Raw genomic sequence first — 57,671 nt, 5'->3', positions numbered from 1 at the left:
CAGAAGGGCGGGCAACTGCTCCGCAGGGAAGATCCCGACATGGCCGAGGCGCTCGCCGAGATCCTCCGCGAGGATGGCGTCGAGGTCATCCTGGACGCGAAGGCCACGCGGGTCGCGGGGAGCGCTCAGGAGATACGCCTGACCGTGGAAGTGGATGGGCGAAGCCGCGAGTTGACGGCCTCGCACCTGATGGTCGCCACCGGTCGGACGCCGAATACGGAGTCCTTGAACCTGACGGCGGCCGGAGTGCGGACGGATGACCGGGGCTTCATCCCGGTCGACGTTCGGCTGGAGACCAACGTACCCGGGGTCTACGCCCTCGGCGACGTGAACGGCGGCCCGGCCTTCACCCACGTCTCGCACAACGATAATCAGATCCTTCGGGAGAACCTCCTCCACGACGCCGGCCGCACGACCGCCGGGCGTCTGGTGCCGTTCACCGTGTTCACCGATCCCCAGTTCGGCCGCGTCGGGCTGACCGAGAAGGAGGCGCGCGAGCGCGGACGTCGGGTGCGAATCGCGCGTCTGCCGATGAGCCAGGTGGCGCGAGCCCTTGAAATCGGCGAGTCTCGCGGCATCCTCAAGGCCGTGGTCGACGCCGAGACGGACCTCATCCTGGGCTGTACGGCCCTCGCCGTCGAGGGCGGGGAGATCATGTCGATGGTGCAACTGGCGATGATGGGCGGCCTCCCCTACCAGCGGCTGCGGGACGACATGTTCTCCCACCCGACCCTGGCCAGGGGCCTGAACAACCTGTTCGCCCATCTCGAGGAGTAGGACGAGGTTCGGGGGCTTGCCATTCAATCGGCCGGTCTCCGGACCAGGGAGCGCACGCCCTTGAGGTCCTCCTGCTCCTCGACGGCCCGCACGACGCGGAAGCCCACGAAGGGGGCGTCCCAGACCCACCAGATGCTCCCGTCCGGGTCCAGCTCGTTCCAGCTCGGGTCGGAGCCCCGTCGCGCGGCGCTGCGGCAGTCGGCGGCGGGGTCGTCCCAGGAGCCGCCCCGGGCGACGTGCGGGTACGGGGCTTCCTTCGGCAGGAGGGTGGGACCGACGGCCGGACGGTCCTGAGGGAGCCGGGAGTAGGCGTCGGCGGCGTAGCGGTCGAGGCACCATTCGGCCACGTTGCCGTGCATGTCGTGCAGGCCCCACGGGTTGGGCTTCTTCTTGCCGACCGGCATGGGCGTCTCGGCGTCGTCGAAATACCAGGCGTATTCCTTGAGCTTCTCCGGGTCGCCGCCGAACGAGTAGGCGGTCTCCGTCCCGGCGCGACAGGCGTACTCCCATTCGGCTTCGGTCGGCAACCGGTAGGTCTTGCCGGTCTTCCGGGAGAGCCAGTAGCAATATTCCATCGCCGCGTGATGGCTCACGGCGATCGCCGGACGGCCGTCGCGGCCGTAGCCGAAGGTTTCATCGGGATAAGGGGCGTGGGGCGGGTGACGGCGTCGGCGTCTTTGGCGAGGGCCTCGGCGTTCGTCCGGTTCGAGACGGTCTTCCCCCTGCGGAACTCGTTGTACTCGTCCCAGGTGACTTCCAGCTTGCCCATCCAGAACGGGCGGATCGCGACGGGCTGGCGCGGGCCCTCGTCGTCGTCGCGGCCCGGCTCGCCCGGAGGGCTGCCGATCGTGAACGTCCCGCCGGGAATCGCGACCATCTCGAAGCGGACGGCCGAGTCGGGGATGGCCTCGACGTAGCTCGCGTGCGGGCGCGGGGCGGGTTCCTCGGCCCCCACGTCGCCCCCCCACGCGACGGCCAGGCCGACGCCGATCGCCCTCAGAATCACCCGCTGTCGGATCATCGGGGTGGACCTCTTCATGGGATCGGCGGCGGCCGCTTCACGACCCGCTCAGCGCGTGGGCTCGCCGGGCGAATCGAGGGCCGGGAGGTTTTCGAGCGGATCGTCGTCGTGGTCTTCGGGGAGGCTCGGTTCGTCGTAGAGGCGGAGGTAGCGGTAGTAGACTTCCAGGCTGAGGGCGGCGAGGGTCGTGCTGTAGATGCGGCCCCCGCGCGCGCCGTAGACGCTGTCGTCGGGGTCCCAGCTCCCGGCCTGGTGGCCGGTCTGGCGCTGGAGGCCGACGAGGCGGTCGCGCAGGCGGTTGTTCCATTCGGCCCAGGGACGGCCGCCGTGCTGGTACATGGCGAGGGTGGCGTAGTACCAGTAGTAAACGTTCGTCTTCCCCTTGTCGGAGTCGTGCTTGAGGAGGAAGGCGGCGGCCTCGGAGCTGGCGGGGCCGGGGCCGCCGACGCCGAGGAACTGGCGGCAGGCCCAGGCCTCGGCGGTCATGGTCGGGGTGACGTCCTCCCAGGGCTGGTACTTGGCCAGGCCCTTGGCGTCGCCGTCGGCCACCCGCTCCAGCCAGGCGACGGCCCCCTGCTCCAGCGACGCCTGGTCGGCGATCGGGACGCCGATTTCGCGGGCCGACTTCAAGGCCATGACGATCCAGCCGAGGATGCTGGTGTCGCCGATCGGGGCGCCGGGGGCGTACCGCCAGGAGAGGCCGTCGCGGGCGCGGGAGCGGCCCAGGAAGCCGACGGCCCGCTCGGCGCCGGAGCGCAAGCGGTCGTCGAGCGAGAGGGCGTAAGCCTCGCAAAGCGCGAGCGTGGCCATGGCGTGGCAGTACATGCCGACGGTCTTGCTGACGCCGCGGAGGTCGCCGTCGGGCTTCTGCTGGCGGAGCAGGAAGCCCAGGCCCCGCGAGACGGTGGTGGCGTACTTCCCCTCCTCGTGGGTGTAGCCGGCCCCCAGGAAGGTCAGCAGGGCGAGCGCGGTCAGGCCGGTGTCGGCCTCCCAGTAGGCGCACTCGCCGAAGCAGGTCTGGCCCGCGGGGCAGTGGACGGTGAAGTCGTCGTCGCCGGAGACGACCTCGCCGTCGGCGTAGCGGGCCGTGCCGCCGTCCCAGCGGCCGTCCGCGTCCTGGTGCCGGGAGAGCCAGTCGAGGGCGCGCTCCACGGCCTGCTCGCTGGCCGTGCTGGCGCCCGACCGCTCCGCCCTCGCCGAGCGATCGACGTCCAGCCGCGATCGGTAGATCCTCGGGACCTCGGTGATCGGCCCGCGGGGCGTCGCCAGGTCGGCCGGAGAGGGCTCGGGCCGGGGCGCGGGAGCCGGGCGGGGCCGGGGCGTCGCCATCGCCAGCGGGGGCGGCGCGAGCGTCTCCGCCGCCGGATCGACGCGCGGGGGCGATCCCGGCCGGGGTCGAGGCCTTCCCGATCGGAGCCGACCTTCGCCGGGCGGGAGGAGGCTCCCCCGGTCGACTGCGGCGGCGGTTTCGGCCTCGGGAGGCGGCTCGGGGGCGGGGGCCTCCGGGGCGTTTAGCGTGGCGTCGTCCGTCGCCGCGATCGCCTCCGGGGGGGCGTCGGCGGGGAGCGGCGTGGCGAGGGGCGTCGGCGGCTCCTCGGGAGCGGCGGGCGTCGGCAGCGCCGGCGAGGCGGGCGTCGTCTCGACGATTTCCAGCGGCGGCGGCGTGGACGGCTCCGGCAGGGGCGCCCGGGCCGACTCGGGATCGACCGGCGGCCTGGTCGCGTCGAGCCTCCGGGCCGCCAGTGCGACCGGCTCGTCCAGCCGATCCACCGGCGCGGGGCGGGCGCGGCCGGGGCCGTCTTCCAGCGAGGCGAAGGGGCGGACGTCGGACGAGGCTCCGGCGGCGTCGGGCTCGGGGACGGGGGAGACCCGGATTCGCCGGATGTGCTCCTCGCCGTCGTCCTCGGCCCGCTGGGGGTTCAGCGCCCGCATCACGGCCGGCACGCTGCTGCCCCCCATCAGGAGCGCGGCGTGCACCGCGATCGACAGCGCCAGGCATTTGCGGATCGCCTGCCGCGAGCCCCAGCTCACCCAGACCAGGATCGCCAGCATCAGGGAGGCCAGCGCCACGAGAGCCCAGGCGCCGAGGTCGGCCTTGAGCAGGAGCAGGAACGATTCCAGGTCCAGTCCGGTCATCGTCGCACGCCTCGCCTCGCGATGGGGCCCGTCCTTCCGCCACGTCTCAGCATAGTCGAAAGCGTCGGATTCCGCACCCGACGCCCCGGTTCGAAGTCCTCAGGCGCCGAGGGACGGCTCGTCGCGGAGCCGTCGGGGGGCCGACTCGCGCACCGGGATCGACACGATCGGCCGACGTTCGACGCTCGGCTCGCCCAGCCGGATGTGGGGCGTGGACGGGTACGACGCCAGGGTCGGCGCGGCGACGACCGTCGTCATGGCGACGGCGTCGATCGTCTCGGCCCCGAGGCGGTCCAGGGCCGCGCCGAGGCGCTCGACGCGGGTCGTCAGCATGTCGTACAGGACCATCGCGACGACCCCCACGGCCACGCCGGAGATCAACGGGGAGAGCGCGTCGGCCAGGGCGGGGAGGGCCTGCGCGAGCGTCGCGTCGCCGTTCTCGCGCATCAGGCGGTCGGCGGCGAGCAGCGAGCCGAGCAGGCCGACGAGCGGCGCCATCGCCGTGATCCGCCGCAGCGTGCCGACGTTGCGCCGGAGCTGTTCGGACTCCCAGCGATGGGCGAGCCCCACGGCGCGTTCCAGGTCCACCGCCGGCCGTCCCCATCGCCTCACCGCGGCCAGGGCGACGCGCGCGGCCGGGCTGGGGTGCATCTCGCAGTAATCGAGCGCCTTGCCGCCGTCGAGCCTCCCCTCGTGCAGCCGGTCCAGGAACCGGGCGAGGAAGTCGTTCGGGATCACCGACCGTCGCCGCAGGCGGACCGCCCGCTCCAGCGTCACGCAGACGCCGAGCGCCACGCACGCCCCGAGCCCTCCCCAGGCCATCCGCTCGCCCGCCGGCGTCCGCTCATACCAGACCAGCACGTCGCCCAGCGTCCGCGCCATCCGGCGCTGGATGTCGACCGAAAGGTCCGGCTTCGGAGGCTCGGCCCCGAAGGCCGAGGGCGCCGCCAGCAGCACGATCCCGATCAGGGCCGTCGCGACGGCCGGTCCTCTCCGACTCCCAACGATCATCAACGGGCTCCTTCCCTGGTCGTTCCCAACGCCCTTCCCCTTCGCGGGGAAAGGCCAATACATCGACCGTCGGCAATCCGAGTTCGAACCATAACGTCCTTCCCCCCTCGCGGGGGAAGGTGGCCCGGAGGGCCGGATGAGGGGGTGACGAGCACGAAGACCGTCGGCGTTTCGTGCGGCCGGACTGCGAATGCCGACGGCTTCCCGGCTCGTCACCCCCTCATCTGACCCCTTCGGGGTCTGTCTTCCCCCGCGAGGGGGGAAGACCGTTCGTTATTGCGGCCGTGTCGCTCGTCCTCCCCCGTCATCGCGTCGCTCTCCGCTCGTCGGGCGTTCGGCTTCCGTTCCGGGTCGCGACTCGTTCATGGCTTCGCCCCGTGCTCGGCCAGGACGGCCTCGCGGCGCTTGCCGGCCTCGGCCGCGCAGGGGTCTTCGGGGAAACGAATCGTCAGGCGTTCATAAGTTTCGGCGGCCTCGCTCCATCGGGCCAGCCGCTCGTAGACCTTGCCGGCTTCGAGCAGGGCGGCGGCCTGCCGGCGCGGGGCGTTGTTGTAGAGGATGTCCACCTGGAGGAACTCCCGGAGCGCCTGGAGGAACTGCTCCTCGTGGAAGTAGGCTTCCCCGCGCATGAGCTGGGCCTGGGCCGCGAGGTCGCCGGACTTGCGCGAGTCGATCACCGCCTGGAACGCCGCACGGGCGTCGTCGAGGCGGCCGAGGCCGAGCAAGGCCCGACCGCGGGCGAACTCGACCGGGTCCTTCGCGGCGGGCTCGGCGATCGTCCCCTTCAGGGCGTCGGCCTCGTCGAGCGCGTCCTGCCATCGCTTCAGGCCGAGCAGGCACTGCACTCGACGTTCGCGGGCGAGCCGAACCAGGTCGGGCGGGTCGTCGGGCGAGGCCGGCGCGGCGATCAGCTCGGCGAGGGCCTTCTCGGCGGCCTCGAACTGGTCCTGCCGCAGCGCGGCCTCGGCGCGGAGGAAGCGGGCCTCGCGGATTCGGGGGCTCGCGGGGGCCTCGGCGATCAGGCGGTCGAGCGTCGCGGCGGCCTCGGCCCACTCGCCGCGTTCGATGCGGGTGCGGCCCAGGCGGTAGAGGACGTCGGGCGCGAGCCGTTCGGGGAGCCTGGGGGCGTCGGGCGATCCGGGTTCGAGGAGCGGCGCCAGCAGCCGGACGACCTCGGCGAAGTCCTTGCGCTCGTTGGCCGATTCGGCGAGGTTGAAGCGGGCGTCGGCCCCGTACGGGCCGTCGGGGAAGTCGCGCAGCAACTCCGCGAACGCCTCGTCGGCCTCGTCGATCTTCCCCGCGTCGATCAGGTCCCACCCCCGGTCGGCGATCAGGGCGTCGATCGGCTGGCCGATCGCCTTGAGCCGGGCGCGGGCCTCTTCTCCTTCCAGGAGCTTGCCCAGGAGATCGGCCGCCTGCTGGGGGTGATCCTTCGCCAGCAGCCGAGCCCGCGCCAGCGCGGCGTGCAGGGCCGCGTCGAGCTTCGGCGCGCGGGCCTCGACCGCCTCATACGCCGCGATCGCCTCGTCCGGCTTGCCCGTCGTCTCCAGGACCCCGGCGCGTTCGAGGCCGAGCGCGGCGGCTCGGGCCTCGTCGGTCGTTTTCGCGAGGATCGCGTCGAAGGTCTTCGTCGCGGCTTCCGCGTCTCCTTGCTTCGCCTGGGCGCGGGCCAGCCCGAGTTCGGCCCGCTCCTTGAGGTCGGCCGGGACGGATTCGGCCGACTCGACCAGGGGGCGGAACTGTTCGACGGCCTTCGGCAGCTCGCCGGCCTTGGCGAGCGCCTCGGCCACCCGCAGCCGCGCCGGGGGGAGCGCGAGGCTCCTGGGGAATCGTTCCGACAGCCGGCCGATGGCCGCGACGGCGTCGTCGCGACGGTCGAGCCCGAGGTAGGCGGCGGCCTCATACGCGAGGGCGTAGTCGGCGACCTGGCCGTCGGGCGCGGCTTCGAGCGAGTTCTCGAAGGCGGCGGCGGCCTCGGCGAACCGGCCCGCTTCCAGGTGGGCCTGGCCCAGCAGGAACGCCGCGTCGGCCGAAGCCCCCTTCCCGCCGGACTTCGCCAGCGTGGCGAGGATCGCCTCGGCCCGCTCGGGCTTGCCGACGGCGCGGTAGGCCAGGGCCAGCTCGTAGCGCGCGGCGTCGAGGATCTCGGGCGCGGCCTCGACCGGCTTCGAGCCGTCGCCGATGAGTTTCTCCAGCGCGGCGACGGCGGCCTCGGGCCGTTTGGCGGCGGTCGCCGATCGGGCCTCGATCAGGAGGGCGTCGGGGAGGAGCTTGCTGTCGGGGAACTTCGCGGCGAAGTCCTCGGCGAGCTTCTGGGCCGCGTCGTGGTCGCCCGCCTGGTGGGCCAGGCGCACGGCTTCGAGCCGGGCGTCGTCGGCCCAGGAGGCGGTCGGGGCGGCTTCGGCGGCCTTGAGGAACCCTTCGCGGGCCTCGGGGATCCGCCCCAGCGAGCGGAGGGCCTCGGCCGATCGGTAGAGCAAGGCCGGCGCCAGCGGCGATTCGCCGGCGCGAGGGATGGCCGCGTCCAGGACCTTCAGCGCGTCCTCGGCCCGGCCGCGACGGAGGTCGACGTGGGCCGCGTCCAGGCTGGCTTCGAGCGACGCCGGTTCGGCCGGATCGGCGGCCAGCGGGCGCAGCAGGTCGGCGGCCTCGTCGAGCCGTTCCAGTCGCATCAGGGCCTGCGCGCGGCGGAGCCGGGCCTCGGCCTGGAGCGGCCCCGGCCCGGCGACCTTCGCCAGCGACTTCTCGGCGGCGTCGAAGCGGCCGGCGGCCAGCTCGATCCGGCCCACCTGGAGCCGCGCCTTGTCCACCCACTCGGGGGGCTCGCGGCGGATCAGGTCCTCCAGCACGTCGAGCGCCGGCTGGGTCTCGCCCATCGCGGCCAGCGCGCGGCCGAGGCCGTAACGGGCCCGATCCGCGAGCCTCGCGTCCGGGAACGCCTTGAGCGATCGTTCGTAGGCCGCGCGGGCGCCGGCGGGGTCGTCCAGGGCCGATCGGACGTCGCCCAGGTAGGTCCAGGCGGTCTCCAGGTTGGGATGGTCGGCGGGGTCGGCCGTGAATCGCTCCAGGGCCTCGCGGGCCGCGGGGAGGTCGCCGAGCATGTACGACAGTTCCCCCAGGCGATACCAGGCCGTCCGCGCCCGGGGATGTTCCGGGGCGCGGCGGATGAATTCCTGGAAGGCGGCGCGGGACTCCTGGTAGAGGCCCTGGAGCAGTCGGGCGCTGGCGAGCCCGAACCGGGCGTCGTCGCCGTGGGGCGGGCCGGGGTCCGTCTCCAGGAACTTCGCGTACTCCTCGGCCGCCATGTCGAACTTGCGCTGGCGGAACAGGCCGTGCGCGAACCGAAGCGCCTCGGGCATTCGCGCCGGCGGGGCCGGAGCCGAGGCCGGCGAGTCCTGGCCGTAGGCCGCGCCCCCCAGGAAGGCCGCCAGGAGCGCCAGGACCAGCCTCGCGAGCCCAATTCGGCCGCCTCGCGGCGTCCTGCCGTTCTCGTTCGAGACCTGCCCCATCAAACGCCGCCCCTTCCCTGGCCGAAGCCGTTTCCAACGATCGAGGCCCCGGCCGCGTACTAGCTCCAGGACGCCCAGCCCCCGCAGCCCGATCGCAAGGCCCATCCTTCCCTGCCCCGCAGCTGACCACTCCTTATTATCGACAGTCCTTCCCCCTACTCAAGCCTTCGGGAAATCCGCCGGCCGTCCCCCCGATAACCACTGCTCCATCCCCCCCCTGTGGGATCGGCAGCCCAGACCTCCGAGTACAGAACCAAACACCCGTGTCCTTAAGACCTGGCCGGCAGTCTTGCCACAAAATGACGAGAGAGGCCGGAAACTCTGTTTTCTCGGTGTATCTTTTGCAGAGTCTTTGGGCGAACTAGGTTTTCAGGAGATGATCGATTCTCGAGATTCTTTCCGGGAATTTCTGGACAGAGCCTCAAGGTCGATTTATTCTGCTGAGAATTCGCAGAACTCCCAGAGCACGTAGTCGTTGATCGAGTATATTGGGAAAGGTTGGACCAGCCTGCGTGCTCGGAAACGTCTTCGAGTCTTCCGCTTCCTGGATCCGGTTTCCGTGGAGATTGCAACAATGCTTCGCACTCGGCTGTTCAGCGTGGCGGCGGTAGCCCTTGCGGCTTCGACCGCGCAGGCTCAGGTCCCCTCCAAGCAGGTCCCGGCCCCGGCCGCTCCCGCCAAGGTCGCGCCGGTCGCGCAGGCCCCGACGAAGGTCGCGCCGGTCGCCCAGGCCCCGACGAAGGTCGCCCCGGTCGCCCAGGCCCCGACGAAGGTCGCGCCGGTCGCCCAGGCCCCGACCAAGGTCGTCCCGGTCGCGCAGGCCCCGACCAAGGTCGCGCCGGTCGCCCAGGCCCCGACCAAGGTCGCGCCGGTCGCCCAGGCCCCGACCAAGGTCGCCCCGGTCGCCCAGGCCCCGACCAAGGTCGCGCCGGTCGCGCAGGCCCCGACGAAGGTCGCGCCGGTCGCGCAGGCCCCGACGAAGGTCGTCCCGGTCGCGCAGGCCCCGACGAAGGTCGCGCCGGTCGCGCAGGCCCCGACCAAGGTCGCGCCGGTCGCCCAGGCCCCGACGAAGGTCGCCCCGGTCGCCCAGGCCCCGACGAAGGTCGCCCCGGTCGCCCAGGCCCCGACGAAGGTCGCGCCGGTCGCCCAGGCCCCGACGAAGGTCGCCCCGGTCGCGCAGGCCCCGAGCAAGGTCGCCCCGGTCGCGCAGGCCCCGAGCAAGGTCGCCCCGGTCAGCCAGGCCCCGGCCGCCCAGGCCGCTCCGGGCGAAGCCGCTCCGGCCGTCGAGGCTGCTCCGGCCGTCCCGGCTCCTCCCGCCCCGGCCCCCGTCGCCGATGAGCCCCGCCGGCCCCGGCTCCCCGGCCCCGGCCGTCCCGGACGCCCCGGCTGCTCCCGAGGTCCCGGCCGCTCCGGAAGTCCCGGCCGTCCCGGCCGCTCCGGCCGTTCCGTCCGTCCCTGGCGTCCCCCAGGCTTGAGCGAGCGGATCTCCACGAACGGTAAGAATACGTCCCCGGTCATTCCGACCGGGGATTTTTTTTGCGCGGGGCGAGGGTCGCAGATCGCGCGGGGGCATGGAAAATTCCGGGACGGAGGCCGCTGGGAAGCCGCCTGTTCCAGGATGCGGAGGATGGTCGCGCGGGGACGGAATCCCGTCGGGGTGGTCATGACGAAGGGCCGCCTCCTAGAATGGATCGACGGCGAAGGACGACGCCCCGGCCCACTTCGACCTTACCGAGCGAGTCCCCTCCAGTCATGAGGCTCCACGAGCTGCCGCTGAGGATTCTGGAGCGCATCGGGCTGGCGCCCCAGGTGTGGGACGGCCGCGAGATCGACATCGGCCACGGCACGTTGCGGTCGGTCCCTTCGTGGGGGGTGAGCCTGCTCCTGCACGGATTCGCCCTCCTGCTGCTGGCCCTGCTGATCCAGACGGGGGGGGCCGTCGCGCCGGAGCGCGCGTTCACGTCGGAGCTGTCCCCGCCGGGGGAACTCGGCGACCTGACGTCGCTCGTCGAGGCCGACCGTTCCGGCGACCCGTTCACGGACCTGGACGATCCGAACCCGCCGTCGATGGGGTTCGGCCCGGACGATCCCCTGATCAAGCTGTCGAGCCAACCCGAGATCCCCGGCCTGGTCGCATTCGCCCCCGAGCCCGCCGGTCCCGCCCCCCGGAGCGAGCTGTCGACCTCGCTGATGGGGGCCGCACCGCTGCCCGGCCTGTCCATGAACATCCAGGCGCCCTTCTCCGGGCGTTCGGGGATCGGCCGCGCCGAGCTGGTCCGCCGCGAGGGGGGGACGGTCCACTCCGAGAAGGCCGTCGAGGAAGGTTTGGCCTGGATCGTCCGCCACCAGAAGGCCGACGGCTCGTGGGTCCTCAACGCGAGCGAGACCTGCCAGGCCTGTCCCTCGCAGGGGACCATCGTCTCACAGACCGGGGCGACCGGCCTGGCCTTGCTCCCGCTGCTGGGCGCGGGCTACAGCCACACCGTCAAGAGTCGGCATCAGGCGGCCGTGCGACGAGGGCTGGACTGGCTCCGCGCCAATCAGCAGGAGAACGGCGACCTGCACGTCGGCGGGAACGGTATCTCCTGGCTGTACAGCCACGCGATCGCGTCGATGGCCCTGTGCGAGGCGTACGGCCTGTCGCGCGATCCGGAACTCCGCGAGCCGGCGCTCCGCGCGATCCGGTTCATCGTGGAGGCCCAGGACCCCACGACCGGCGGCTGGCGATACCGGCCCGGCCAGGCCGGCGACACCTCGGTCTTCGGCTGGAACATCTTCGCCCTTCGGAGCGCCAACCTCGCCGGGCTGGAGATCCCCAAACGGACGCTCCGAGGCTGCACCGATTACCTGAACCTCGCCGCCGCAGACGGCAAGAAGGTCCTGTACGCCTATCAGCCCAACCAGGCCGCGTCCCCCGTGATGACGGCCGAGGCCCTCGTCGGCCGCCAGATCCTGGGATGGCGGCGCGAGAATCCCTCGCTGATCAAGGGGGCCGGTCGCGTCGCGGCCCACCTGGAGAAGTCCGAAGACCGGAACATCTACTACTGGTATTACGCGACCCAGCTCCTCCACAACATGCGCGGCAAGGACTGGGAACGCTGGAACCCCCACGTCCGCGAGGCCCTGATTCGCACCCAGGTCCGCGACGACGATTGCACCAACGGCAGCTGGGACCCGTCGTCGCCCAGCCAGGACCGCTGGGGGAACGCCGGCGGCCGACTCTTCCAGACGTCCCTCTCCATCCTGACCCTGGAAGTCTACTACCGCTACCTCCCCCTCTACCGCACCGCCGACGAGGCGGGGATGGACGAAACCCCGACGCCTCCCGGAGGGGGCTGAGAAGCCGTCCCGGAAGAGGGCCGACGGACTGGACGAACTCCGTCCCCGCGCGAGGGAGGAGGGCGTCGGAGAGCCCGCGACTCGACCGGATGGGAGAGTCATTCGGTCAGTAGGCGTCGAAGTAGCCCACCATGACCGGCCCGTGGCCTTGCTCGACGAACTGGTAGACTTTGTACTCGGCCGGCGAGGCAGGCGGCATCTCGACCCAGGGCCAGGCCGCGGCGCGCTCGAACCGCTCGGCCCGTCGGCTCAGGACGTCGGCCGTCCGTTCGAGGGCCTCGACGGCCTGGGCGGGGGTCCGGATCTCGTCCTTGAGCAGCACGTTTCGCCACGCCTGGAGACAGGCCTTGCAGTCGTCCGAGTCGCGATCAAGGTCCTGATGGCCCGCTCGGCAGTTCGCGAATCCCGCCGCCTGCTCGCGCAATCCCGCTTCCTTCCAGCGGTATTGTCGAGCCCAGCCTTGATATCTCGCCCGGCGCTCCAGCGCCCCGGACCCTTGCAAGGCGGCGGCGCAGGCGACGGCCAGGATCGCGACCCCGATCATCGTGCGCCGGACCGTGATCCGCACCGGGTGAAACCTCATGGCCGAATCCTCCGCGTCCGTTCCGCGAGGGAAGTAGGCGTCGGCGAGCCCGCTTTTCGACCCGACGGGATGGTCGCTTACTTGGCGTTCGGGTTGAATTGCCGGAAGGGCATCGACTTGTAAACGACGAGCTGGGAGACGCGGAGGCCGCGGAGGCGGGCCTCGATGGGCATGATGAAGGCGTAGTCCCCCTTGCGGACGTAGCGGGTGTCGCCCCGGGTGATCTGGGTGACGGTCATGCCGCCGGCGTTCTCGGGGAGGATGGTGGCGAAGTTGTTGCCGGGGATGGCGAGCTGGATCGGCTGGGGGAAGATCAGGCTGCCGACGACGTGCAGCCGCGCGGGGTTCCCCTGGATGCCGGGCGGGATCGGATACGCCCAGCCGTACAGCAGGTTCTGGCCGCCGTAGTCCCAGGCGTTCATGAATCGGTTGAAGCCCGGGTCGATCGTGGTGACCGACATGTTGTTGGGGAGGATCTCGGCGTACGTCGGCGAGACGAGGACGCGGTCGGCCCCCTCGAAGTAGTCGACGTGGTTCGTCCGGATGATGTTCGAGCCGGGGCTGAAGCCGACGGCCTCGACCAGGGCCTCGGGCGAGATCAGGTCGGCCCGGCCGGGCCAGCGGACCAGGAACTCCTGGACGTCGTCGACGGCGATCGGGAACTGCTGGCCGGCGTGGTTCTGGAGGACCAGCCAGCGTTCGGTGACGTTGATGACCTCGCCCCAGGCCCCCTCGGGCGGCGCCGGCGGGACCCCTCGGGGACGGTCGGCCGCCGCCTCGTCGAAGGCCGCCTGGACCGGGTCGAAATCCTGGCCGGACGCGCTGCAAAGCCCAGGACCGAAGGCGGCCGCGAGCCCCATCAATGCGGCGATCACGAAACCTCGGTCGCCGAATCGTCCCGTCTTGCTCATGGTCGTCGCCCCCGCGATTCGGACCTCACACGCCGAGTTCGAAAAGGGAAACGGCGCGCACTCAGTTCACCTTACAATATCGCCCCGCCGGGGCCGCGAGCAACGCGCAGGGGGTCGGATTCTCAGGACGACGGGTCCGAAACCGGGAATCCCGGGCAAACCCTCGCGGAGTTTCCGCGTACATGATTGTAGAATGAGGACGTCCGAAAAGGAGTCCGCCCCCCCGGGAGGTGCGGCCGCCCCCCCCACCCTTCGTCGAGGCAACGGTCGTCGCGATGAAATCCGATCTCCAAGACGCCGGGAACGAGCGGACGGGGGCCTGGCCCTCGTCCTCCAAGAAGCCCGCGCGTGACCTGACGGGGCTGGTCCTGGGCGACTTCCGGGTCGATCGACTGATCGGTCGGGGAGGCATGGGCGAGGTCTACCTGGCCGAGCAGATCAGCCTCAAGCGGCACGTGGCCCTGAAGGTCCTGCTGCCGGAGTGGGTGTCGCGGCCCGCCTATTTGAGCCGATTCGCCATCGAGGCGACGGCCGTCGCCAAGCTCAACCACCCCAACATCGTCCAGGTCTACGCGCTGGGCGAGGCCGACGGCGTCCATTACATCGCGATGGAGTACGTGGAGGGGGCGAACCTCCGCGAGTACCTGATCCGCAAGGGGTCGCTGGACATCCCCCTGGCGCTTTCAATCATGCGCCAGTCGGGCTCGGCGGTCGCCGCGGCGGGCGAGGTGGGGCTGATCCACCGCGACATCAAGCCGGAGAATCTCCTCCTGACCCGCAAGGGGCGGCTCAAGGTGGCGGATTTCGGGCTCTGCCGCGACCTGGAGGCGGAGGGGCACCACGTCACCCAGCAGGGGACGACGATGGGGACGCCCCTGTACATGAGCCCGGAGCAGGCCCAGGGGCACGCGATGGACCACCGCAGCGACCTTTACTCGCTGGGGGTGACCTACTACCACATGATCGTCGGCGAGCCGCCGTTCCGGGCGGACTCGGCGCTGGCGTTGGCGCTCAAGCACGTGCGCGAACAGCCGGCGAGCCTGCGCGTCCGGCGGCCCGACATCCCGGCCGAGCTGGACCGCCTGGTCCTCAAGCTGATCGCCAAGAAGCCCGATGACCGCTACCAGTCCGCCACCGAGATGCTCGCGGACCTGGCCCGGGTCCGCAGCCTGATGACCACCCTCGCCGGCTCGACGGCCCTCGAACTCTCGGCGTTCACCTCCCTCCCTTCTCGATTCGCGGCGACGGCCGTGTCCGCGCCGGTGCTCGACCCGTCGTCGGCCGACCCGGGGACGGATGCGGATCCGGGAGGGGAAGACCCTGCCCCGCGAGGCTGGGGCCTGGGCGGGCTCGCGACCATGCTGGGGCGAGGCGCCGCGGCGGGGGGCCGGCCTCGGCTGCTGATCGCGCTGGCCGCGCTGGGCTTGCTCGGCGGGGGCCTCCTCGGCTGGCGGGGACGGGTGGACGAGCGGGCCGCGGAGCGGGGCCGGCTGTCGGCGACGGCGCCCGCGCTGGGGCTCGGCCCGCGCTGGTCGGCGGCGCCGCGGCAGGGGAACGCCGAGGAGCAGTACCGCCATGCGCAGCTCGTCGCGCCTCCGGGCCGGCTCGCCGCCGCCTGGCTGGCCGTGCCGGGCTATTTCCCCGAGTCCTACGAATGGGCGTCCGCGGCCTACCTGCAACTCGGGCGGGTGCTGTACCGCGAGCGCGACGGCGACCGGATCCGGACCCTGGCGCGCGAGGTCGGGGCCTGGCGGGCGCGACAGACCCGCGACGAGCAGCTCGTCGACGTCCTGGAGACCGCGTCCGACGTCCTGAAGCGCGACGTCGACGGCGTCATCGGTCGGCTCGGCCGGATCCTGGACTCGCGGGACGGCCCCCTGTCCGACCCCGGCTTGATCGATTTCTGCGTGGAGCTGGTCGTCGACGCGTTGCGGGCCACCGAGCAGCCGGGGGCGACCGGGGCCGCGGCGCAGCGCCCCGCCCTGACGGCCTTGCGGGGCCGGCTGCTCCTGTTGCGCAACCGCGTGTTGACGACCGATCTCGCCGTCCGATGACGCCGGGCCGTCGTCGTGCTACTCTGGAGTCGGGTCGACGAGAGGGGTCTGGTCTCGGAGGACGGGGATGGCTTTCCTGAAACGCGCCAACGGCGACTCCGCCGGGCAGATCATCGAGCTGGGGCAGGACCGAACGGTGATCGGCCGCTCGCCCGAGCAGTGCCAGATCGTGCTGGACCCCAACGGGGTCAGCCGCCGCCACGCCGAGATCTATCGGGGCGGGGAGGATTTCTTCGTCCGCGACCTCAAGTCGCGGAACATGACCAAGGTCAACAACGTCAAGCTGACCCCAGGCTCCGAGCACCGGCTCGTGACCGGCGACCGGATCAACATCTGCGACGTCGAGTTCGTGTTCCACTCCGCCGTCCCCGGCGAGCCCGACCGGACCGACGGCGAGGTCGTCATCCTGGCCGACGGCGAGTCGTGCGACATCCCCCCGCTGCACACGTTCGACGCCTCCCGGTCCAGCTCCGTCGCCAGCATGGTCAAGCCCGAAGTCAAGCTTCGGGCGATCCTGGAGATCACCCGCGACCTCTCCACCGAGCTGAAGATCGACCAGGTCGCCCCCCGGGTGCTGGACTCGCTGGCCGAGCTTTTCCCCCAGGCCGAGCGGCTCTTCCTGCTCCTGGTCGACCCCCTCACCAAGCGGCTGGTGCGCAAGGCCACCAAGATCCGCCAGGGGCGGGGGCGGACCAATTTCCACCCCAGCGCCCCGGCCGACGAGGCCCCGATGCAGATGAGCCGGTCGCTGGTGAACCACGTCCTGGGCCAGAAGAAGGCCGTGCTCAGCCAGGACGCCAGCACCGACAAGAACCTCCCCACCAGCGCCTCGATCGCCGACCTCAAGATCCGGTCGGTGATGTGCGTCCCCATGCTGACGCCCAACGGCGAGGCGGTGGGGATCATCCAGCTCGACACCAGCGACCGCAAGCAGTTCCACCAGGAAGACCTGGACGTGCTGGCGGCCGTGGCGGGCCAGGCGGCCATCGCCATCCAGAACGCCCAGCTCCACGAGTCTCTGCTGGAACGTGAGCGTCTCAACCGCGATCTCAAGCTCGCCGAGCAGGTGCAGAAGCGGTTCCTCCCCCAGGAGGTGCCCCAGATCGCCGGCTACGAGTTCTTCGCCCACTACGAGCCGGCCTACGAGGTCGGCGGCGACTACTACGACTTCGTGCCGCTGTCCCACGGCCGGCTGGCGGTCGCGCTGGGGGACGTCTCCGGCAAGGGGGTCGCCGCGGCGCTGATGATGGCGAAGTTCTCCGGGGACACCCGCTACTGCATCCTCACCGAGAACGACCCCGGCGCCGCCGCCGCCGAGCTCAACGCCCTGCTCTTCTCGGCGGGGATCGAGGAGAAGTTCATCACCCTGAGCCTCTGCGTCCTGGACGCCCGCCGCGGCGTCCTCTCGCTGGCCTCGGCCGGCCACCTGCCGATCATCGTCCGCCGGGCCGACGGCCGGGTGGAGGAGGTGGGCGAGGACATCGCCGGCTTCCCCCTGGGCATCGTCCAGGGGGCCGAATACCGCCAGGACGAAGTCCGGCTCGAACCCGGCGACGTCGTCGTCGTGTACTCCGACGGCGTGACCGACTCCCGCAACCTCCAGGAGCAGCTCTACGACTGCCGCGACGACCGCCGCCTGCTGCGGCGGATCGCCGAGTCGCCCGGCGGCCCCGAGGCCGTCGGCAAGGCCATCCTCCAGGACATCCGCGAATACTCCCTGGGCCACGTCCAGGCCGACGACATCACCCTCGTCTGCTTCGGGCCGAAGCCCGTCTGAGCCGCATCGCCAGAGCATCCGGAAAGCGCCTCCCATGAGCACGTCGGTCAGGATCAACAATCTCCGCCTCGAACTCGACGACCCCGAGGAGGCCCTGCCCGCCCGCGCCGCCGGCCGCCTCGGCCTCGGCACCGACGCCGTCGTGGGCTGGCGGATCCTCCGCAAGTCGCTCGACGCCCGCCGCGTGGACGACCTCCACTTCACCTTCGCGATGGAGCTGGAACTCGCCGCCGACGCCGCCGAGCGCGCGGTCGCGGCCTCGGGCCGCTCCGGGCTCACCGTCCAGCCCTATCAGGCCGAGGCCTTCGACTGGCCCGAGTCGGGGGGCCGACCGCTGGAACACCGCCCGGTGGTGATCGGCGCCGGGCCCGCCGGGCTGATCGCCGGCTACCTGCTGGCCCTGAACGGCTATCGCCCCCTGATCCTGGAGCGCGGCCAGGGCGTCAAGGAGCGGGTCGCCGACGTCCGCCGGTTCGACGCCGGCGGCCCGGTCGACCCCGAGAGCAATTACCTCTTCGGCGAGGGGGGCGCGGGCACCTTCAGCGACGGCAAGCTCACCTCGCGCAGCGGCGGCCCGGACGTCCACCGCGTCCTCGAAATCTTCGCCGACTGCCACGCCAAGCCCTCCATCCTCTACGAACACCGCCCCCACCTGGGCTCGAACCGCCTGCCGCTCATCGTCCGCACCATCCGCCGGAAGCTCGAGGAGCTGGGGGGCGAGGTCCGCTTCGGCTGCCGCGTCGAGGACGTCGACATCGTCGACGGCAAGCTCCGCGGCCTGGGGACCAGCTCCGGCTACGTCCCGGCCGACGCCGCGATCCTGGCCGTCGGCCACAGCGCCCGCGACACCTACGACATGCTCCTGCGCCGGGGCGTCCCGCTCCTGGCCAAGCCCTTCCAGTTCGGCGTGCGGATCGAGCAGCCCCAGGAGCAGATCAACAAGGCCCAGCACGGTCCCAAGGAAGGCCATCCCGCCCTCGGCGCCGCCGACTACGGCCTCTCCGTCCGCGCCGGGGCCTGCGACCTGTTCACGTTCTGCATGTGCGCCGGCGGCTACGTCATGCCCAGCGTCAGCGAGCCGGGCTACTTCTGCTCCAACGGCATGAGCGAGAGTCGGCACGACTCCCCGTTCGCCAACAGCGGCCTCGTCGTCACCATCGACCCCGCCCAGACCAGCTCCCACCCCCTGGCCGGCGTCCACTTCCAGCAGCGCTACGAGCGCGCCGCGTACGTCGCCGGCGGCCGTTCCTACGCCGCGCCGATCCAGTGGGCGCGCGACTTCCTCAACGGCCGCGCGAGCAAGGGGGCCCTCCCCTCCAGCTACACCCGAGGGGCCACCCGGGCGATGGACCTGGGCCCGCTCCTCCCCGAGCAGGTCGCGCGGGCGCTTTTGAAGGGCCTGCCGATCATGGACCGCCGCCTCGACCGCCGGTTCCTCCGCGACGCCACCCTCACCGGGCCGGAGTCCCGAGGCAGCTCACCGGTGCGGATCCCTCGCGACGCCGACTCCCGCCAGAGCCCGACCGTCGCCGGCCTCTTCCCGTGCGGCGAGGGGGCGGGCTACGCCGGCGGCATCGTCAGCGCGGCCGTCGACGGCCTCCGCACCGCTCGCGCCCTGGTCGCCGCCTTCGCCACGCCACGTTGACCCTTCCCATCGCGGCGCGTGACGAGGGAAACTTTTCGAGAAGACGCATAACTTATCCTTCTCACGACGCCCGCGACGGATTACCATGTCGGCTCAACCCGAAGCGAAACCGTACGGGACGTGAGCCGCGCATGATCATCAAGTGTCCGAATTGCGGTTTTTCGGGCCGAGTCCCCGAACACGCGACGAGGGCCCCGCACCAGGCCCGCTGTCCGAAGTGCCATTTCCGGTTCGACGTCGGCGACCTGAGCCTCCCGATCCCCGAGCCCGTCGCGGCCATCGGCCGCTCCGACCTTCGCCGCGATTCCGTCCGGTCGCAACTCGACCCCAGCGATTCGTCCTACCACCTCGACCCCCTCGCCGACGACTTCGCCGCCGACGGCTGGGACGGCTCCTGGAGCCACGCTCCCGACGGTCCCATGATCCCGACGGCCGGCGTCCGCGTCGGCCTCGGTCGACGTTCGCGCGTTCCCGCCTGGGCGCTCCGTCCCTCGGTCTGGCGGATCCGGCTGTTCCAGGGCTGGGCGATCCTCTTCCTGACCGTCGCCGCCCTGATCCTGCTACGGACCACGATCGCCGCGATCACCTTCGACGACGCCCGGTTCTTCTCGAACGACCTCCTCCGTCCGATCGCCGCCGTCGTCCTCCTCGTCGTCGCCGCCGCCCTCCTCTGCCTCTCCGTCGACGTCAGCCGCCGCCTCGCCCGATCCACCTACGCCCCGCACGCCCCCCGCCCGATCCCCTCGCGCGACTGACGAAAGCTCCCGGTCGGCCGAAATCGTCCCTCCCGATTCGCCAGATGGAGGCATGATCCAGTTGGGGGACGTTGCGCGTCGAGAGGGCTCGCCACTCGAGCCGAGGCGAGACGTCCACCCCTTCGAAGTCGATCAAAAGCGCCGAACGAAGCCAATCGGCGGTCCCGAAATCGAGATCTAAAGATTTGTTCGGTAACGAGTTGCGTCCGATGGGTTCGTGTGGGTCGGGAGGCGAACGAACCCAAATCCCGCGCCCGTCAACGAGGCCTTGGGGTGCGGACGGGGGCCTGGGCGGTGGTCGGGTCTTCGGGCCAGGGGTGCTTCGGATATCGGCCGCGGAGGTCCTTGCGGACCTGGTGGTAGGTGTTGGTCCAGAAGTTCTTGAGGTCGGCCGTGACCTGGACGGGACGCTGGTTGGGGCCGAGGAGTTCGAGCAGAAGCGGCACGCGGCCCCGGGCCAGGCGCGGGGTTTCGGGCCAGCCGAACAGCTCCTGGAGCTTGGCCGAGAGGGTCGGCTGACGGCCCGGTTCGTACGTCAGCTGGACGCGACGGCCGCTGGGGATGGTCAGGCTCTCCGGGGCGCAGGCGGCCAGTTCGCGGTTCTGGGCGGGAGTGATCAGGCTTTCCAGGTAGGCGACCTTGCCAGCCTGGCGGACCTGGTCCGCGCGGGTCTTGCCGTGGCAGAGGACCTCCAGGGGGCCGGCGAGGGCCTCGTCGGACAGCTCGGCCCAGCCGAGTTCGGGGACCGCCTCGCGGACGAAGTCGTATCGGGAGAGCCAGGCCGAGGCCGCCGAATCCTGGCGGAACACCTCCCTCGCGCGGGGGCGGAGGGCCTCGAACAGGGCGCGCGAGGCCTCGCGGGCGTCGGGGGGCCGGGCGGGGTCCTCGCGGATCAGGAGGTCTTCATACCAGAGCCGGTTCATGGCGACGACCCGCTCGCGGCCGAGGTCGTACTCCACGCTCCGCTCGCGGCGGATCGACTGCGGCACCAACTCCTCCAGCCACTCCAGCCGCACGGCGCTGGCGAGGCCCACCTGAAGCTCCAGGGTCCCCTGCCATCGGGTCTCGCGGGGGTCGAGGGCCAGGAAGAACTCGCCGTCGCGGACGACCGACTCGCGGGCCAGCCGCACGCCGCGACCCCCGACCATCACGCCGGTCTCCTCGGACCCGCGACGCCGGACGACGCGGTCGGGATAGGCCAGGATCAGGAGCCGGAGGAGGGCCTGCTCGCGGGCGTCGTCGCCCAGGTCGGAGCCGTGCTCGGGGAGGCCCAGCCGGGAGGCCAGCCGGACGAGGTCGTCGCGGACCTTCGCGACCTGCCGCGCGGCGGCGGCGTCGATCCCCCGGGCCTGGAGTGCCGGGGAGAACCTGGCGGCCTCGGCCTCGGCGAGCAGGTCCAGGCGGCCGAGCATGTCGGACAGCCCCCGATGCCCCCCCGGCCGGCGACGCTCGGCCACGTCCTTCTCGGAGAGCAAGGCGGCCAGCGCCGCCCCCTCGTGCAGCAGGCCCTCGTCGGCCGCCGCCAGGAGCAGCCGGGCGAGCCGGGGATGGACCGGAAGCGCAAGCATCCGTTCCCCCGTCGGGGTGATCCGGCGGGTGGCGGCGTCGAAGGCCCCCAGCCGCGCGAGCAGGGCCTCGGCGGCCTCGATCCGATCGGCGGCGGGGGCCTCGTACCAGCCGAACGCGCCGGGGTCGGTCACGCCCCAGGAGTGGAGCGTCAGCAGGACGGCGCCCAGGTCGACGCGGTGGACCTCGGCGGCGTCGAACGGCTCCAGGAGGGCGTGCCGCTGCTCCGACCAGAGCCGGATGGCGCGTCCGGGGCCGGTGCGTCCCGCCCGCCCGGCGCGCTGGTCGGCCGACGCCCGACTGATCGCCTGGAGGTCGAGCCGGTCCAGCCCTCGCGAGGCGTCGTGGTGGGCGACCCGGGCCAGGCCCGAGTCGACCACCGTCGTCACGCCGTCGATGGTCAGCGAGGTCTCGGCGATGTTGGTCGAAAGGATGATCTTGCGTTGATGCGAGGGCCGGAGCGCGGCGTCCTGCTCGTCGCTCGGCAGCGAGCCGTGCAGCGGCAGCACGCGGGCGTCGAACCGCGAGGCGATCGGCGAAAGCTCCCGATGGGCGCGGCGGATCTCGGCCATGCCGGGGAGGAAGACGAGGACGTGGCCCCGGTCGGCGGGGTCGGCGAGGGCGTCGGCGACGGCCCCGGCGATCGTCGCGGGGTCGGTCGGCCGGGGGGCGTCGCGGTAGGAGGCGGAGATCGGGAAGGTGCGGCCGGGGACCTCGATCACCGGGGCGTCGAGGAACCGGGCGACGGGCCCGGCGTCGAGCGTGGCCGACATCACCACCAGCCGCAGGTCGGTGCGGACCTCGCGGCGGATCTCGCGCAGGAGGGCGATCGCCAGGTCGGTGTGCAGGCTCCGCTCGTGGAACTCGTCGAGAACGACGGTCCCGACCCCGTCCAGGAACGGGTCGGCCAGGAGCCGTCGCGTGAGGATCCCCTCGGTCATGATGAGGAGCCGGGTCGCGGCCGTAGCCTTGCGGTCGAAGCGGACGTGGTAGCCGACTTCGCGGCCCAGCGTCCAGCCCTGCTCGTCGGCGATCCGGGCCGCCGTCGACCGCGCGGCGACCCGCCGGGGTTGGAGCACGACGACCTGCCCCGCCCCCCCGGCGCGGACGATCGCGGGGGGGACGCGGGTCGTCTTGCCGGAGCCCGGCTCCGCGACCAGGACCAGGGCCCCTCGGGTCTTGAGGGCGTCGAGGACCCCCGGCAGGCTGGGGTCGATGGGGAGCGGAATCATGGGGCTCGGCCGATCCATCGGAACTTCGAAACGCGACGAAGCGGGGACGCCGCCCCGCTTCGCGCCGACCGACCGTTCCAGGTTACCGTCAGCTCCTGACCTTGAGAACCGGGACCAGGTGGTTGTTGAGGAAGCGATAGTAAGTGCCGGTCGGCTTGAGGGTCTGGCCGTTGGTGGCGCGGCCTCGGGCGTTGCCGGCGAAGGCCCAGGCGGTGGACTCGTTGGCCCTGAACCGGACCCGGCCGGCGCGGCCGGCCAGGCGGTTGGGACCCTCGCCCGCGACCAGGGTGGTCTGGCCGAACCAGCCGTGGGCCAGCGCGTAGCCGCCGCCGGCCCTGACGACGTTCCGCCCCCCCTGGCCGCCGTCGATCGTCGCCGGGACGAGGACGTCGTTGGAGACGGTGATCTTGTCGTTGGCCTTGGAGCCCTGGACGATGATCTGCGAGAGCGAGGACGCCGACGGCTGGGTCGAGTCGAGCATGCCGTTGACGACGACCTGGATGTTCTGGCTGGCCGGGATCGTCGGTGCCGCGACCTGGTTGACCTCGATGGTGTTGGTGCCGCCGAAGAACTTGCCGAGGGCCGGCGGGGTCGCGATCAGGACGTCGCCGATCTGGCGGACCGCCGTGGTCACGCCGGGGGTCATGACCCGGAAGCTGCGGACGGCCGTGGTGCCGTCGGCGGGGTCGGTCGCCGTGACGGTGATCGTGGCCGTCTGGCCCGGCCCGGCGGCCGTCGTGTCGATCAGCAGCGCGCCGTTGGGGTTGGTGTCGGTGATCGTCGAGCCGACGATGGTCACCGGGTTGTCGGGCACCGAGACCTCGCGGGCCCCGGGGTTCGCGCTGACGGCGACCTGGGAGAGCTTCTCCAGGGTGTCGAACCCGGAGACCTGCTGGCCGAAGATCGTGTATTTCTGATTGAGCACCGGCTGCGGCCCGAAGGTGACGAAGAACTGGGCGTCGCTCGAATTGGGCTCGCCGGTGTTCGCCATCGCCAGTTGGCCGTAGCTGCTAAAGTCGACCGAGGGGTCCACCTCGATCCCAATCGGCGTCACGCCGCTCGAGGACGAGGTGCTGGTGGCGCTGTTGGAGCCCCCCTGGGCGACGAAGCCGGCGACGATGCGGGGGAAGAACCGGCCGGTGTTGACGTAGTAGCCGTTGTTGCTGAAGTTGGTGATCCGCTCGACCGTGTTCGGGGCGACCTCCGGGAAGAACTGGAAGGTCATCGGCTCGTTCAGGATCGTCGGGTCGCCGGGCTCGGACGAGAGGTGCTGGACGTGGAGGGTCCAGAACTTGCCGTCGGCCACCTCCACCTTAATGTTGGGGTTGTCGGAGGTGGCGGTGAACGTCTGGCTCGGGGCGTTGCTCGCGGAGCCGTCGAGCGGGAGCTGATACCCCTGCCCGGCCGGGGCCGCGACGTCGGCGATGGGCCCGAGCGAGGCGGTCATCAGCTGGCGGGATTCAAGCGGCTCCAGGGCGGGCCGGCGCTTGGATCGTTTGGCGGCGTTCTGATGGGATCCCTTCGCTTGCGACCTCGCAAGAAACGGGTTCCTCCGAGGAATTCGGTGCCACATTCCGCTGCCTCCTGGCGCTTCCAAACGTGATCCATCCCGGCCCCGACCGCGTCCCGTCCGCCCGTCGAGGCGGCCCGGCCGGCGTCGAAAGCCGACGCGTTCGATGGTGATATCGGCCTTTCGGGATTTTCCGCTTGAATCGGTTTCGCCCCCGATCGCGAGTTCCGGGCCCCCGGCGCCGTCGGCGCACGCCTCCCGCCCCGAGGGGACGCCGCAAGGCTTCCCGGCCTCGAATCGTAGGTCGTTCCGCCGTCGGGACTTGGCCGCCCCGGCCCTTCGGCCGTCATTGACAGGGATGGGCGAGGGGCTTATAGTTTGGGGAGCCCCGCGTCCGAGCATGCACGTGCGGGCTTCATGTCTCCCGTTGAGCCTCGGTCGACTCTCGTCATCGAACGTCAGGCAAGGCACGCGCACGGACGTCTTGTTGGGGATGAGCCCCTTTGAGCGAGCACGAGTTGCAAGAACCGTCCTCCGAACCTCCCAGCGGCCGCACGCCCCCCCGGGCTCGCGCGTACGGGACCCCGCACGCCCCTCCCCTTCGTCGTCGAAGGCGACGGCGCGGCCGGGGACCACGCCCGCGCCCGTGGGCGGCGAATCGCCGACGATCGTGCGGGGTTCGAGCACCAACTCGAAGCGGGCCCCCGAGCTCGGGCGGTCGTCGACGGCCCCCCGGCGCCCCGGGTCGGGGACGTCCTGGGGACGTTCCTGCTGGAGGAGGCGATCGGGGCCGGCGGCATGGGGGCCGTCTTCCGCGCGCACGACTCCACGCTCGACCGCCAGGTGGCGTTGAAGCTACTCCCGCCGGAGCAGATCGACGACCCCGAGGTCGTCCAGCGGTTCTATCAGGAGGGGCGGTCGGCGGCCCGGCTCGACCACGAGAACATCGCGCGGGTGTACAGCCTGGGGCAGGACGGGCCATGGCACTTCATCATCTTTGAATACGTCGCGGGGGAGACGGTCCGCCGCCGGGTCGACGAGGGGGGGCCGATGCCGGTGGCCGAGGCGGTGGACGTCACGCTCCAGATCGCCCAGGCCCTGGTCCACGCGGCGATCCGGGGGGTCGTCCATCGCGACGTCAAGCCGTCGAACATCATCATCACGCCCGAGGGGCGGGCCAAGCTGGTGGACATGGGCCTGGCCCGGCGGTTCGAACGCCGGGGCGAGCGCGGCGGGCTGACCCAGACCGGCATGACCCTCGGCACGTTCGACTACATCAGCCCCGAGCAGGCGCGCGACCCGCGCTCCGTCGACGTCCGCAGCGACCTTTATTCGCTGGGATGCACGCTCTTTCACATGCTGACCGGCCAGCCCCCCTTCCCGGGCGGGACGGTGCTCCAGAAGCTGCTCCAACACCAGGAGGAGCCGCCGCCCGACGTCCGGGAGCTGAACCCGACCGTGCCCCCGGCGCTGGCGCGGGTGCTCGAAAAGCTGCTGGCCAAGGACCGGGACCGCCGCTGCCAGTCGCCGGAGCAGCTGGTGCGAGACCTGCTCCACGTCGCCGGCCGGGCCGGCCTGGCGCTCCCCCATTTCGACGTCGCGGCCCCGCAGGCGGACCGCCCGGCGTGGGAGCGTCCGCTCGTCCTCTTGACTCCCCTGGGCTTCGTGCTGCTGGCGGCGGGCCTGTTCTTCTGGACCCGCGAGCTGGCCGACCCCTCGGCGTCCGCGCCCGTGGTCGAGTACAGCCCGTTGCGAGGCTCGCGGACCCCGCCCCCCCTGACGCCGGCCGCGGGCCTGGCCGCGACGTCCTCCGCGCCCCGCAAGATCGACGTCCGGCCGGGGGAGGACCTCGCCGCGGTGATCGCCGCCGCGCCCCACAAGTCCGTCGTGACCCTCACCGAGGACGGGCCGTATCTGCTGGCGGGCCGCGCGACGGCCCTGCGGTCGGATGTGGCCAGGGACGTCACGATCCGCGCCGAGACGGGGCGTCGGCCCGTGCTCCGGTTCGCCGCCGACGGCCGGAGCGGCGACCGCTCGGCGTCGGCCCTGCTCACGTTCACCCGAGGCCGGATCGCGATCGAGGGCCTGACCTTCGAGGCCGAGGACCGCGCCCTGGACGACCGCGTGGCGGCCATCCTCCTCGACGACGCCGAGCTTCGGCTCAAGGGCTGCGCCTTCCGCCGCCCCGCCGACGCCTCGGCCGGCGCGGGCCTCCCGGCGATCCTCGGCCGCGTCTCTCGACCCGACCCGGCGGCCGGCGGGCGGCCCCCGGCGATCGTCGCCGAGCAGTGCCATTTCGATACGGGCGCCGCCGCGTTCGACTGCGAGGGGCCGACCGACCTCCAGCTCGTCGACTGCACCTTCGGGCCGGGCGGCACCGCCGTCCTGCTCGACGACGACGACGCGACCACCCCCGGCCCGCGCGACGTCCTGATCCGCCGCTCCAGCTTCATGGCGGGCGCCGCCCCCGTCTTCCAGGTCCGGGGCCCGCAGGCCCGTTTCCAGGTCGACGACTGCGTCTTCGCCCCGGGCGATTCCTCCATCCCCGCGCGGAGCCTGGCCGTCGTCGACGACCCGAGGACGCTGGCCTGGGCCGGCCGCGCGAACCTTTACGGCGACTTCGGCGCCTTCCTCGAGGTCGCCGGCAAGCCGGCCTCCGAGGACGCCGTCCGCGACTTCGACCGCTGGCGAGCCGACCTCCGCGAGGTGCGGTCCGTGCTCGCCGCCCCGCCCGTCTGGGAGACGCCCGAACCGGCGCGCGAGCTGGCCCTGGGCCGCGAGAGCCCCTCGCGCGTGTTCCGGGTCGCCGCCTCCCACGCCCGGACCACCCCCCTCGGCGCGAGCAAGGGCCCATTCGGCGCCCAGATCGCCGAGGCCGTCCCGGCTCGCCCCGGGTCGATCGTCCTCCCGTCGGCCACGATGGCCGTCGCCCCCGCGATCGGGCCGGTCGCCGCCGTGCCCCCCCCGCGAGACCCGACGCCCCCGGCTCCGGCCCCGGTCGCGGCGCCCGTCGAGGAGGCCGTCGCGTCCACCGACGATCCTCCCAGCGTCCCGACCATGCCCCCCATGACGAAGCTGGACGCGGCCGACGAGGAGGAGACCCATTTCGAGGTCGCGGCCGCGGGCGCCGTCGCTCCCGAGCCGTCTGCCGTCGCCGCGCCCGCCGCGCCGGACCAGGCCCACGCCGAAACCCGACCGCGGGTCGCGACGACCTTCGGCGAGGACGTGGCGCGAAGCCCCGAGCAGTTGCAGAACCTGATCACCCATCTCGGCCCCGACGGAGGCGAGGTCCACATCGCGTCGGGCGTCGAACTGGAGCTGGCCACGATCGATCTCCCGGCCGGCTCCTGGTCGTTCGCGGCCGAGCCCGGCGAGCACCGTCCACGGCTCCGGCTCCGGCCCTCGCCGTTCGGGACCCCCTCGCCGTCGACCTGGACCTCCCTGTTCAACGTCCAGGGGGGGGAACTCAAGCTCCGGGGCCTGGATCTCGTGGTCGAGGACCTCGACCATCAGTCGATGGGTCGCCTGGCGGCCGTCGGGCTGGTCGCCGGCGCCTCGGTGGAGTTGACCGATTGCACGGTCAGCCTGGTGGGCCAGGCCCCGGCCCACGCCGCCGTCGCCGTGCTCCCCGCCAAGGCCGCCGCGGCGTCGACGGGACCGGCCGTCGTTCGGATCCGGGACGCGTTCCTCCGAACCGTGGGCGACGCAATCACCGTCTCCTCGAACCAGCGGCTCGACGCCCGCCTGGACAATGTGATCGTCGCCGCCGACGGCAGCCTCCTGCACGCCCACGGCTGCACCACCCCCGCGCGAGAGACGCCTTCTCTGGCGCTTCGCCTCGATCGCGTCCTCTCTCGGGCGAAGGGGGGGCTGGTCCACCTGGAGACCTCGATCGACGAGGCCGAGCTGCCGCTCGCGCAGGTCGACGCCAAGGACTCGATCTTCAGCACCGGGGCCGACGGCGCCCCCCTGTTCCGCGTCGACGGCCGCGGCCGGGCCGACAACCTGGCCGACCGGATTCGATGGACCGGCGAGCAGGTCGGCTACCATGAGATCACCGTCTACCGCGCCGACGACGGCGGCCGCACCGGGGTTCCTCCCCAGCGGTACGCCCGCAACGACTGGCTGAACAACTTCGTCGCCAGGGACGACGCGGCCGTCGTCGACGTCGAGTTCCTGGATCGCAAGGCCCCTTCGCTCCCCGCGAGGCTCCTCACGCCCGAGTCTCTCCAGCTCGTCCCCCGCACCCGCAAGGGGCCGGACTTCGCGGCCATACCCGCCGCCCCCGACGCCGGCACCTGACCGCCCGCGAGCCGGGATCGTTCGAAACGACGTCGCGGGGCCGGGGCGATGGGTTATCGCCGGCGGCCCCGCGGTCGGAACGAAGTTCAGGCGCTCGTCGGGGTCAGCGGCCGACCTGGCCGACGAGCGCGTTGTCCACGTAGATCGCACCGGCGGGGATGTGGGTCCCGTCGGGGAAGCTGGAATTGACGAGGTAGGCGAGCGGGCCGACGGTGGAGCCGGCGCCCAGCGAGGAGCCCTGGACGACGGCCCCGGCGCCGACGTTCACGTCGTCGCCGATCACGGAGTTCGTCCCGGTCGCCCCGCCGAGGATCACCGCGCCGTCGCCGGCGATGAAGCGCTGGCCGATCGCAAGGGAGCCGCCGTTCGGGGCGTTGAGGGTGACGCCGTAGCCGGTGCGGGCGATCGAGCCGATGGTGATCGGCTGGCCCTGATCGGCCCGGATCGCGTTGCGACGGCCGACGTTCGACGCGACGAAGCGAGCCCGCTGGAGGAACGAGGCGTTCCCCGTGGCCCGGGCGGGGAAGCCGACGAGCACCCCTTGCGCGAGCCCTCGGTGGGGCGTGGGATACTTCGGGGCCGTCCCGGGGGGGAGGAACGTGGCGGGCGGTCCCGGCTGCACGTTCGAACCTAGGATCGTGGAGAGGTTGCCGTTGAAGATCCCCGCCCGCGAGGGGAGCGAGCCAGGGCTCACCCCGGTGCTGGACTGGCCCTGATAAAGCGTGATGTAGCCGACGCCCAGTTGCAGGTTGGCCGTGATCGACCGGCCGAACTCGGCGAGGTCGGCCTCCGTGACGGGCGTCACCTTGCCGAGCGCCGGATCGGTCGCCTCGGCGTTCGTCGTGACGTTCGCGCCGGCCAGGACCCTCATGCCCGCCGGCACCGTGACGCCGGGGCCCACCCGGGCCTGGGACGAGACGAACGCGCCGGGCTCGATCGTCGCATCGTCGATCACCGCCCCGGCGCCGATGGACGTCGGCTGGCTGGCCGCCCCGAACCCGCCGATGACGGCCGGGCCGGTCACCACGGCCCCGTAGCCGACCTCCACGCCGTCGCCGATCCTCACCTCGGGGACGGCGGCCCCCTTCGTGTGGGTCGGATTCGCCGTGATCGACGCGTTATCCAGGATCGTCGTCCCGCCGCCGATCTTCACGACGCCGTCCGTCGCGTTCAGCTTCGCATACGGGCCGATGAAGCTGCGGGTCCCCACGATCACCGCGTAACCGTTCGTCACGCAGGCCGAGGGGTCGATGTAGGTCGCGTCCCTGGCCGCGACCCCGAAGGGGAGGACCGGCGTGTTCGGCCGCACGACCGGGTAGCCGAGCGGCTCGTTCAGCAGCGACCTCAATTCGGCGGGCGACAGATAGGAGGGCCAGCCGGAGGTCAACAGTCGACGCGTCTCCAACCCTTCACCGCCGGGCCGGAGGGCCGTCGAACGTCGCTTCAAGCCACGCGATCGTTTGAACATCAGGGTCATCCGTGAACGGACTCGACGCAGATCCCTCGCCACCCGGCTCCCGCTGATTCCCTATATCGACTATTGTCCCCCGTCTCTGCACTGTTCCTGATCCGCCTTTAATCCGCGAGCCCCGGCGGCGGCGGTCACGACGGCCAGTTGGTCGCTCGCAGGACCACCAGGCCCAGGTCCTCCCGCGCGAACTCGGCGCCGACGTAGAAGGGGGACGCCAGGTTCAGCCTCCGGAGCAAGCCGCGGTCGACGATGGAGTTCGCCACCCCCTGGAGCAGCACCGCCACCTTCCCCGTCGGATCGTCCTCGGCGGGACGGTCGCGATCCAGGAAATAGGGCTCCCAGTCCGCGAAGTGCATCCGCGCGAAGTCGGGGTAAGCGAACTCGGCGGCCGACGGGGCGTGCGAGACGATCAGCGAGCGGTTCAGGTGGAAGCCGACGTTCCGCCAGCCGAACTCGGTGGCGAGCGTCCGGTTGCGCGTGCGGACGACCAGGGATTCGTGCCGCTTCGCCCGCGCGAGCCCGTTGGCCAGCGTGTCGAACGCGATCACGACCTCTCCAAAGCACGAGCCGACCGCCAGGGCCAGGAACGAGCAGCAGGCGTCGGGATGCTCGCGCGCGAATCGTCCGATGGCCTCGTCGCAGGCCAGGACCAGCTTGGTGGACGCGATCGCCCAGTCCGGTTCGTGGGGGGTTGCTGAGTTCTTCAAATCAGGAGTTCTCTGATGGGTGTCCGGCCGCCTTCACGGCATGGCCCTTCGCCAGTTCAGGGCGGAGTCGACGAGGCGACGGACTCGCTCCGGTTCGGCGCCGGCGCGGTCCTGGCGCTCTTCGGGGTCTTGGGAGAGGTCGTACAACTGGGCGCCGGAGCCGTCGGCGTCGACGAGGAGTTTCCAGTCGCCGTCCAGGATCGCCACATTGGGCGAGCGGTCCTCGCCCTTCGGATAGGCGAACGCGGTCGGGTTCCGGCCGTACTCCCAGTACAGCGGTTTGGACCGCCGGGGACGCTCGCCGAGGAGGGCCGGGAGCAGGTTCTCGCCGTCCGGATCATGGCCCGGGGGAACGGGCGCGCCGGCGAGCGCCCCGAGCGTGGGGAGCAGGTCGACGGCCGAGAGCACGGTCGCCGTGTTCGTCACCCCCGGGGGGACCAGGCCGGGCCCCCAGGCGATGAAGGGGAGCCGCACGCCCCCTTCGTACAGGCTCATCTTGCTCCCTCGCAACCCCCCCGACCGGCGGCGGTCGAAGGTCGGCAGCGGTCCGTTGTCGGAGAGGAACAGGACGAGCGTCGGCCGCGCCTGGGGGTCGTTGCGGATCGCCTCCAGGAGCCGGCCGACCTGGCGGTCGACTTCCTCCAGCACGCCTCGCAGCCGTTCGGGCGTCGCCCCCTTGCCCGCCCCCGGCCGTCCTTGCCGGGCGCCATGTCCTCGGCCGAGGGGACCCAGGGGGTGTGTGGATCGTCGAGCCAGAGGTTCACGAAGCAGGGCCGGTCGGGATGGTCCTTGAGGAAGTCGAGGGTCCGATCGACCATCCATCGGGTGCGGTCCCAGCGCTTGACGGGGTCCTGGGCCGACCAGATCCAGTCCATCGCGGTGATGTCCGGGTGGGGTTCGGGGCTCTCCCAGGTGCCGAAGCCGACGTCATATCCATAGGCGGCGAACTTCGGCGGGGCGACCACGTCGCGACCGCCGCCGAGGTGCCACTTGCCGACGTGCGCCGTGGCGTAGCCCGCCGTCTTGAGCATGCGAGGCAAGGTCGGCGCGGAGGGGTCCAGGAAGTCGTCCTGCTCGCAGGCCCGGTTCCCCGCGCGGGTCTGCAAGTAGCTGGTGATCCGCCATCGGGCCGGGAACTGCCCGGTCAGGAGCCCGCACCGCGACGGCGAGCAGATCGGCGAGGCGGAATAGTACCGCGTCAGCCGGACCCCCTCGCGGGCCATGCGGTCGAGGTTCGGGGTCTCGGCCAGGTCGCCGCCGTAGCAGCCCAGGTCGGTGTACCCCATGTCGTCGGCGTAGACGATCACGATGTTCGGCCGGGCCTCGCCCCCCGGCGCGGCCGACGCGCCAACCAAACCCGCGACGATCGCCAGCACGCTCGCAGCCGTCATCCCTAGCCCCCCGCCCCGCGTCCCGCCGAACCGCCTCGCCCCGAACGTGCCATTCTACCCGCCCATCGGTGCGTGAGCCTACCCATTCGACGGGGCGCGGCCTCGGCGGGACTCCTGGGCGCGGATGGCGACCAGGGCGGCGTGCAGGAGCGAGGACGGGCCCGGTTCAGACGCTCCCCGGCGGAGCAGGTCGCCGAGGATGTGGTCGGCCTCGGTGGGGCCGCCGCGTTCGAGGTCGTCGAGCATCGACGCGGTCAGGGTCGAATTCGGGTCGGTCAGGCGCCGGCGGGACATCTCCAGGAACGGCTCGCGCGGGGAATGCCCGTTGGACTCGGCGATGGCGCGGCACTCTTCCAGGATCGCGAGGATCAGGTCGGTCCCGTCGGCCTTCACCACGTCGCCGATCGCGGCCCGCATCAGGCAGGTGACGCCGGCGAGCGCGGCGAGGAAGGTCCACTTCTCCCACATCGCCAGCGTCACGTCGTCGCTGCGCATCGGCTCGAGGTTCGCGCCTGCGAAGCTCTCGGCGACGGCCTGCGCGGCCTCGGCCTGGGCCGGCGACCGCGCGCCGAAGGTCAGGCGGTGGACGTCGCTGAGGTGGAGGATGCGGCCCTCCTCGTCCAGTCGCGACGAGATCAGGCAGAGGCCGCCGAGCACGGCGTCGCCGCCGAACCGGGCGTCGAGCGCGTCGAGGTGGCGCATCCCGTTGAGCAGCGGCAGGACGACGGTCCTCGGCCCGACCGCCGGCGCGAAGTCGCCGATCGCGCCGGGGAGGTCGTAAGCCTTGCAACTGACGATCACGAGGTCGAAGGCCCCCAGGCCCGCCAGCCGTCCGGCCGTGACGGCGGGGGCTTCGGCAGGTCGGCGTCGCCGGTCTCGCTGCGGATGGCCAGGCCCGAGGCCGCCAGCTTCGCCGCCCGTCCGGGGCGGACCAGGAACGTCACGTCGCGGCCCGCTTCCAGCAGCCGACCCCCGAAATATCCGCCGATCCCGCCCGCGCCGACCATCAGGATTCGCACCGTCTCTCCTCCCCTCGAACTCGCGTCGGGGCGCTCGTCCGTCCCGCCCCGCGACGCCCTTCACCCTACCACGCGAGCCGGGCCGCCGGGAACGCCGCGTCGGCCTGGATCGAAGGGAGCGGACGGCGTGGGGATCGGCGTCGGGGGAGGTCCTCGACCGGGCCTGGCCGCCCCCGTCCGCACCCGATTCGGCGCGTCGGCGGCCTGCTCGTTAAGGCGACGGATCGCCACGACTGCGATGCCCGATCCCCGAGGCCTCCGGAGCCCCGGTTCGAAGCCCGGCTGCTGGGTGGGCGCGGCGAACGAAGGGACGATTTCCGTGGGAATTCATCGTTCGAACCATCCACCTACGGAGGGGCGGCGCCAGCGAGCCGGCGACCGTCGAAGGCCCCGAAAAGGTCCGCGAAAGTGTTAAATACTTAGTTGAGATTCGGCGGAAGGTCGGCCATTTTTCACTTGCTTTCTCACCGCCCGGACACCAACCTACCCGTGCTGCCGATGCGTGCCGTCGCCTTTCCCAAGCGTCCGGCCGCGGAGGTCCCGTCAGTCGTGCTTGCGTGCGGGAGGGTGGAAATGGAGTGCGGCCCGAGGGCCGGGCGATCGCGCTGCGCGCCGAGGTCGCCGGGTTGTTGGGATCGGAAGGTTTTCACTCGGTCGTCAGTTCCTGTCCACGAACGAGGAGGGGTCTATGAGGCTGCTCGGCAAGACGGGCGTCGTCGCGGCTCTGGTCGGATCGATGGCTCTCGCGGGATGCGGCGAGGACACGTCCGGGACGGTCGCGGTCGATCACGGCAAGGACCAGAACCTGATGAAGGCGATGGGCGGGTACATGGAGAAGCGTCAGGGGACCAAGGGGAAGTCCAAGTCCAAGGCGGAGCCCAAGGCCGAGGCCGCTTCGGAACCGGGGCCCGAGTCGAAGCCCTGACGAGGGGCGGTCGGATTCGGTTTGAGCGATTCGTTCATCCATCACTCATTTCGAGAGTCGCCGAGAGGAGTCCGTGATGAAGAGACAGTCGTCCCGAGGGTTCACGCTGATTGAATTGCTGGTGGTGATCGCGATCATCGCCGTCCTCATCGCCTTGTTGCTCCCCGCCGTGCAGGCGGCTCGCGAGGCCGCCCGCCGTTCGCAGTGCATCAACAATCTCAAGCAGATCGGCCTGGGGCTTCACAACTACCACAGCGCCCTCAACTCGTTTCCGATGACGGCGACCATCGCCTACTCCGACATCGGCGTGACGGCCGACTGGGGGACGTGGGGCGCCAACGCCATGCTCCTCCCCTACCTGGAGCAGCGACCGCTCTACGACGCGGCGAACTTCTGCTGGACGACCTGGCAGGGGGGCGGGGCCGTCAACAACACGACCGTGTTCCTCTCCAAGGTCGCCGTGTTCGTCTGCCCGTCCGACGGCCTGACGGGGACGGAGAACACCAACAACTACTTCGGCTCGATCGGCACGACCGCAGGCTTCTACCCCAACCAGCAGTCGACCGGTATGTTCGCCAGCAAGGCGAACTACGGGATCCAGCACGTCACCGACGGCTCGTCGAACACCATCGCCTATTCGGAGGCCCTGGTCTCCACGACCCTCTACAGCCCGAAGCAGACCAAGTGGCGAGACGGCCCGTCCAGCACCGGCGCCGGCCCCGCCTCCTCGCTTCTGGACCCCACGAGCAACCTCGCCGCCCTCCGGCAGGACTGGCAGACCTGCAACGAATGGTTCCGCACCCAGCGGAGCATGGGCCAGCGCGGGTATCGCTGGAACCTCGGCGCCCTGGGCGAGAGCATGTTCCAGACCCTGATCCCGCCCAACTCCAACGAGTTCCCCTGGAACTCCTGCAGGATGGACTGCGGGCCCGATTGCGGGGCGCTGCACAGCGGCTATTATAACGCCACCAGCAACCACCCCGGCGGCGTCAACGCGGCCATGGCCGACGGCAGCGTGAAGTTCATCAAGAGTTCGGTCGAGATGCGGATCTGGTGGGCGCTGGGCACCAAGGCCGGCGGTGAAGTGATCAGCTCCGACGCTTATTGATTGAGGCTTCGTCCCCATGTCGTCCATCGACGTCGATCCACCCGTGGAAACCGCCCCTCCCTCGGGACCGAGCTTCGAGGCGCCGCGCGAGCGGCCCTCGAAGGCGCGGCTCGGGGCCCTCGCCCTCGCCGCCGGGCTGCTCGCGGGGCTCGCCTCGTGGCTGGCGGAGGAGTCGATCCACGGGAGGTTTCGGCCTCCGCTCACCGCGACGGCGGGCTTCGCCACGCCCGCGGAGACGGCCGTCGCGACCGCCAGCTACCGTCGCGGGGTGCTCGCGGAGACCTCCATCGCCTTCGGCCTCCTCGGGGCCGCGCTGGGCGCGGCCCTGGGCGCGGCCGGCGGCCTCGCGCGACGTTCCCCCCGCGACGCGGGCGTCGCGGCGGCCCTGGGCGCGGCCCTGGGCGTCGCGGCCGGCGTCGCGGCCGTGCAAATCACCGTCCGCCTCGCCTTTCGCCTGTTGGCCCAGGACGAGGACGGCCTGGAGGCGGCGCTCCTGGTGCAAGGGGCGATCGCCGGCCTGATCGGCGCCGCCGCCGGCGCGGCGCTCGGCCTGGGAGCCGGCGGCCGTCGAGCCGTCCCCCAGGCGCTCGTGGGAGGGGTGGTCGGGGCCGTCGTGGGCGTCGTCGCCTATCAGGTCGTCGGCGCGCTGATGTTCCCCCTCGACGAGACCACCCGCCCCGTCGCCATCACCCCGGCCGCGCGCGGCGCGGCCCAACTCCTCGTCGCGTCGTTCATCGCGATCGGCGCCGCCCTGGGCTTCGCCCCCCCGCCGTCGAAAGCCTGACCTGGGTGCGACCGGGCGCGGAGCATCCGCGATCGCGTCCGGCCCCGAGGGGGGGAAGGGCTTTATGGCCTTCGTCGCAGGGCTCTGAGGGCCTGTACGGCGGCCTGGGCGTCGCCGGCTTCCAGGGCGTCTCGCGCGGCGGCCAGGGCGTCCCGATGCTCGGCGCGGAAGGGGACGGCGGCTCCCGGATCGGGGGGGTGTGGGACGAGCGTCCGCGCGATGGCCGAGTCCAGCTCGTCGAGGCCCGTCCCGGTCTCGGCCGAGACGACGACGATCGGCGAGGGGCCGAACGCCTCGGTCGGGGACCACGCCGCCGGCAGGTCGGCCTTGCTGGCCACGATCAGCGTGGGGCCGTCCGTCGAACCCGTCCGATCGGCGTCCTCCAGCGGTTGCGAGCGGTCGACGACGTGCAGCGTCAGGTCGGCCCGCGCCCGTTCGCGGAGGGCGCGCTCGACGCCGAAGCGTTCCACCAGGTCGTCGGCCTCGCGGACGCCGGCGGTGTCGACCAGCTCGACGGGCCAGCCGTCGAACGCGGTGCGGATCGTCACGGCGTCTCGGGTCGTGCCGGGCGTCGGCGAGACGATCGCCCGGGAATAGCCCGCCATCGCGTTCAGGAGCCGGCTCTTGCCCACGTTCGGCCGCCCCGCGATCACCACCCGCCAGCCCTCGACGAGCCGCAGGCCGACCCGCCCGCGTTCCATCAACGCATCGAGTCTCGACTTCGTCTGCGGGTCCTCCGCCGCGATCCCCGCGAGCAGCGCGTCGACCTCCCGGTCGAGCGCCCCCTGGGCCTGCTCCAGCAGGATCTCGGCCGTTCGCAGGGTGCCGGCCCCGGCGAGGTCGCGCCACGCCGCGGCCTCGATGAGGCTCGGGGTCGAGGCGTCGAGGAACGACGACGGCTCGACGGCCCTCGCCCCCCGTTCGATCAGGGCGTCGACGACCATCGCGACGGCCGCCGACCCGCCGTGGCACTGGATCTCGACCCCGCCCGGCTCGCCGTCGAGCACCACCGCGACGACCTCGTCCCCCAGCCCCGCGCCGAGGCGGCCGAAGCGGGGGCGACGCGGGGGCGTCGCCGCCAGATTCTTGCCGTAGGCCGGGCGGAACGCCGCGTCGGCCGCTTCGAGGGCTCCGGGCCCCCACACGCGCACCACGGCCACGGCCCCCCGGCCGGTGGGGGTGAGGATGCAGACGCTGGGGCCCACTCCCGAATCGCTCATCAACGTGCCTCTCGACCCTGTCGCCGTCGCTCGATCGCCGTCGCTCGACGCGACCCTCTCGTCATGATAGAGTACCGGGGCGTCGGGATGTCGAGGGGGGAGCGAGATCGCGCATGGCGTACTGGCTGTTCAAGTCCGAGCCGGATTCGTACTCGTACGCCGACCTCGTGCGCGACGGGACGACGGGCTGGGGCGGCGTCCGCAACTACCAGGCGCGGAACCTCCTGCGCGACTCGATCCGGGTCGGCGACGGGGTCCTGTTCTACCATTCCAACGCCGATCCGGCGGCCGTCGTGGGGATCGCCGAGGTCGTCGAGGCGGGGCATCCCGACCCCCTGGCGTTCGACCCCGATTCGCACTACCACGACCCCAAAAGCAAGCCCGAAGCCCCGACGTGGTTCCAGGTGACGATCAAGCCGGTGCGGCCCATCGACCCGCCGCTGGCCCTGGCCAGGCTGCGGGAGATCCCCGCGCTGGTCGGGATGGAGCTGCTTCGCAAGGGGAGCCGGCTCTCGGTGCAGCCGGTGTCCGACGCCGAGTGGAAGGTGATCCTGGACCTGGCCGGGATCAAGGCGACGAAGAAGTCACGGAAAGGCTGAGCGACCCATGGCGCGTCTGGAACACTTCGCGATCTACGCGGCCGACCTGGAAGCCCTCAAGGATTTCTACGTCCGGACGATGGGCCTGAAGGTCGCCCGCGTCGGCGGCGGAAGCCCGCCGGGCGGCTACTTCCTGGCCGACGACCACGGCGGCGCCATCGAGATCATCGCCCGACCCGCCGACGAGTCGAACGCCCGCCAGCGCTGGGTCTGCCACCTGGCCTTCTGGGTCGACGACGTCCCCGCCAAGCAGGCCGAGCTGGAGAAGCTCGGGATCGTGTTCGAGACCGACACCGCCGCCTTCGACGACGAGATCAAGACCTCGTTCTTCCACGATCCCGAAGGCAACCGCTGCCAGCTCGTCTGGCGCCGCGAGCCGCTGACGGGCTGAGGGCCGCGAGGGCGGATCGATTCGGACCGACCATCCATGGTCCTCACCCCTTGATGACCCCCACCGGGCGGAGTCGGGCGACCTTCTTGGAGATGTCGGCCTTGTCGACGACGTCGACGACGAGGTCGACGTCCTTGTAGGCGGCGGGCTGTTCCTCGGCGAGTCCCTTGTGGCCCCTCGCCCTGGCGATGATGCCGATGGCGTCGAGTTCGCGGTCGATGCGGCGGCCTTCGGCCAGTCGGACGGCGGCGGTGCGGCTCATCATCCGGCCGGCCCCGTGACAGCTCGACCCGAACGAATGGAGCATGCTCCCGGGCTGGCCGGCGAGGACCCAGCTCGCCGTCCCCATGCTGCCGGGGATGATGACGGGCTGGCCGGTCTCGGCGTACAGCTCGGGGATCTCGGGATGGCCCGGCGGGAAGGCCCGCGTGGCCCCCTTGCGGTGGACGCAGACCTGCTTGCGGACCCCGCCGCCCACGTCGTGCTCCTCGAACTTGGCGATGTTGTGCGCCACGTCGTACACCAGGTCCATCCCCAGCTCCTCCCAGGGCTTCTCGAAGACCCGGGCGAAGACCTGGCGTGCCTGGTGGGTGAGCAACTGGCGGTTGCACCAGGCGTAGTTGGCCGCGGCGCGCATCGCGCCCAGGTACGACTGGCCTTCGGGGCTCCGCACCGGCGCGCAGGCGAGCTGTCGGTCGGGAAGCGTGAAGCCGTACTTCGCGGGGGCGTCCTTGAAGACGCCAAGGTAGTCGTCGCAGACCTGATAACCCAGCCCGCGCGAGCCCGAATGGATCAGGACCGTGACCTGGCCTTCGCGCAGGCCCATGACCTTCGCGGCGGCCTCGTCGAGGACCCGGTCGACGACCTGGACCTCCAGGAAGTGGTTGCCGGAGCCGAGCGTCCCGCACTGGTCGGCCCCGCGCTGGATGGCGCGGTCGCTGACGCGGCCGGGGTCGGCGCCGTCGAGCCTCCCCTGGGCCTCGGCGAACTCGATGTCGCGGTCGGTCCCCCAACCCTTGTTCACGACGTACGAGACCCCCTCCTCCATCAGCTGCACGAGCTGCGGCTTGGTGAACGAGAAGACCCCGCGCTGGCCGACGCCGGTGGGGATGTCGCGGAAGAGCTGCTCCACGAGCGATCGGATCCGGTCCTTGACGTCGGCCCATTCCAGGTCGGTGCGCAGGAGGCGGACGCCGCAATTGATGTCATAGCCGACGCCGCCGGGGGAGATCACGCCCCCCTGCTCCGGGTCGGTCGCGGCGACGCCGCCGATGCAGAAGCCGTATCCCCAGTGGATGTCGGGCATCGCCAGGCTGGCCTTCTGGATGCCCGGCAGCGTGGCGACGTTCACGACCTGCTCCGGCCCCTGGTCGGCCTTGATGTGGTCGATGAGGTGCTCGTCGGCGAAGATGACGCCGTCGACCCGCATATCGTCGCGATAGGATTTCGGGATCCGGTACTGGAACGGCGAGACCTGCTCCAGCGGCCCCGTGTAACCGACCTTGGCCATCGTGATGCCTCCCGTCTCGGCTGAGACGCCCTTGTCGAGCCTTCGTGTTCGTCAGGTCAAGGACGCCGCCGGGCGTCGTCGGGTTCGCCGGACTCTCCCGGGGACGCTCGCAATCTTCGGGCCAGGGCCTCGCCGGTGGCGGTCCCGGACCGCGCCACCTCCTCGGGCGTCCCCTCCGCGACGATCCGGCCGCCGTCGTCCCCCGCGCCAGGGCCGAGGTCGATGATCCAGTCGGCGGCGAGCATGACCTCGGTGCTGTGCTCGACGACGACGACGGAATGGCCCCGGTCGACGAGGTTGGAGAGGGCGTCGAGCAGGCGGGCCATGTCGGCCGGGTGGAGGCCGGCGGTCGGCTCGTCGAGCAGGAAGAGGGTGTGGGCGATCTTCCCCGCGCGGTTCAGCGCGGCCGTGGAGCCGGCCAGGAAGGCCGCCAGCTTGAGGCGCTGGGCCTCGCCGCCGGAGAGGGTCGCGGCGGGCTGGCCGAGCCGAAGGTAATCCAGGCCGACCTCCAGGAGCGGCCGGAGCCGGGCCTGAATCCTGGGACGGCTGCGGAAGAATCCGAACGCCTCCCGGCCGGTCAGGTCGAGCACCTCGGCGATCGACTTGCCGCGATAGGCGACCTCCAGGATCTCCGGGCGGTAGCGGGTCCCCTTGCAGTCCGGGCAGCGGACAGTCACGTTGGGGAGGTACTGCATGTCGATCCGGCGGAACCCCTCCCCCTTGCAGGCCGAGCATCGGCCGCCGTCGACGTTGAAGCTGAACATCGCGGGGCCGTAATTCCGCAGCTTGGCCTCGTGGGTCGCGGCGAACGTGCGGCGGACCTCGTCGAGGACCTTCAGGAAGGTCGCGGGGTTGGACCGGCCCGACCGACCGCACGGCGAGTGGTCCAGCAGCACGACTTCGGCGAGATCGCCGACCCCCTCCAGCGCGAGGAACGGCAAGCCCGGCGGCCCCCCTCCCGCGAGCCGCTCGCGCAGGGCGGGATAGAGCGTCTGTTCGACGAGCGTGGATTTCCCTGCGCCGCTGACCCCGGTCACGACGCAGAGGACGCCCAGGGGGAACGCGGCGTCGATCGCCTTGAGGTTCCGGCCCGAGGCGCCCCGGAGCGTCAGGAGCCCGCGCGAGGGCGTGCGGCGCTCGGCGGGCCGCTCGATCCCACGCCGGCCGGACAGGAAATCTCCGGTGGCGGAGCCTTCGGCCGTGAGCAGGCCCGCGACGGGACCGGAGTAGACCACGCGGCCGCCGGCCTCGCCCGCCCCCGGCCCAAGGTCGACGACGAGGTCGGCGGCGCGGATCACCTCGGCGTCGTGCTCGACGACGACCAGGGTGTTCCCCTCGTCGCGGAGCGTCTGGAGGACCTCGATCACCTGGCCGACTTCGCGAGGGTGGAGACCGGTCGTCGGCTCGTCGAGGACGTAGAGCGTCCCCACCAGGCCCGTCCCCAGGGTGCGGGCCATCGTCGTCCGTCGCAGCTCTCCGGCGGCCACGTCCCGCGCCGGGCGGTCGAGCGTCAGGTGGCCCAGGCCGATCCGATCGAGCGCGTCCAGCCTCGCGGCGATCCGGGAGCGGAGCCTCGCGGCGTCGGCCGGCTCGTCGGGCCCGGCCCACGACGCCAGGACCGGCCGGGCGCGGGCGACGGGGAGGGCCGAGAACTCGGCGACGTTCCGCCCGTCGATCCGCACGGCGAGCGCCTCGGGGCGGAGCCTCGCGCCCCGGCAGTCGGGGCACGGCCGCCGACGTCGCGGGAGTTTGGGGTCCGCCCGCGTCGGGGTCTTCTCGCGACCCGCCTTGCGCTCGATCCGTTCCGGGTCGAGGTCGGCGACCGAGCCGACGCCCTCGCAGCCCGGGCAGGCGCCCAGGGGACTCGTCCAGCGGAAGAGGTTGGGCTGGGGCTCGACGTGGTCGGTCCCGCACCGGCTGCATCGCCAGCCCCGGACGAACGTGCGGACGCCGGATTCGGAGACGATCCGGCAGCGGCCCTGGCCCCTGGCGAAGGCGGTCTCGATCGAGTCCAGCCGGCGGCGGGGGGCGTCGCGGCCCCGGATCAGGCGGTCGACGATCACGTCGATCTGGATCGGGCCGACGGCGTCGAGCGGGCCGGCCGCGAGGTCGACCACGAGGTCGCCGACCCGGACGCGGGTCATCCCCTGTTCGAGGAGCGTCCGACCGAGCGCGGGGACGTCGGTCTCGGGGAGGATCTCGACGGGGAAGGCGATCTCGTAGCGGGCGCCTTCGGGGAGGGCGTCGACGGCCTCGGAGACGGTGCGGGGATTGGCCGGGAGGACGCGATCGCCGCAGGCCCGGCAGATGACCTCCCCCCGCCGGGCGAAGAGGAGCGCGAGGGGGTCGTGGGCCTCGGAGAGCGTGCCGATCGTGGCGCGGGCGGACGGCCTGGCCCCGGCGGCGAGCGCGACGGCGGGGGGGACGCCGCCGATCCGGTCGACGTCGGGCTTCTCCAGGGGCTCCAGGAACTGTCGGGCGTAGGCCGAGAAGGTCTCGACGTAGCGCCTCTGGCCCTCGGCGTAGAGGGTGTCCAGGGCCAGCGAACTCTTCCCCGCGCCGCTGACGCCGGTCACCACGATCAGGCGGCCGAGGGGGAGGTCGAGGTCGATCCCCTTGAGGTTGTGGGTTCGCGCGCCTCGGAGCTGGATGCGGGCGTCGGGCGGGGGCATCGCGGCGGGCCTCCGGGGCGTCGGCGTCCCCCGGACGCGGGATGGGGATCGTCGGGGGGGAAATGGGAGCGGCGAGCCGGAGGGCCGGCTCGCCGCGGGGGTGGCATGGGACGGTTGCGGGCCCGCTCAGGTCAGGGGTTGGCCTTGCGGAGGCTGAAGCCGGTCTGGGTGAAGCCGTCGTCGTCCATCACGCTGTAGCTGCCGCCGAGGGTGAGGTACTTGGCGAAGACCTCGAAGTCGGGGAGCTTGGCGGGATCGATGAGCTGCGGGATCTCCGGGAGGGGCTGGCCGGGGCGGCTGGCGGCCATCCCCTGCTTGACGGCCTCCTCGAAGCGGCCCCCCTTGAGCATGTCGTAGGTGAGGCGGGCCTGCTCGTCGGGGCGGACGAAGGTCATGCCGCTGACCTTCTCCGGCATGTGCTTGGCGACGGTCTGGTAGTCCGCGCTCTCGGCGAGGGGGACGACGCCGGGCCGGAGCACCTGCTCGAGCAGGGTGGCGTCGGTGGTGATGAGGAGCGAGTCCTTGGCGACGGCCACGCTGACGGGGCCCTTGAGCTGGGGCTGAACGCCCCCCTGGGCCGGCATCTCGGGCAGCTCGAAGTCGAGGATGGTCGTCCCCTGGAAGTCGCGCTTGCGGGGGGCGGCGTGGGCCAGCTCGATGACCCGTTCGAGGGTCGCCTGGAAGGCCTTGGCGTCGTCCAGGGCGATGGAGAGGACGAGCCGCTGGCTGTCTTCCTTGATGGGCTTCTTGAAGTCGCCGATCAGGGTCAGACGGTTGCCGAGCGGGCCGAACACGTCCTTCTGGAAGCTGAGCGGCTGGCCCCCCTCGGGGCCGATGAGCTGCTGCTCCAGGACGTTGAGCATGCCGGGCTGGAACTGGTTGACGAGGTCCTCGACGGCCTTGTAGGCGTTGTCGAGGTCCCAGCTGAAGGTCTGGTAGCTGGCGGCGGTGGCGGGGACCCAGGGCTCGGGCCGCAGCGCGGCCGGCGGGAACGAGAAGAGCTTGAGGAGGCCCTTCACCCCGGCGGCGGGGGCGTTGAAGAAGGTCTTGGTCAGGCTGCTGTACTCGCCGGCGTCGAGCGTCAGGGCACCGCCGACCGACTTCAGGCCGTCGAGGCCGAGGGCCTGGACCTGGAAGGCGATCTGCTGGGCCTGGGCCTCGTTGCCGCGGGAGCCGGCCTTGGTGGCGAAGGCGACGGCCTTGACGACGTCGAGGAACCAGACGACCTGGGCGGACGCGGCGCCGACCTTGGCCTGGGTCTTGACGAACGCCTCGCCGCCGCCGAAGGCGCCGGTGCCGCGGCCGGCGGCGTTGGAGGCCAGGTCCTTGATCGCCGCGACGTCGCTGCCGAGGAAGAAGACCTCGCCGGCCTGGGTCCAGACGACCGGCGGCGGCGGGGGCGTCTTGTCATCGCCGGCCGCCTTCTCCGGCGGGGTGATGATGTGCAGCGGGCTGTTCTGGAAGGTCTCGACCCGGACCGTGGAGCCGTTCTGCTCGGCCTGCTTGTCGCTGCGGGCGAGCACCTCGGCCATCTTCGGGGCGTTGGACCCGGCGTCGGCGATGATCGCCAGCGACACCGTCGGCTTGGATTCGTCCGAGCCGGCGATCGCCGCGATCGCGACCCCCTTGGGAAGCTCGAACAGCTCCTTCAGGGTCACGCCGACCTTATCCTTGAGCGCCTCGCTCGTGGGCTTGACCTTCTCGGCCACGTCGGCCCGCATGGGGGCGAGGGCCGGGTCGTTCCAGAGCTGGCCGTAGGTGCTGGCGCGGAACGCCTCGCGGAACTTGGCCACGTCGGCGATCTTGACGAAGAACAGGGTCGAGTCGGGCAGCACCTGCTCCGGCGGGGTCGCGGCGGCGGCGAGGTTCGCGCGCAGCCCGAGTCCCGTCAGTCCCAGCCACCCGACGAGGGCCAGGCGAAGAATCGCCCCCTTGGCCTTAGGCATCTCTTGTCACTCCATTCTGGCACGCCACGGTTCACCGACCGAGGTTTCGAGACCTGTCCCGTCACGCGGCCTCGCGGCCGATGACCCTTCGCACGCTCGCACGTCGGGCTCCAATGCCCGACGGATCGCCGGCGGTGACCGACGAGCCTGATTCCAGCCTCGCTTCGCCGAAGTCTTCGGGCCGCCGTGGGCCGCCCGAGCCGATCCAATCCGATCCGGTCCGGGACCGATCTCCACGGTCCGGTCCAACGGCGGTCGGCGGGCTTATTTGATCGTCGTGGTCGTCGCTCCGTCGGCCTTCGGACCTCCCAGGGCCTCGGGCTTCTCCCGTCGCGGCCGCCGCGGCGGGTCGAGGTAGCGGTAGCCGCTGTTGGGGTTGGTCTTGTCGAACGAGAAGGCCTCGCGATGGCGGAGGAAGTCCTTGACGTAGGCGATCGGGATGGCGAAGCCGAGGTTGTCCGCCATGTCGGCCCGCGCGCCCCGGCTGGTGACCCCGATGACCTCTCCCCGGGCGTTGAACAGCGGCCCCCCCGAGTTCCCCGGGTTGATCGCCGTGTCGGTCTGGAGGTAGAGCTGGCCTTCGAGGTTCCGGCTGCGGTTGCTGACGATCCCCTGCGTCACGGACCGTTCCAGGCCGAGCGGGTTGCCGACGGCGAAGACCAGGTCGCCCGTGTTCACGTCCTCTCCATTACCCAGGATCACGTGGCTGGGTTTCACGTCGTCCGGCAAGGGGAGCTTGATCAGCGCCAGGTCGAAGAACGGGTTGAGGGCGACGATCTGGACGTCGTCGATGCGGCGGCGGGCGAGGCCCCCGCCGGCGGTGTTCTGGTAGAGGATGGCCGAGATCCGGGTCTCCCCCTCGATGACGTGGGCGTTGGTGATCGCGTAGCCCTCGTCGTTGATCAGGAAGCCCGAGCCCTTGCCCGAGGGGGTCTCGATCGAGACGACCGACTCGCCGAATTTGGCGACCACTTCCTTCACCGAAGAGGGCCGGAGCAGGCCCGTCGAGAAGAAGCCCGAGGCGTCGACGGCGGTCTCGCCGGGGGTCGCCGCGACGATCGTCCCGGCCTCCTCCCCCCGCGCCCGCCGCACGATCGACTCGCGGGGGAGCTTCAGGAGGTCGTGCCCCAGGTCGACGTAGATCGCCTCGGCCTTCTCGGCCACGACCCGGCCGACGACCCGCTGGCCGTCCTTGAGGGTCAGCGTCTCGAAGCCGTCGGCGGGCGTCTCGGCGGCCCCGGCCAGGGCCGTCAGGCCGAGGAGGGTCGCGGCGCCGATCACTCGAATCCCACGCATAAGCGGCGGAGTCCTTCTTGGTTCGTCCCGACGGTCCGGTCGCGTTCCTGGCGCCCAGGGTGGTTCATTGTAAAAACCGGCGCGTCCGTTGCAACCCTGGCGATGGGAGCGGCTTCCCGAAAAATCGGCGACGCCCGCGACGACCGTCGGCTAGTTTGCTAAAACAACGGCTAAACTTGAAGACGACTTGACGGACTTTGACGGTTCGGGCTAGCTTCCCCCCGGCGCCGGCCGGGACGGGCCAGCCTCGCTCGCCGAACTCCGTCCCCGATCGATCGCTCTAGGCCCCGTCCCTTTCGTTGGCAACAGACCTGGGGAGACAGTCCCGTGTGGATCCTCACAAGGCGGATCGCGCTTGCCCTCGCGCTCTCGACGACGGCCGCGGCCGGCGTCGTCCGGGCGCAGCAAGCCCCCGCGCCCGACCCGGCCGACGCGGCCCGGCCCGAGCCCGACCAGCCGCCGCAGCTCGTCCCCGACCTGCCGACGGTCCCCTGGCGGCACGACCGGCTCGCCTTCAACTGGACCACGATCAAGACCACGCCCCTGCCCAAGGACCGCGAGGGGATCTGGGTCCTGGACTTCGCCTTCAAGCCCCTCCGCATCCAGACGGTCGAGATCCCCGGCAAGGGGCGTCGATCCGTGCACTACCTCTACTACAAGGTCGTCAACCGGACCTCCTCCCCCCGGCCGTTCTACCCCCAGTTCATCATGGTGAACGAGCGGGGCCAGCGGTTCGAGGACGCCGTGGTCCCCGAGGCGATCCCGGTGATCCAGGGCCGCGAAGACCCCACGATCCCGGTCCGGGGCGCGATCGACATCATGGGCGTGATCCCGCCGAGCACCAAGGAAGGGGTCGACGACGCCGTCTTCGGCGTGGCCGTGTGGGACTCCTGGGACGCCTCCGCCGACCGCTTCAGCATCTACGTCCGCGGGCTCTCCGACGGCTACAAGGAGATCGCCCCGCCCGACGGCGGCAAGCCGCTCGTCAAGTACAAGACGCTCCGGCTCGACTTCATCCGCCGCGGCGACGAGCGGAACCTCTCCGAGAAGGAGATCGAGCCCGCCGACCCGGCCTACGACTGGATCTACTGGTGAGCCGACCCGGCCCCGGCCCCCGTCACGTTTCCGGCCCGACGCCCGCCCCCGCCGCCCGTGCTCAATCGGCGTAGGGGGCCGGGTCCGTCAGGCCCAGCCTGGCGAACGCGGCGAGGCGGAGGCGGCAGGAATCGCAGCGCCCGCAAGCCAGGTCCCCGGGCGCGGGGTCGTAGCAACTGTGGGTGAGGCCGTAGTCGACCCCCAGCTCCAGCCCCCGGCGGATGATCTGGTCCTTGGTCAGCTTCAGCAGGGGCGCGTGGACGCGGAACGTCCCCTCCCCCTTGACGCCGGCCCGGGTCGCCAGGTTCGCCAGGGCTTCGAAGGCCCTGAGGAACTCGGGGCGGCAGTCGGGATAGCCGGAGTAGTCGACGCAGTTGACGCCGACGAACAGGTCGAACGCCCCCAGCGTCTCGGCCCAGCCCAGGGCCAGCGAGAGGAAGACGGTGTTGCGGGCGGGGACGTAGGTGATCGGGATCTCCCCGGCCATCTCGGCCTCGCCTCGGTCCTTGGGGACGTCGAGGTCGGCCGTCAGCGCGCTGCCGCCGAAGGCCCGCAGGTCGATCGACAGCTCCACATGGCGGACGACCCCCAGGGCCGCCGCCACCCGCCGCGCCGCCGTCATCTCGACGGCGTGACGCTGGCCGTAGTCGATCGACAGGGCGAAGGGGGCGAAGCCCGCCGCCGAGGCCTCGGCCAGCACGGTGGCCGAGTCCAGGCCGCCGCTGAGCAGGACGACCGCCGGACGTTTCTGGTTCTCGACGCCGTTCACCGGTCGCGTCCTCCTCGTTCTCGTTCGATCGCCTCCCGCCCGTCGCCCGGCGATCCGGACTTGTCGGGGGGGCGAGCGTTCGGATATTGTAACATGATCGGCGGGGGACCGGCGTGCGCGGCGATTGCGCCGCGATTCGGCCGCCCCCAGACCGCCCGCCTCCGGCATGGACCGGACGTCGGGAACCCAATCGACGCCACGGATTCTCGGAGAAGGTAGAGCGATGGCTCACAAAAAAGGACAGGGCTCCAGCCGCAACGGTCGCGACTCGAACCCCCAGATGCTCGGCATCAAGCTCTACGGCGGCCAGGCGGCCCAGCCGGGGAGCATCATCTGCCGGCAGCGCGGGACGCGCTGGAGGCCGGGCAAGAACGTCGGCGTCGGCCGCGACTGGACGATCTTTTCGCTTGTCAACGGCCGGGTCAAGTTCGACCAGGAAGGCCGTCGGATCAATGTCGTCACCGAGGCCGAAGCCGTCGCCAACTGAACCGGGTCGGGGGTGAGCCGCGGCTGCGCGCGGACCCCCTCCCCCGATCGAGCGAAGACCAGGGAGGGCGGGCGTCCCTCGGCCGTCGGCCGGGACCCTCGCTCTCTGTTCGCTTGATGGACCCCCGTCTTCCACCGGATCGAGTCGCTCCATGTTCGCGGATCGCGTGACCATTTTCGTTCGCGGGGGAGACGGCGGCAACGGCTGCCTCAGCTTCCGTCGCGAGAAGTACGCGCCTCGCGGCGGCCCCAACGGGGGCGACGGCGGCGACGGCGGCGACGTGATCATCCGCGCCGAGGAAGGGCTCACCAACCTCGCCCACCTGTCGCACCAGCGGCACTGGAAGGCCGAGCGCGGCGACCACGGCCAGGGCTCCAACTGCTTCGGCAAGCGGGGCGAGCCGCTGACGATCACAGTCCCGGCGGGGACCATCATCCGCGACCGCGACCGCGGCCACGTCCTCCGCGACCTCAAGAACCACGGCGACCAGGTCGTCGTCGCCAAGGGGGGCCGAGGGGGCCACGGCAACACCTTCTTCAAGTCGTCCGTCAATCGCGCCCCCCGGCAGCACGAGTCCGGATTCCCCGGCGAGGAGCGCTGGATCGTCCTGGAGCTGAAGGTCATCGCCGACGTCGGCCTGATCGGCCTCCCCAACGCCGGCAAGTCGACCCTGCTCTCGCGAATCTCCCGCGCCCATCCCGAGATCGCCGACTACCCGTTCACCACCAAATACCCCAACCTGGGGACCGTCCTGGTCGACTCCGAGCACGCGTTCGTCGTCGCCGACATCCCCGGCCTGATCGAAGGCGCCCACACCGGGCTGGGGCTGGGCCACGAGTTCCTCCGCCACGTCGAACGCACCGGCCTGCTCGTCCATCTGGTCGAAGCCATGCCGGTCGACGGCTCGGACCCGGTGCGCAACTATGAGATGATCCGCAAGGAGCTGGAGCAGTACAGCCAGGCCCTGGCCGAGCGGCCCGAGCTGGTGGTGGTCACCAAGATGGACCTCACCGACGCCGAGGAGGCGCGCGACCGGCTCGCCCGCGAGATCGGCCGCGACGTGCTCTCCATCTCCGCCGTCACCGGCCGGGGCGTCCCCCAGCTCCTCCGCGCGATCCAGGAAAAGCTGAAGGACCGTCCCGAGGAAGAGGAGACGCCGGAGCCGACGCGGATCACGCTCCCGCCCGCCCCCGCCTCGCCTTCGATTCCGGACCCGGAATCGGACCCTGAGCCGGCCGCGGATTCGGTCTCTTCCGCGAGCGAATGACCATGCCCCGGATCGTCGCCGATATCGGCAACTCCCGTCTCAAGTGGGCCCTGCTCGACGAGCACGGGGCGTCCGGGCCGAGCGTCTCGCTCCCCCTCGACGACCCGAAGGTCTGGGGCGTCGTCCTCGACGGCTGGCTCCGTCCCGCGACCGGCCCGGCGACCTGGGCCGTCTCGTCGGTCAACCCTCCCCTGGCCGCTCGCCTGGGGGCGTTCCTGGCCGATCGGGGCGTGGCCGAGGTCCGCTGGTTCCTGACCGCGGCCGAGGTCCCGGTGGCCAAGGACGTCGAAGGGGCCGAGACCGGCGGCGCCGACCGCGCGCTCGCCGTGCTGGCGGCCTCGCGGCTGCTGGGCCCGGGGAGGCCGATCCTGGTGGTCTCGTGCGGCACCGCGATCACGATCGAACGGATCACCCCCGGCGGCGTCTGGCAAGGGGGGGCGATCGCGATGGGCATGGGCCTCTGCGCCCGCGCCTTGCACCACTTCACCGCCCAGCTCCCGCTGGTGGACCCCGGCCGTTGCGCCCCGTCGTGGGGCCGGTCCACGGTCCCCTCGCTGGAAGCCGGCGTCTTCTGGGGCTCGGTCGGGGCCGTCCGCGAGTTGCTGGCCCGCCAGGCGGTCGACCTCGGCGCCGCTCCCCTGGTCGTCTGGACCGGCGGCGACGCCTTCCGGCTCGCCCCGGCCGTCGAAGGCCCCGCCGCCCGCGTCATCCCCGACCTCGTCCTCCAGGGCCTCGTCCACGCGGCCTTCCCGAGCGAGCCATGACCATGCCGACGCCGACCGAATCGACCGATCGCGACCCCCTCCGTTGGGGATTCCTGGGCGCGGGCCGGATGGCCTCGGCCCTGGTGAAAGGGATGATCCGCGCGGGGGTGGCGACCCCCGACCGGATCGCCGCGAGCGACCCGATCCCCGCCGCGCGCGAGGAGCTGGGCCGCGAGGCCGGGATCGCCGTCCACGGGAGCAATCGGCCGGTCCTCGACGCCAGCGACGTGGTCGTCCTGGCGGTCAAGCCGCAGAGCATGGCGGGCGTGCTGGCCGAGATCGCCCCGGCGCTCGCCCCTCGGCATCTGGTGGTCTCGATCGCGGCCGGCGTCCCGATCGCCGCGATGTCGGCCGCGCTGGGGGCCGCGACGCGGATCGTCCGGGTGATGCCCAACACGCCCGCCCTGCTCGGCGAGGGGGCCTCGGCCTTCGCGCTGGGGGCGAACGCGACCGACGCCGACGCCGACGCCGTCCAGCGCTTCCTGGACTCGGTCGGCCGGGCCGTGCGGGTGCCGGAATCGCAGCTCGACGCCGTGACGGGCCTCTCGGGGAGCGGCCCGGCCTTCGTCTACATGATCATCGAGGCCCTCTCCGACGGCGGCGTCCGCGCGGGACTCCCGCGCGACGTGGCGACGACCCTCGCCGCCCAGACGGTCCTCGGCGCCGCCAGGATGGTCCTCGAAACGAAGATCCACCCCGGTGCCCTGAAAGACCAGGTGACGAGCCCCGGAGGCACCACGATCGCCGGCGTCCAGGTCCTCGAACGCCAAGCCCTCCGCGGCGCCCTCATCGACGCCGTCGAGGCCGCCTCCCGCCGCTCCGCGGAACTCGCGGCGATCGCGAAATCCTGAGCGGGCGCGGGCGGGCCGTCGGTCGGCTTCACCCTCACCCTCGCCCTCCCACCTGGGCCGCAGCCAGGAGGATCATGGCGAAGATCAGGCCGACGAAGAAGAGCATGTAGATGAGACGGTAGCACTTCAGGAGCGACGAGAGGGCGGCCATCAGGTGGGCGACGTCGCGTCCTTGGGAGTCGACCACCAGGCGGAAGTCCCGGCCGGCGCGGTGGGTCCAGACGCCGAAGACCATGAACAGCATCGCCAGGAAGAGGAAGCCGACCTCGATCTCCTGGTATCGCGACCAGCGCTGGATGGTCATGACGGCGAAGCAGAGGCCGATGCCGACCATGAACAGGCCGACGAAGCTCATCTTCGAGCCGAGATCGCGGATGATCCGATTCTCGACCTCGTTGAACTCGTAGCCGGGGCGCGGGGGGTGGACGGGCGAGGGGAGGACGCCCGCGGGGAGGACCGGGGCGTGGGCCGTGGAGGACGCGGGCTTTGCTCCGCCGGATGCCGATGCCATCGCCTGCCACCTTTCGCACGAGTCGTCCGCGAGGACCTGCACCACCAAGCTTATCTGACTTGGCCCGACGGGCGCTGTCAAGACCGCGAAGAGGTCGACCCGGACGATCGGCGCCATCGGCCCGTCGGGCTTCGAAAAGTCCGGGCTGGCGGATTCCCGATTTTCTGTCGCCATGCTAGAGTGACGATTTGCCGACGCGCGTCGCGACGCCTCGCCTCGCCTCGCGGCCGGGAGTTTCTCGACCTCCTCGCTGGGAAGACAAGCCTGATATGGATCCCTCCGATCCCTCGTCGCGGCCGGTGTTGGTGCTCGACTTCGGCGCGCAGTACGTCCAGCTGATCGCGCGTCGGGTCCGCGAGCGGCACGCCTTCGCCCGCATCGTCCGCCACGACATCACGGCGGAGCGCGTCCGGGAGCTCAACCCCCTGGCCCTGATCCTCTCGGGCGGCCCCAGCAGCGTGTACGAGCCCGGCGCGCCGCAGTGCGACCCGGCGCTGTTCGAGCTGGGGGTGCCGGTGCTCGGCATTTGCTACGGGATGCAGCTGGCGGTGCAGGCCCTGGGCGGGAAGGTCGACGCCCCTCCGGCCCGCGAGTACGGCCGGACCGACTGCCGGGTGATCGACCCCGCCGAGCCCCTCTTCCACGACGTCCCCCGCGAGACGACCGTCTGGATGAGCCACGGCGATCAGATCCTCGACGCCGGCGCCGACTTCCTCCCCCTGGCCGCGACCGCCACCTGCCCGATCGCCGCGGCCAAGCACCGCACCTATCCCTTCTACGGCCTGCAGTTCCACCCCGAGGTCTCGCACACCCCGTACGGGGCCCTGATGCTCGGCAACTTCCTCGACCGGATCTGCGGCAACCCCCGCGGCTGGACGATGGAGGCGTTCATCGAGCAGGCCGTCGAGCGGGTCCGGGCGCAGGTCGGCCCCGACCAGCGGGTCGTCTGCGGGCTCTCCGGCGGCGTCGATTCGGCGGTCTGCGCGGCGCTGCTGGCGAAGGCCCTGGGGTCTCGGGTCGTCTGCGTGTTCGTCGACACCGGCCTGCTCCGGGGGGGCGAACGCGCCCAGGTGGAGGAGGTTTTCCGGGGCCACAGCGACGCCGAGCTTCGGGTCGTGGACGCCTCGGGCCAGTTCCTCGAGGCCCTCGCCGGGGTGACCGACCCCCAGGAGAAGCGGCTTCGGATCGGCCACACCTTCATCGACGTCTTCCGCGAGGAAGCCCGCTCGATCCCCGGCGCCCACTTCCTCGCCCAGGGGACCCTCTACCCGGACGTGATCGAGAGCGGCGGCGCGCCCGACGGCCCGGCCGCCACGATCAAGATCCACCACAACGTCGGCGGCCTCCCCGCCGAGCTGGGCTTCGAGCTGATCGAGCCCCTCCGCGACCTGTTCAAGGACGAGGTCCGACGCCTGGGCCTGGAGCTGGGCCTCCCGGACTCCCTGGTCTGGCGGCATCCGTTCCCCGGCCCGGGGCTGGCCGTCCGCTGCCTGGGCGAGGTCACCGCCGCCCGCCTGGAAGTCCTCCGCCAGGCCGACGCCGTCTTCCTCGACGAGCTGCGAGCCGCCGGCCTGGAACGGCAGACGGCCCAGGCCTTCGCCGTGCTGCTGCCGGTCCGATCGGTCGGCGTGATGGGGGACGCGCGGACCTACGAGAACGTGATCGCCGTCCGCGCGGTCGAGACCGAGGACTACATGACGGCCGACTGGTCCCGGCTCCCCCACGACATGCTGGCCCGCACCTCCACCCGGATCATCAACGAGGTCAAGGGGGTGAACCGGGTCGTCTACGACATCACCAGCAAGCCCCCCGGGACGATCGAGTGGGAGTGAGACGAGCGACTCATCCCCGCTTGCGGAATCGCCGTGCTCGGCCCTGAATTTGCTTGCCTTCCGCCTGGATCCGGAGAGATATAGGTGGTGTCGGACGGCGGTACGGGACGAGGAAGGGACGAACTTCGCAAGGGGCCGGACTCCTCGATCTCAGGAGGATTCGGGCTCGGAGGGGGCGGCGAGGGAGCGGGCTCGAACGAGAGTCTGGGTGAGCCCCTCCTGCACCACGAGGTCGTCCTGGTTGATCAGCCGGCGGCGCCAGACCACGAGAGCCCTGCGGCCTCGGGCCTGGGGCTCGATGGACTCGACGCGTGAGATCACCCGAACGGTGTCGCCGAACGCGATGGGGAGCAGGAACTTCCACTCCAGGATCGCCAGGAACGCCTGCGTGTCCACGCGGGGGGCGTGGCTGGCGAGCCCGGAGACCAGGGCCAGTCCCAGCAGCCCATGCGCGACCGGCTTCCCGAACGGGCCGTCGGCCGCCCAGGCGTGATCGACGTGGAGGGCGTTGAAGTCTCCCGAGAGGCCGGCGAACGTCGTCACGTCCGTCTCGGTCACGGTCCTCCCGGGGCTTTCCCATTCGTCGCCGATCGTGAGGTCGTTGTATCCCAGGGGGTTGTTCCGATGTCGCGCCATCCTCGACGTGCTCCGCATCCGTGAGTGGGGGGCCAGGGTCGACCCGAGTCTAACCGCTCCCTCGCGGGGGCGGAAGCGCGGGGGGGAGGCGCGAGGAGCGGAGTCGTTCGAGTCCAGGCCGCCGGCGCGTCGTTGGGCGACGGGGCGAGCGAGGTCCAGAGTTCCACCAGCGAGAGGGCAGGTACGACGATGTCACAGGGCTACCGATTCGTGATCGCGGACGACGAGAAAACGGTCGCCACCGGCTTGCAGAGCCAGCTGGAGTCGCTGGGCTATGAGGTCGTCGCGGTCGTCCACGACGGCCAGCGCGCGGTCGAGATCTGCCGCCGGCTCCAGCCCGACGCGATCTTCCTGGACATCGAGATGCCCGGCCTCGACGGCCTCGCCGCGGCCCGGCAGATCGCCGAGGACCCCGGCACCCCGGTCGTCATCGTCACCGCCCACGCCCATCCCCACCTGATCGGCCAGGCCGTCGAGGACGGCGTCATCCAGTACATCCTCAAGCCGATCACCACGCAGAGCCTCCAGGCGATCGTCGAGGTCGCCGTCGCCCGCGCCCGAGACATCCAGGAACTCCAGGAGGACGTCGACCACCTCAAGATGAGCCTCCGCGAACGCAAGCTCATCGAGCGGGCCAAGGGGATCCTGATGACCCGCAAGCAGCTCAACGAGAACGAGGCCTTCCGACTGCTCCAGCGCCAGAGCCAGGACCGCCGCGTGCCGATGGCCAAGCTCGCCGAGTCGATCATCCAGACCGACGAGCTGCTCACGGACTCCTCCAGCGCCCCGACCCCCCCGAATTCGCGTCCCCGACGCCCCGCCGAGCCCCCGATCGACTGAGTTGACGCCGCGACCCGGGACGGTTAGGCTGCGAAGCGTCGGCGAGGGAGCCCCGGACACGCCCGGGACGCCGTCGCCGGCCCGCCCTTTCCGTCGACCGGATTCCGTTGGGATGACGGGGCCGACTTCCGACGCCAGGGCGGTCGACGGGCTTCGCGAGCCCGGGGGGCGATCCCAGATCCTCACCCCCCCCGGTCGGCTCGGCCGCACGTCGAACCACGGATCTCAGGAGCCCGGCCCGAGCGGACTCCTGTCGCCTTGCATCGCGACGCCAAGGATGAGGAGACGCCCATGACGATGCAACAGCTTCAGTCCGATTCCCCTCGGCTGGGCCCGGGCCGGACGCACCAGGAACTCGCTCTGTACATCCAGGGCCACGTCAACCGGATCGCCAACGGCCGCATCCGCGACCTCCACGTGGACTACAGCGACGACCGGATCTTGCTCCGGGGACGGTCCCGCACCTACCACGCGAAGCAGATCGCCCAGCAGGCCGTGCTGGACCTCACCGACGGCTATCCGCTGCTGACCAACCAGATCGTCGTCTCCTGAGCATCCCGCCCGACCCCGCCCCGCATGGCGATCGCGATCGCCGGGGGCGGCTGCGCGTTTCAGAGCCCCGATCCGGCGTCCAACCCCGAGTCCGTCATGAATGCGCACCCCCAGTCCGAACTCGCCCCCCATCCCCATCCGGCCCCCGTCGGCCCGACGCCGCCCAGGTTCGACCAGCAGGAGCTGCACAACCTGCTGTGCAGCCTGAGCGGCGAGCTGTGCCGTCCCCTCGCCTCGCTGCGGACGGGCTTCGACCTGCTCCTGGGGGACGGGCCGACCGATTTCTCGGCCGCCCAGAAGGGGCACGTCGGCACCATGCGGACGCTCTGCGACGAGCTGCTCCGCCTGACCCGAAGCTACCTGGACTACGCCGAGGTCATCCGAGGGACCCGCTCCCCCAGCCTGGGGACCTTCTCGATCCGGGCCCTCGTCCACGAGATCGATCGCTCCTTCGGGGCCGCCGCCCGCGCCAAGGAGCTGGACTGGCGGGCCGAGGCCGCCGAGGGGGACGGCGACGTCCTGGTGGTCACCGACGCCTGCCGATGTCAGCAGCTCTTCGCCGCCGTGGTCTCCAACGCCCTGAAGTTCACCCCGCCGGGCGGCCGGGTGCGCATCGAGGGGAAGGCCGACGCCGAATCCTGGAGCCTCACCGTCGCCGACGACGGGCCGGGCGTGCCCCCCTCCTACCAGCAGCGCATCTTCGAGCCCTTCTTCCGGCTCGACCGCGACGAGCACTCGTCCGTCGAGGGGAACGGCCTCGGGCTGTCGATCGGCCTCGAGCTGGTGAACCAGCTCCACGGCCGCATCTTTCTGGATTCGGACGAGGGCCGAGGGACCGTGGTCCGCATCGTCTTCCCCCGCACCCCCCCTTCCCCGAGCCCGATGACCGCCCGACCCGAGGCCGATCGCCATTGACCATCGGCCCGATTGGGCGTAGCTTTCGAGGGTCATATTGGCGAGGAAGCGGGCGAGCCGGACGGGTGCGTCCGGTCGCGATCGCGCCGGGGCCGGGCCCGACCGGCCCTGCCCACCCCAGGGAAGGGGATTCGATCGCATGCGGCGCAGGGGCTTGATCGCCTTCGTCGGCGTCCTGTTCTGTCTACTGCCGGGGCTCCCCGGCTGTAGCTGGTCGGGCACGCGCCGGGGGGGCCCCAAGGATGGGCTCAGCCCGGAGAAGGCCGCGCAGGCCCAGGCGATCAGCGAGCGCGCGCAGGCCGCCGTCGACGCCGGCGCCCTCGACCGCGCCGAGGCCGAGCTGGCCCAGCTCGTCACCGTCTCCCCGCGCTCGCCGGAAGCCTACCAGCGGCTCGGCGCCGTGATCCAGCTCCGGGGCCGCCCCGCCGAGGCCGAGGCCTGCTTCCGCAAGGCCCTCGAACTGGACCCCGATTACGTCGGGGCCTTGATCGGGCTGGGGCGGATGGAGGCCGGCCGGGGCCAGCTCGACTCCGCCCTCAAGCGGCTGGAGACCGCCGTCGAGATCGAGCCCCACGACGCCTCCGGCCACCTGGGCCTCGCCGTCGTGCTGGAGGCCCTGGGGAGGACCGACGAGGCCCTCGCCGCCTACTTCCGATCCCTGGAAAACGACCCCTTCCTCGCCGAGTCCAACCGCCGCATCGCCGCCGTCCAGCTCGCGAGGGGGGAGGCCGACCAGGCCCTCGTCCGGCTCGACCAGTCCATCGAGGCCACCCCCGGCGACGCCGAAGCCGTCTTCCTCCGGGGTCGCGCCCACCTCGCCCTCCGACACATCGACCCGGCCGTCAAGGACCTTCGCAACGCCTCCCAGCAACTCCCCGACCGCCCCGACGTCCACCTCGCCCTGGCCCTCGCCCTCGACGCCGCCCGCCACCCCGCCGCCGCCCTCGAAGCCGTCGAGCAAGCCCTCCGCCTCGCCCCCAACGACCTCGACGCCATCAGCCTCAGCGAACGCCTCCGCCGCTGATCGCCCCGGCCGCAAATCGGCTTCGATTGGGTTCGATCGACCAGCCCCGATTCAGGCTGGACGGATCGTAAGTCTATTAAGATTATGATATTAGGTTGAGTTGGTTCGTCGAGGTGATTGGCTCCGTTCGGGCGAAATGCTGACGCTCCTCACTTCACACCACCGCCTCAAAGGGCTCGGGAGACGGCGATCGGTGGGCCACGGGTTCCGCGAACGCGTGGATCGGCGTCGGGCCAGTCCCGTGCCGTCGCCCGAACTCCCGGCCGCTCCGCGCGTTCGCGGAACCAATGGCACCCGAGGCCTTTCGTCGGTGCTCGGTGGTGTGAAGTGAGGAGTCTCCCGAAAATTGGCTTCGATCGGCGGGGCCGACGATCGAAGCCATCGGACGCAAGATGCATTCCTGAAACGGTTTGTCATTGATTTTCGAGCGTTGGGATTGGCTTGGTTCGGCCATTCTCTTCCTGCATTCTCGGGTTGGCTGGAGAGGACGCCGCCGACGGGGCGTGGTCCAAACCAAGGTGCGGGACCGACGCGACGGTTCCGGGCGCACCGCCCCCTACTTGCACAGTGCGACATGATGCGCGTTCCGTGCGGAGGAGGGTCGGAGTTCGTCGCCGGATGGGAGCGGCGGTCATACCAAATTGCCTCGATCACCGGCCCGTGGCACCCAGGGCCGCTCCGCAGAGGCGAGTCATCAAGGCAATGGCGGTCAGCCGCATTGAAAGGCGGAGTGGATTCGCGAGAAGTCGCCGCGGGCGAGGCCTTCGGGATCGGCGAAGAAGTAGAGGCAGCCGCCGTCTCCCCAGCACATCGCGGCCTGATCGTCGCTGCCGAGCTGGAAGAGGAGGCTTCGGCCGTCGTCGGCGGCGGGGTCGAAATCCTGGATGAAGTCGGCGTATCCCAGCAGCTTGCTGTCCAGGGGGCGGCCGATCGTCATCGCCTGGAGGAAGGTGAAGGGATT

General features: G+C 71.5%; 45 protein-coding genes and 1 pseudogene (2 of these 46 running past the window's edge). 22 read left to right on the top strand and 24 right to left on the bottom strand.

The genetic code is table 11. The features are described from left to right. Positions 1-777: the 3' portion of a mercuric reductase gene (locus tag VT85_RS09080; protein WP_068421693.1), read on the top strand. 618 nt of this gene lie to the left of the window's left edge; the window shows 777 of its 1,395 coding nt (coding positions 619-1,395); its start codon lies off the left edge, out of view; it ends in the stop codon at positions 775-777. 23 nt (positions 778-800) lie between these two features. Here VT85_RS09080 and VT85_RS29040 read toward each other — a convergent pair whose 3' ends face one another. From VT85_RS29040 to VT85_RS29975, 6 genes are all read right to left on the bottom strand, one after another. Next, positions 801-1,370, bottom strand: coding sequence for a formylglycine-generating enzyme family protein (locus VT85_RS29040; protein WP_255376990.1), 570 nt, complete (start codon positions 1,368-1,370; stop codon positions 801-803). Continuing rightward, entirely contained in the window at positions 1,367-1,798 is a 432-nt protein-coding gene (locus tag VT85_RS29635; protein WP_197491185.1) for a formylglycine-generating enzyme family protein, read from the bottom strand. Before VT85_RS29635 ends, VT85_RS29040 begins: the two co-directional genes overlap by 4 nt. Before the next feature lie 48 nt (positions 1,799-1,846). Beyond that, complete coding sequence (locus tag VT85_RS09065) at positions 1,847-3,934, bottom strand: hypothetical protein (RefSeq protein WP_068413600.1); 2,088 nt, start codon at positions 3,932-3,934, stop codon at positions 1,847-1,849. A gap of 99 nt (positions 3,935-4,033) precedes the next feature. After that, positions 4,034-4,945, bottom strand: coding sequence for a MotA/TolQ/ExbB proton channel family protein (locus VT85_RS09060; protein WP_068413597.1), 912 nt, complete (start codon positions 4,943-4,945; stop codon positions 4,034-4,036). 362 nt (positions 4,946-5,307) lie between these two features. Beyond that, positions 5,308-8,454: a tetratricopeptide repeat protein gene (locus VT85_RS09055; RefSeq protein WP_068413594.1), complete on the bottom strand. Its 3,147-nt coding sequence runs from the start codon at positions 8,452-8,454 to the stop codon at positions 5,308-5,310. A 636-nt stretch (positions 8,455-9,090) separates the two neighbouring features. Continuing rightward, positions 9,091-9,972, bottom strand: coding sequence for a pentapeptide repeat-containing protein (locus VT85_RS29975; RefSeq protein WP_197491184.1), 882 nt, complete (start codon positions 9,970-9,972; stop codon positions 9,091-9,093). A 234-nt stretch (positions 9,973-10,206) separates the two neighbouring features. Here VT85_RS29975 and VT85_RS09045 point away from each other — a divergent pair, with 234 nt between their 5' ends. Continuing rightward, positions 10,207-11,793 carry a terpene cyclase/mutase family protein gene (locus VT85_RS09045; protein WP_068413592.1) on the top strand — a complete coding sequence of 529 codons (1,587 nt, stop codon included), beginning with the start codon at positions 10,207-10,209 and terminating at the stop codon, positions 11,791-11,793. 106 nt (positions 11,794-11,899) lie between these two features. Here VT85_RS09045 and VT85_RS09040 read toward each other — a convergent pair whose 3' ends face one another. Then, the gene (locus VT85_RS09040) at positions 11,900-12,376 is read right to left on the bottom strand and encodes a hypothetical protein (protein WP_068413589.1); all 477 of its coding nucleotides are present in this window, start codon (positions 12,374-12,376) and stop codon (positions 11,900-11,902) included. 77 nt (positions 12,377-12,453) lie between these two features. After that, positions 12,454-13,287, bottom strand: coding sequence for a hypothetical protein (locus VT85_RS09035; protein WP_068413586.1), 834 nt, complete (start codon positions 13,285-13,287; stop codon positions 12,454-12,456). A gap of 275 nt (positions 13,288-13,562) precedes the next feature. Between VT85_RS09035 and VT85_RS09030 the strand changes: the two genes are divergently transcribed. The 4 genes from VT85_RS09030 (at position 13,563) to VT85_RS09015 (ending at position 19,518) form a co-directional block, all read left to right on the top strand. Next, positions 13,563-15,341, top strand: coding sequence for a serine/threonine-protein kinase (locus tag VT85_RS09030; RefSeq protein WP_068413583.1), 1,779 nt, complete (start codon positions 13,563-13,565; stop codon positions 15,339-15,341). 67 nt (positions 15,342-15,408) lie between these two features. Beyond that, positions 15,409-17,118, top strand: a complete 1,710-nt coding sequence (locus VT85_RS09025) for a SpoIIE family protein phosphatase (RefSeq protein ID WP_068413580.1) — start codon at positions 15,409-15,411, stop codon at positions 17,116-17,118. A 34-nt stretch (positions 17,119-17,152) separates the two neighbouring features. Beyond that, a complete protein-coding gene (locus VT85_RS09020; protein WP_068413578.1) occupies positions 17,153-18,763 on the top strand; it encodes an NAD(P)/FAD-dependent oxidoreductase in 1,611 nt (536 codons plus the stop codon). A gap of 131 nt (positions 18,764-18,894) precedes the next feature. Continuing rightward, positions 18,895-19,518: a hypothetical protein gene (locus VT85_RS09015; protein ID WP_068413575.1), complete on the top strand. Its 624-nt coding sequence runs from the start codon at positions 18,895-18,897 to the stop codon at positions 19,516-19,518. Positions 19,519-19,775: 257 nt separating this feature from the next. On the opposite strand, the gene hrpB is transcribed toward VT85_RS09015, so the two are convergent. Both hrpB and VT85_RS26620 read right to left on the bottom strand, forming a co-directional pair. Next, complete coding sequence (gene hrpB, locus VT85_RS09010) at positions 19,776-22,316, bottom strand: ATP-dependent helicase HrpB (protein ID WP_068421689.1); 2,541 nt, start codon at positions 22,314-22,316, stop codon at positions 19,776-19,778. An 88-nt stretch (positions 22,317-22,404) separates the two neighbouring features. Then, complete coding sequence (locus VT85_RS26620) at positions 22,405-23,763, bottom strand: peptidylprolyl isomerase (RefSeq protein WP_068413572.1); 1,359 nt, start codon at positions 23,761-23,763, stop codon at positions 22,405-22,407. A gap of 861 nt (positions 23,764-24,624) precedes the next feature. Here VT85_RS26620 and VT85_RS09000 point away from each other — a divergent pair. After that, positions 24,625-28,128: a serine/threonine-protein kinase gene (locus tag VT85_RS09000; RefSeq protein WP_068413569.1), complete on the top strand. Its 3,504-nt coding sequence runs from the start codon at positions 24,625-24,627 to the stop codon at positions 28,126-28,128. Positions 28,129-28,231: 103 nt separating this feature from the next. On the opposite strand, the gene VT85_RS08995 is transcribed toward VT85_RS09000, so the two are convergent. From VT85_RS08995 to VT85_RS29620, 5 genes and pseudogenes are all read right to left on the bottom strand, one after another. Continuing rightward, a complete protein-coding gene (locus VT85_RS08995; protein WP_156512764.1) occupies positions 28,232-29,575 on the bottom strand; it encodes a carbonic anhydrase/acetyltransferase in 1,344 nt (447 codons plus the stop codon). 155 nt (positions 29,576-29,730) lie between these two features. Then, complete coding sequence (locus VT85_RS08990) at positions 29,731-30,306, bottom strand: hypothetical protein (protein ID WP_068413563.1); 576 nt, start codon at positions 30,304-30,306, stop codon at positions 29,731-29,733. 33 nt (positions 30,307-30,339) lie between these two features. Further along, on the bottom strand, positions 30,340-30,909 hold the full coding sequence (locus VT85_RS29630; protein WP_255377006.1) for a sulfatase: 570 nt from the start codon (positions 30,907-30,909) through the stop codon (positions 30,340-30,342). Then, positions 30,798-31,697, bottom strand: coding sequence for a sulfatase-like hydrolase/transferase (locus VT85_RS29625; protein WP_197491183.1), 900 nt, complete (start codon positions 31,695-31,697; stop codon positions 30,798-30,800). Before VT85_RS29625 ends, VT85_RS29630 begins: the two co-directional genes overlap by 112 nt. A 78-nt stretch (positions 31,698-31,775) precedes the next feature. Next, positions 31,776-32,716, bottom strand: a pseudogene (locus VT85_RS29620) (ketopantoate reductase family protein). 688 nt (positions 32,717-33,404) lie between these two features. Between VT85_RS29620 and VT85_RS08970 the strand changes: the two are divergent. The 3 genes from VT85_RS08970 to VT85_RS08960 all read left to right on the top strand — a co-directional run bounded on the left by VT85_RS08970 (position 33,405) and on the right by VT85_RS08960 (position 35,533). Beyond that, positions 33,405-33,641 carry a hypothetical protein gene (locus tag VT85_RS08970; protein ID WP_068413554.1) on the top strand — a complete coding sequence of 79 codons (237 nt, stop codon included), beginning with the start codon at positions 33,405-33,407 and terminating at the stop codon, positions 33,639-33,641. Positions 33,642-33,717: 76 nt separating this feature from the next. Beyond that, positions 33,718-34,749: a DUF1559 domain-containing protein gene (locus VT85_RS08965; RefSeq protein WP_068413551.1), complete on the top strand. Its 1,032-nt coding sequence runs from the start codon at positions 33,718-33,720 to the stop codon at positions 34,747-34,749. A gap of 16 nt (positions 34,750-34,765) precedes the next feature. Then, positions 34,766-35,533, top strand: a complete 768-nt coding sequence (locus VT85_RS08960) for a hypothetical protein (protein ID WP_068413548.1) — start codon at positions 34,766-34,768, stop codon at positions 35,531-35,533. 62 nt (positions 35,534-35,595) lie between these two features. Here the strand turns inward: VT85_RS08960 and VT85_RS08955 are convergent, their stop codons facing one another. Continuing rightward, a complete protein-coding gene (locus VT85_RS08955) occupies positions 35,596-36,753 on the bottom strand; it encodes a GTPase (protein WP_068413545.1) in 1,158 nt (385 codons plus the stop codon). Between the two features lie 113 nt (positions 36,754-36,866). Here VT85_RS08955 and VT85_RS08950 point away from each other — a divergent pair, with 113 nt between their 5' ends. Further along, complete coding sequence (locus tag VT85_RS08950) at positions 36,867-37,352, top strand: EVE domain-containing protein (protein ID WP_068413542.1); 486 nt, start codon at positions 36,867-36,869, stop codon at positions 37,350-37,352. 7 nt (positions 37,353-37,359) lie between these two features. After that, entirely contained in the window at positions 37,360-37,743 is a 384-nt protein-coding gene (locus VT85_RS08945; RefSeq protein WP_068413540.1) for a VOC family protein, read from the top strand. A gap of 43 nt (positions 37,744-37,786) precedes the next feature. Here VT85_RS08945 and VT85_RS08940 read toward each other — a convergent pair whose 3' ends face one another. The 4 genes from VT85_RS08940 to VT85_RS08925 all read right to left on the bottom strand — a co-directional run bounded on the left by VT85_RS08940 (position 37,787) and on the right by VT85_RS08925 (position 45,167). Next, complete coding sequence (locus tag VT85_RS08940) at positions 37,787-39,253, bottom strand: RtcB family protein (RefSeq protein ID WP_068413537.1); 1,467 nt, start codon at positions 39,251-39,253, stop codon at positions 37,787-37,789. Positions 39,254-39,309: 56 nt separating this feature from the next. Continuing rightward, entirely contained in the window at positions 39,310-41,925 is a 2,616-nt protein-coding gene (locus tag VT85_RS08935) for an excinuclease ABC subunit UvrA (RefSeq protein WP_197491180.1), read from the bottom strand. Positions 41,926-42,056: 131 nt separating this feature from the next. Next, positions 42,057-43,871, bottom strand: a complete 1,815-nt coding sequence (locus VT85_RS08930) for a hypothetical protein (protein ID WP_068413534.1) — start codon at positions 43,869-43,871, stop codon at positions 42,057-42,059. A 264-nt stretch (positions 43,872-44,135) separates the two neighbouring features. Then, positions 44,136-45,167 carry a S1C family serine protease gene (locus VT85_RS08925; RefSeq protein ID WP_068413531.1) on the bottom strand — a complete coding sequence of 344 codons (1,032 nt, stop codon included), beginning with the start codon at positions 45,165-45,167 and terminating at the stop codon, positions 44,136-44,138. A gap of 327 nt (positions 45,168-45,494) precedes the next feature. On the opposite strand from VT85_RS08925, the gene VT85_RS08920 reads away from it, so the two are divergent. After that, the gene (locus VT85_RS08920) at positions 45,495-46,262 is read left to right on the top strand and encodes a hypothetical protein (RefSeq protein WP_068413528.1); all 768 of its coding nucleotides are present in this window, start codon (positions 45,495-45,497) and stop codon (positions 46,260-46,262) included. A 61-nt stretch (positions 46,263-46,323) separates the two neighbouring features. On the opposite strand, the gene queC is transcribed toward VT85_RS08920, so the two are convergent. Further along, entirely contained in the window at positions 46,324-47,031 is a 708-nt protein-coding gene (queC, locus tag VT85_RS08915; RefSeq protein ID WP_068413525.1) for a 7-cyano-7-deazaguanine synthase QueC, read from the bottom strand. 223 nt (positions 47,032-47,254) lie between these two features. Between queC and rpmA the strand changes: the two genes are divergently transcribed. From rpmA to proC, 4 genes are all read left to right on the top strand, one after another. Further along, positions 47,255-47,518 (top strand): 50S ribosomal protein L27, encoded by a 264-nt coding sequence (gene rpmA, locus VT85_RS08910; protein WP_068413522.1) that lies wholly within the window; start codon positions 47,255-47,257, stop codon positions 47,516-47,518. Between the two features lie 151 nt (positions 47,519-47,669). Beyond that, positions 47,670-48,785, top strand: a complete 1,116-nt coding sequence (gene obgE / locus VT85_RS08905; RefSeq protein WP_082858461.1) for a GTPase ObgE — start codon at positions 47,670-47,672, stop codon at positions 48,783-48,785. Between the two features lie 2 nt (positions 48,786-48,787). After that, complete coding sequence (locus VT85_RS08900) at positions 48,788-49,549, top strand: type III pantothenate kinase (RefSeq protein ID WP_068413519.1); 762 nt, start codon at positions 48,788-48,790, stop codon at positions 49,547-49,549. Positions 49,550-49,551: 2 nt separating this feature from the next. Continuing rightward, a complete protein-coding gene (proC, locus tag VT85_RS08895) occupies positions 49,552-50,400 on the top strand; it encodes a pyrroline-5-carboxylate reductase (protein WP_068413516.1) in 849 nt (282 codons plus the stop codon). Between the two features lie 34 nt (positions 50,401-50,434). Here the strand turns inward: proC and VT85_RS08890 are convergent, their stop codons facing one another. Then, positions 50,435-50,911 carry a hypothetical protein gene (locus VT85_RS08890; RefSeq protein ID WP_156512763.1) on the bottom strand — a complete coding sequence of 159 codons (477 nt, stop codon included), beginning with the start codon at positions 50,909-50,911 and terminating at the stop codon, positions 50,435-50,437. Between the two features lie 269 nt (positions 50,912-51,180). On the opposite strand from VT85_RS08890, the gene guaA reads away from it, so the two are divergent. Further along, positions 51,181-52,743 carry a glutamine-hydrolyzing GMP synthase gene (guaA, locus tag VT85_RS08885; protein WP_068413511.1) on the top strand — a complete coding sequence of 521 codons (1,563 nt, stop codon included), beginning with the start codon at positions 51,181-51,183 and terminating at the stop codon, positions 52,741-52,743. Positions 52,744-52,893: 150 nt separating this feature from the next. Here guaA and VT85_RS08880 read toward each other — a convergent pair whose 3' ends face one another. Continuing rightward, a complete protein-coding gene (locus VT85_RS08880) occupies positions 52,894-53,379 on the bottom strand; it encodes a MaoC/PaaZ C-terminal domain-containing protein (RefSeq protein WP_068413509.1) in 486 nt (161 codons plus the stop codon). Positions 53,380-53,568: 189 nt separating this feature from the next. Here VT85_RS08880 and VT85_RS08875 point away from each other — a divergent pair, with 189 nt between their 5' ends. The 4 genes from VT85_RS08875 (at position 53,569) to VT85_RS08860 (ending at position 56,710) form a co-directional block, all read left to right on the top strand. Next, positions 53,569-54,219: an ANTAR domain-containing response regulator gene (locus VT85_RS08875; protein WP_068413506.1), complete on the top strand. Its 651-nt coding sequence runs from the start codon at positions 53,569-53,571 to the stop codon at positions 54,217-54,219. Between the two features lie 291 nt (positions 54,220-54,510). Then, positions 54,511-54,771: a hypothetical protein gene (locus VT85_RS08870; RefSeq protein ID WP_068421687.1), complete on the top strand. Its 261-nt coding sequence runs from the start codon at positions 54,511-54,513 to the stop codon at positions 54,769-54,771. Between the two features lie 24 nt (positions 54,772-54,795). Continuing rightward, a complete protein-coding gene (locus tag VT85_RS08865) occupies positions 54,796-55,686 on the top strand; it encodes a sensor histidine kinase (protein WP_068413503.1) in 891 nt (296 codons plus the stop codon). Between the two features lie 139 nt (positions 55,687-55,825). Then, on the top strand, positions 55,826-56,710 hold the full coding sequence (locus VT85_RS08860; RefSeq protein WP_068413500.1) for a tetratricopeptide repeat protein: 885 nt from the start codon (positions 55,826-55,828) through the stop codon (positions 56,708-56,710). A 709-nt stretch (positions 56,711-57,419) separates the two neighbouring features. Here the strand turns inward: VT85_RS08860 and VT85_RS08855 are convergent. After that, positions 57,420-57,671: the 3' portion of a DUF1963 domain-containing protein gene (locus VT85_RS08855; protein WP_068413497.1), read on the bottom strand. The gene runs 939 nt beyond the window's last position; 252 of the gene's 1,191 nt are visible here — the last part of the coding sequence; the start codon falls outside the window, past its right edge; it ends in the stop codon at positions 57,420-57,422.

Origin of the sequence: Planctomyces sp. SH-PL62 (genome assembly GCF_001610895.1) — a bacterium.
Lineage (GTDB): Bacteria > Planctomycetota > Planctomycetia > Isosphaerales > Isosphaeraceae > Paludisphaera.
Note: the sequence above shows the minus strand (reverse complement) of the source record. Positions and strands in the feature narration are given on the sequence as shown.

What these genes read in the sequence shown, in the direction of transcription:
- VT85_RS08870 (WP_068421687.1), top strand. Translation starts at nt 54,511, where the DNA reads ATGACGATGCAACAGCTTCAGTCCGATTCCCCTCGGCTGGGCCCGGGC.
- VT85_RS29625 (WP_197491183.1), bottom strand. Translation starts at nt 31,697, where the DNA reads ATGACGGCTGCGAGCGTGCTGGCGATCGTCGCGGGTTTGGTTGGCGCG.
- VT85_RS09015 (WP_068413575.1), top strand. Translation starts at nt 18,895, where the DNA reads ATGATCATCAAGTGTCCGAATTGCGGTTTTTCGGGCCGAGTCCCCGAA.
- VT85_RS08935 (WP_197491180.1), bottom strand. Translation starts at nt 41,925, where the DNA reads ATGCCCCCGCCCGACGCCCGCATCCAGCTCCGAGGCGCGCGAACCCAC.
- VT85_RS08890 (WP_156512763.1), bottom strand. Translation starts at nt 50,911, where the DNA reads ATGGCATCGGCATCCGGCGGAGCAAAGCCCGCGTCCTCCACGGCCCAC.
- VT85_RS09060 (WP_068413597.1), bottom strand. Translation starts at nt 4,945, where the DNA reads ATGATCGTTGGGAGTCGGAGAGGACCGGCCGTCGCGACGGCCCTGATC.
- VT85_RS08970 (WP_068413554.1), top strand. Translation starts at nt 33,405, where the DNA reads ATGAGGCTGCTCGGCAAGACGGGCGTCGTCGCGGCTCTGGTCGGATCG.
- VT85_RS08945 (WP_068413540.1), top strand. Translation starts at nt 37,360, where the DNA reads ATGGCGCGTCTGGAACACTTCGCGATCTACGCGGCCGACCTGGAAGCC.
- guaA (WP_068413511.1), top strand. Translation starts at nt 51,181, where the DNA reads ATGGATCCCTCCGATCCCTCGTCGCGGCCGGTGTTGGTGCTCGACTTC.
- VT85_RS08960 (WP_068413548.1), top strand. Translation starts at nt 34,766, where the DNA reads ATGTCGTCCATCGACGTCGATCCACCCGTGGAAACCGCCCCTCCCTCG.
- VT85_RS08950 (WP_068413542.1), top strand. Translation starts at nt 36,867, where the DNA reads ATGGCGTACTGGCTGTTCAAGTCCGAGCCGGATTCGTACTCGTACGCC.
- VT85_RS26620 (WP_068413572.1), bottom strand. Translation starts at nt 23,763, where the DNA reads ATGACCGCCTCGCTCGGGCCCATCGCCGACGTCGCGGCCCCGGCCGGG.
- VT85_RS09000 (WP_068413569.1), top strand. Translation starts at nt 24,625, where the DNA reads ATGGGGGCCGTCTTCCGCGCGCACGACTCCACGCTCGACCGCCAGGTG.
- proC (WP_068413516.1), top strand. Translation starts at nt 49,552, where the DNA reads ATGCCGACGCCGACCGAATCGACCGATCGCGACCCCCTCCGTTGGGGA.
- VT85_RS09025 (WP_068413580.1), top strand. Translation starts at nt 15,409, where the DNA reads ATGGCTTTCCTGAAACGCGCCAACGGCGACTCCGCCGGGCAGATCATC.
- VT85_RS08940 (WP_068413537.1), bottom strand. Translation starts at nt 39,253, where the DNA reads ATGGCCAAGGTCGGTTACACGGGGCCGCTGGAGCAGGTCTCGCCGTTC.
- VT85_RS08860 (WP_068413500.1), top strand. Translation starts at nt 55,826, where the DNA reads ATGCGGCGCAGGGGCTTGATCGCCTTCGTCGGCGTCCTGTTCTGTCTA.
- VT85_RS09035 (WP_068413586.1), bottom strand. Translation starts at nt 13,287, where the DNA reads ATGAGCAAGACGGGACGATTCGGCGACCGAGGTTTCGTGATCGCCGCA.
- VT85_RS08875 (WP_068413506.1), top strand. Translation starts at nt 53,569, where the DNA reads ATGTCACAGGGCTACCGATTCGTGATCGCGGACGACGAGAAAACGGTC.
- rpmA (WP_068413522.1), top strand. Translation starts at nt 47,255, where the DNA reads ATGGCTCACAAAAAAGGACAGGGCTCCAGCCGCAACGGTCGCGACTCG.
- VT85_RS08900 (WP_068413519.1), top strand. Translation starts at nt 48,788, where the DNA reads ATGCCCCGGATCGTCGCCGATATCGGCAACTCCCGTCTCAAGTGGGCC.
- VT85_RS08865 (WP_068413503.1), top strand. Translation starts at nt 54,796, where the DNA reads ATGGCGATCGCGATCGCCGGGGGCGGCTGCGCGTTTCAGAGCCCCGAT.
- VT85_RS09055 (WP_068413594.1), bottom strand. Translation starts at nt 8,454, where the DNA reads ATGGGGCAGGTCTCGAACGAGAACGGCAGGACGCCGCGAGGCGGCCGA.
- VT85_RS29975 (WP_197491184.1), bottom strand. Translation starts at nt 9,972, where the DNA reads ATGACCGGGGACGTATTCTTACCGTTCGTGGAGATCCGCTCGCTCAAG.
- VT85_RS09045 (WP_068413592.1), top strand. Translation starts at nt 10,207, where the DNA reads ATGAGGCTCCACGAGCTGCCGCTGAGGATTCTGGAGCGCATCGGGCTG.
- hrpB (WP_068421689.1), bottom strand. Translation starts at nt 22,316, where the DNA reads ATGATTCCGCTCCCCATCGACCCCAGCCTGCCGGGGGTCCTCGACGCC.
- VT85_RS08930 (WP_068413534.1), bottom strand. Translation starts at nt 43,871, where the DNA reads ATGCCTAAGGCCAAGGGGGCGATTCTTCGCCTGGCCCTCGTCGGGTGG.
- VT85_RS09040 (WP_068413589.1), bottom strand. Translation starts at nt 12,376, where the DNA reads ATGAGGTTTCACCCGGTGCGGATCACGGTCCGGCGCACGATGATCGGG.
- VT85_RS09030 (WP_068413583.1), top strand. Translation starts at nt 13,563, where the DNA reads ATGAAATCCGATCTCCAAGACGCCGGGAACGAGCGGACGGGGGCCTGG.
- VT85_RS08955 (WP_068413545.1), bottom strand. Translation starts at nt 36,753, where the DNA reads ATGAGCGATTCGGGAGTGGGCCCCAGCGTCTGCATCCTCACCCCCACC.
- VT85_RS09020 (WP_068413578.1), top strand. Translation starts at nt 17,153, where the DNA reads ATGAGCACGTCGGTCAGGATCAACAATCTCCGCCTCGAACTCGACGAC.
- VT85_RS29635 (WP_197491185.1), bottom strand. Translation starts at nt 1,798, where the DNA reads ATGATCCGACAGCGGGTGATTCTGAGGGCGATCGGCGTCGGCCTGGCC.
- VT85_RS08925 (WP_068413531.1), bottom strand. Translation starts at nt 45,167, where the DNA reads ATGCGTGGGATTCGAGTGATCGGCGCCGCGACCCTCCTCGGCCTGACG.
- VT85_RS09065 (WP_068413600.1), bottom strand. Translation starts at nt 3,934, where the DNA reads ATGACCGGACTGGACCTGGAATCGTTCCTGCTCCTGCTCAAGGCCGAC.
- obgE (WP_082858461.1), top strand. Translation starts at nt 47,670, where the DNA reads ATGTTCGCGGATCGCGTGACCATTTTCGTTCGCGGGGGAGACGGCGGC.
- VT85_RS08880 (WP_068413509.1), bottom strand. Translation starts at nt 53,379, where the DNA reads ATGGCGCGACATCGGAACAACCCCCTGGGATACAACGACCTCACGATC.
- VT85_RS08965 (WP_068413551.1), top strand. Translation starts at nt 33,718, where the DNA reads ATGAAGAGACAGTCGTCCCGAGGGTTCACGCTGATTGAATTGCTGGTG.